Consider the following 57,671-nt stretch of genomic DNA (forward strand, 5'->3'; position numbering starts at 1 on the left):
CCGCGCCCGGCGCGCGCCCCCACCTCAGTGGCCCGCGAACGTCGGTTTCTGTTTGGTAAGGAACGCCTCCACGGCGGCGCGGTGATCCGACGAGACCCCCAGCGCCGCCTGTTCCCTCGCCTCCGCAGCGAGAGCCGCCTCCAACCCGCCGGCGAACAGGCGCTTGGTGGCGGCATACGCAGCCGTCGGGCCGGCCGCCAGTTCGGCGGCGAGCGCTCGGGCGGTCGCCTCGACGTCGGCTCGGGGCACGACCGTGCCCGAGACTCCCCAGGCGACCGCTTCCGCCGGGGTGAACGTCGAACCCCGAAGCACCAACTCTCGGGCTCTCGAGGCGCCGATCGCGGCGGCCAGGCTCGCGCTGAGGCCCGAGTCGCAGGTGAGCCCGATCGCCGAGAACGCGGTGGCCAGCGTGGCGTCCTCGGCGAACACCCGCAGGTCGCAGGCCAGCGCGAGGGCGAGCCCGGCGCCGACGCACGTGCCGTTCACCCCGGCCACGACCGGTTTGTCCATCGTGGCCAGTAGCCGGACGATCGGCGCGTAGTCGCGCTCGACCGTGTCGAACGCGTGCGCCGGGTCGGCGCGGAGGGCGTCGGCGTGCTCGGCGAGATCCTGGCCCACACAGAAACCGTCTCCGGCGCCGGTGAGGAGCACAGCGCGCACCGACGCGTCGTCGGCCACGTCCTGAAGCCCGGCACGCAGCTGGGCCTTGGTCGCGGCGTCGAGCGCGTTCCGTCGCTTCGGGCGGTTGAGCGTGACGACGGCGACCGCGCCGAGACGGTCGACCTCCACCTCGCTCATGACGCGGGCCAGGTCTTGGCGACCAGCGTCAGCACGTCGTACGTCGCGACCGGGGCGCCGCCCTGGTTCGTCACGACCGCGTCCCAGCGCACCTCGCCGTAGTCGGCGGTGGCGCGGGGCGAGATGTCCTTGACGGTCAGCGTGACCGCGATCGTGTCACCGGCCTTGACCGGCGTGAGAAAGCGCAGGTTGTCGACCCCGTAGTTGGCCAGCACCGGCCCGGGCGACGGCTCGACGAACAGCCCGGCGGCCAGCGACACGACGAGATAGCCGTGCGCGACGATGCCGCCGAACAGCGGGTTCTTCGCCGCGGCCGCGGCGTCCGTATGGGCATAGAACGTGTCACCGGTGAACTCGGCGAAGTGGTCGATGTCTTCGCGGGAGACGGTCCGCGCAGCGGACCGGATCGTGTCGCCGACGCGCAGGTCGGCGAGGCTCTTGCGGAACGGGTGAACGGCGTCGACGCGCTGCGCGGCGCCGGTGGTCCAACGGCCGGTGATCGCGGTGAGCAGGTCGGGGGACGCCTGGACCGCGGTGCGCTGCAGGTGGTGCACGACCGCGCGGACGCCGCCGAGTTCCTCACCTCCCCCGGCCCGACCGGGGCCACCGTGGACGAGCACCGGCAGCGGGGAGCCGTGGCCGGTGGACTCCTTGGCGTCGTCGCGGTCGAGGACCAGCACCCGGCCGTGCCAGGGCGCGAGGCCGAGGACGACCTCGCGGGCGACGCGCGGATCGTGGGTGACGACGCTGGCGGCGAGGCTGCCCCGGCCCCGGGCGGCGAGCGCGACGGCCTCGGCCGTGCCGTCGTAGGTGAGGACGGTGCTGACCGGGCCGAACGGTTCGACGTCGTGCGGCTCGGCGGCGCCGGGATGGGCGCGCAGCACCAGCGGGGTCAGGAACGCGCCGCGCTCGGGCGCGGCGTCGGGATCGCCGATCACGAGATCGGAGGAGGCGCGCAGCGCCTCGACGGCCTTGCGGACCTCGTCGCGCTGGCCGAGGCTCGCGAGCGCGCCCATCCGGACGTCGGGGTCGCGCGGGTCACCGACGGTGATCGTGGCCAGCTTGTCGCGGAGACCCTCGATCACCGCGTCGGCCCGGTTCTCCGGGACGAGCACCCGCCGGATCGCGGTGCATTTCTGGCCGGCCTTGACGGTCATTTCGGTGACGACGCCCTCGAGGAACAGGTCGAACTCGGGGTCGTCGGGAGTGACGTCGGGGCCGAGGATCGAGCAGTTCAGCGAGTCGGCCTCGACGCCGAGCACCACTCCCCCGTCGACGACGTTGGGGTGGCGGCGGAGGATGCCCGCGGTGTGCGCGGAACCGGTGAACGCGACCGAATCCTGCACGCTCAGCTCGTCGAGGAGGCGGCCGGCGCTGCCCGCGATGAGCTGCAGCGAGCCCTCGGGCAGGAGTTGCGCCTCGATGATGCGGCGGACCGTCAGCTCGGTGAGGTACGCGGTCTGGCTCGCCGGCTTGACGATCGTCGGGAGCCCGGCCAGGAACGCCGGCGCGAGCTTCTCGAGCATGCCCCAGACCGGGAAGTTGAACGCGTTGATCTGTACCGCGACGCCGGGCCGGGACGTGAAGAGGTGCTGGCCGACGAACGTGCCCCCCTTGCCCAGGCGCTCGGGTGCGCCGTCGAGGATCACGGTGTCGTTCGGGAGTTCGCGGGTGCCCTTGCTCGCGAAGCTGAACAGCGTGCCGATGCCGCCGTCGACGTCCACCGCCGTGTCGCGGGTGGTGGCGCCGGTGTGGAAGGACAGCGCGTAGAGCTCGTCCTTCTGCTCGGTGAGGTGCTTGGCGACGGCCTTGAGCAGGGCGGCGCGCTGGTGGAACGTGAGGGCTCGGACGGCCGGACCACCGACCTCGCGGGCGTACGTCGTCATCGCGCCAACGTCGAGACCGCGGCCGGAGATGCGGGCGACCTCCTCGCCGGTGGCCGCGTCGAGCAGCGGCTCGCCCTCGTCCGAGGCGCGGAACCAGTGGCCGGCGGCGTAGCTCTCGAGCATGACGCTCCTTCTGTGGAAGGCGGGTTGCGCGAAGCAGCGGGCTCGTGCCACCGTAATACAGACCGATCGTTAAGTAAATCCCGGAGGGGCCATGACGCTCGACTTGCAGGAGAAGTTCGACGCCGTCATCGCGCACCACGACCGCATCGAGCCGCGCGACTGGATGCCCGAGGGCTACCGCAAGACGCTCGTGCGGCAGATCGCCCAGCACGCGCACTCCGAGATCATCGGCATGCAGCCCGAGGGCAACTGGATCGGCCGTGCTCCCTCGCTGCGCCGGAAGGCGATCCTGCTCGCCAAGGTGCAGGACGAGGCCGGCCACGGCCTGTACCTGTACGCCGCCTGCGAGACGCTGGGCGTCTCCCGCGACGAACTCGTCGAGATGCTGCTGACCGGCAGACAGAAGTACTCCTCGATCTTCAACTACCCGACGTTGTCCTATGCCGACGTCGGGACGATCGGCTGGCTGGTCGACGGCGCGGCGATCTGCAACCAGGTGCCGCTCTGCCGCACGTCGTACGGCCCGTACGGGCGGGCGATGATCCGCATCTGCAAGGAGGAGTCCTTCCATCAGCGGCAGGGCTACGAACTGCTCCGGACGATGATGGGCGGCACGGACGCGCAGCGACAGATGGTGCAGGAATCTGTGGATAGGTTCTGGTGGCCGTCGCTGATGATGTTCGGCCCGCCCGACGAGGAGTCGCCGAACAGCGCGCGGTCGATCGCCTGGGGCATCAAACGCAACGGCAACGACGAGCTGCGCCAAAGGTTCGTCGACATGACCGTGCCGCAGGCCGAGGCGCTCGGCGTCACGCTGCCCGATCCGGAGCTGCGCTGGAACGACGAGCGCGGCCACTACGACTTCGGGGCGCCCGACTGGGCCGAGCTCGCCGCGGTGATCCGGGGTGACGGTCCCTGCAACGCCCAGCGCCTGGCCCACCGCCGGGCCGCGCACGACGACGGCGCCTGGGTGCGCGAGGCCGCGACCGCGTTCGCCGAGCGGAGCGCGCGGTGAACCGCCGGGACTGGCCCCTCTACGAGGTGTTCGTCCGCGGCAAACGCGGGTTGAACCACGTGCACGTCGGGTCGCTGCACGCGCCCGACGACACGATGGCCCTGCGCCACGCCCGCGACGTCTACACCCGGCGCAACGAGGGCGTCAGCGTGTGGGTGGTGCGGGCCGACGCGATCACCGCGTCCAGCCCGGACGAGAAGGACCCGCTGTTCGCCCCGAGCGGCGACAAGGTCTACCGCCACCCGACGTTCTACGAGATCCCCGCCGACGTTCCGCACATGTGAGGTCTGAGATGGACAGCGTGTACGACGGGCTCCTGGAAGGTGACTCCTCCCAGTGGGCGTTCGGTACCTCGTTCGAGGACCCGTTGGCCGGGGTCGACACGACGGTCCCGTCCGGCGTCGAGCCGGCCGAGCTCGCCGCTTACTGTCTGATGCTCGCGGACGACGCTCTGGTCGCGTCCGCCCGGCTCTCGGAATGGTGCAGCCGGGCGCCGGAGCTCGAAGAAGACATCGCGCTGGCGAACATGGCGCTCGATCTGTTGGGCCAGGCGCGGTTGTTGCTGGCCCGAGCGGCGGCGGCCGATCCCGCGGTGGTGCCGCTGCTGCCCGCCGGTTCGCCGGTTCCCGCCGAGGATGCGCTCGCCTTCTTTCGGGACGTCGACGAGTTCCTGAACGTGCGGCTCGCGGAGGCGCCCAATGGGGACTTCGCGCACGTGGTGGTGCGGATTCTGCTGTTCTCGTCGGCTCGGTTGGCGGTGTTGCAGCGGTTGCGGGGGTGCGGTGACGCGGTGCTGGCGGCGGTGGCGGCCAAGGGGGTGAAGGAGCTGACGTATCACCGGGACTGGTCGGGGCGGTGGTTCTTGACGCTCGCGCGGGGCACTGACGAGTCTTCGCGGCGGTTGCGTGGGGCGCTGGATTCGCTGTGGCCGTTCTATCCGGAGTTGGTGGTGGAGCCGCCGGCGGTTTGTGGGGTATTGGGGGTCGACTTCGGTGGGCTGGGGGCGGAGGTCGATGGGGTGCTGGATCTGGTGTTCGAGGTGAGTGGGGTGGAACGGCCGCGGGGTGGGGGGTTGGCTGGGGCTGTTGGGCGGGATGGGGTTCATACGGAGGCGTTGAGTCGGTTGTTGGCGGAGATGCAGGTGGTGGCTCGGGCGCATCCGATGGGGTGTTGGTGACGGTGGGCGGGGTTGGGGTCGAGGGGAGTGCGGTCGGGGCGGCCGGAGCCCAGGCCGGCGGGGCCGGGGCTGGCGGGGCCGGGGCCGGGGCCGCCGGGGCCGGGGCCGGGGCCGCCCGGGGCGGGGGCGCCAGGGGCGGGCTAGCCGAGAACGGGCCGGCCGGGGCTGGGGTAGGCGGCGCTGAGGTCGGTGGGGCGGCTGGGGCCGGGTCTGTCGGGGCTGAGGTCGGTGGGGCTGGAGTTGATGGGGCGGAAGGCGTCGCCGAGGCTGCGGGTGGCGCGGCGATGGGCGTGGAGGGGCTGGCGGCTCGGGCGTGGGCGGTGGCGGGTGAGGTTCGAGATCCGGAGATGCCGATGCTGACGCTGGCTGATCTCGGTGTGCTGCGAGGGGTCCAGGTAGAGGGTGACGTCGTCATCACGTCGATCACGCCGACGTACTCGGGATGTCCGGCCATGGCGACCATGCGCGACGACCTGATTGATCGGCTCACCCACGCAGGGTTCGCACGGGTCGAGGTGAGGGTCGTGCTCGATCCGGCGTGGTCCAGCGACTGGATCTCCGATCGCGGCCGGGCCGCCCTGTCCGAGGCCGGACTCTCACCTCCCGCACTCTCGCGTTCCCGCCGCGCCGGACGGGATGGCGCGGGCCCGCGCGGCGGCGGGCCGGTGGCGCGGGGCGGCGGCCCGGCGGCGCGGGGCGGTGACGCGGGCGTGTGGGGTGGCGGCCCGGGAACGTGGGGCGGGGGGCCGGTGGCGCTGTCGCTCGGGCCGATCCGTCGCGCGCTGCGCTGTCCGCGCTGCGGCTCGGCGCACACCCAGCTCCTGTCGGAGTTCGGCGCCACCGCCTGCAAGGCGCTCTACCGCTGTACCGAGTGCCTCGAGCCGTTCGAACACGTGAAGGAGATCTGAGATGACCGCCCCCGCGGTGTCCCATCGCGTCTCGGCGACCTTCCACCCGCTGACCGTCACCGCCGTCGAGCGGCTGTGCGACGACGCGGTCGCGGTCACATTCGCGGTCCCCGACGAGCTCCGGGAGGCCTACGCGTTCCGAGCCGGCCAGTCGCTCACGCTGCGCCGGACGATCGACGGCCGGGAGGAGCGCCGGTCGTACTCGATCTGCGCCGCGACCGGCCAGAACCCCCGCATCGGCGTCCGCGAGATCCCGACCGGCCTGTTCTCGTCCTGGCTGGTCCACGACGTCCGCCCGGGCACGACGATCGACGTCCAGACCCCGACCGGCACCTGGCACGCCGACCCGGCCCTGGGCGAACGACACCTGTGCATCGCCGCCGGGTCGGGCATCACGCCGGTCATGTCGATCGCCTCGACCGTGCTCACCCACCCGTCCGCGCACGTGTCGCTGCTCTACGGCAACCGCACCAGCCGCACGGTGATGTTCGCCGACGAACTCGGCGACCTGAAGAACCGCTACGGCCCCCGCCTGCAGGTCACCCACGTCCTCTCCCGCGAGCCCCGCGACGTCGAGCTGTTCTCGGGCCGCCTCGACCGCGACCGGCTCCGCCGGCTCCTCACCGACGTGGTTCCGGTCGAGACGTACGACCACGTCTGGCTGTGCGGCCCGCTCGCGATGGTCGACGACGCGCGAGCCGTGCTGGCCGAGTGCGGCGTGCCCCCGCGTAGCGTCCACGTTGAGCTTTTCTATGTGGACGCTCCACCGCCGCGGCCGCGCCGGACGACGGAGGCGTCCGGAGTGACCACCGCACTCACGACGGTGCTCGACGGGCGCCGGGCGACCGCACCGGTGGCGCGGGACGTGTCGCTCCTGGAGGGAGCGCAGGCGACCCGGGGCGACCTGCCGTTCGCCTGCAAGGGTGGGGTGTGCGGGACGTGCCGGGCGCTGGTCCGGGACGGCGAGACCGACATGCGGCGCAACTACGCGCTGGAACCGGCCGAGGTCGACAGCGGATTCGTGCTCACGTGTCAGACCTTTCCGGTCAGTGACCGCGTGACGGTGGATTTCGATGCCTGAGGATGAGCGTGTTCCTCGTGCGGAGGGCGTGACCGTGGCGCCGGACGCCGATGCGATCGCGCGGCGCAGCGCCGAGGTGATGCTGGGCGCGGACACCGCGAGCCGGTCGCTCGGGATGCGGCTGGAGCGGGTCGGGCCGGGCACCGCGGAGGTGTCGATGGTGGTGCGGCCGGACATGACGAACGGGTGGGAGCTGTGCCACGGCGGCCTGATCGCGACGCTGGCCGACAGCGCGTTCGCGGTGGCCTGCAATTCGTATGGCGAGGTCACGGTGGCGGCGGGGTTCGATGTGACGTTCCTGGAGTCGGGTCGGGCTGGTGACCGGCTGGTCGCGCGGGCCGAGGAGCGGGCTCGGCGGGGGCGGTCCGGGATCTATGACGTGACGGTGCTGCGGCTGGGGGTCGACGGTGTGCCTGACGCGATCGTCGCCGAGTTCCGTGGCCGGAGCCGGTCGCTCGGGCGGCCGATCCCGGGGGTCCCGTGAGCCCGCCGCCCGCGCGAGAGGAGCGCCTGAGACGAGGGAGGCGAGACGGGGGTGTAAGACGAGGGCGGCCGAGGATCCGGGCGGCCAGGGATCCGGGCGGCCATGGATCCGGGCAGCTCGGGATCCGGGCAGCTCGGGATCCGGGCAGCTCGGGATCCGGGCAGCTCGGGATCCGGGCGGCCGGGAGCACAGCGGCTCGGAGCACAGCGGCCAGGAGCACAGCCGGAGCACGACGGTCGGTGCGTCGTTGCTGGGTGGTCGGGGACCGAGTTGCGAGAGGCGGTGCTGGCGTACGTCGGGGCGCGCGTCACCGACCGGCGACTGTTGGGCGGCCCGCGTCGCGGCGGTTTGAGGTCACGCGTCGTGCCGGGCGAAGGCGCGGGGTCACGCGTCGTGCCGGGCGAAGGCGGGGGGTCAGGCGTCGTGGCGGGTGAGGCCGTCGAACGCGATCGCGGCGAGGGAGTCGGCGACCGTCGACGCGTCGTACGAGCCGTCCGGGCGGTACCACTCGACCAGCGAGTTCACCATCCCGAACAGCAGCCGGCTGACCAGATCCGGCGGGACGTCGTCCCGCAGCGCGCCCTCGGCGACCGCCCCCTGCACCAGGGCGGCGAGCCGGTCGTCGAGCCAGCGGCGGCGGCGCAGCGCGTCCAGCTCGACCGGCGTGTTGCCCCGCACGCGCAGCAGCAGCGTCACCGACGGCTGGTGCGCGACCAGCACCTCCACCGACCGGTGCACGACGACGCGCAGTCGCTCGTAGGCGGTGTCGGTCGTGGGGCGGTCGGATGCCTCCCGCACCACCGTGGTCAGTTCGTCGAGCGCGTCGTCGAGCGCGAGCCGGAGCAGGTCTTCCTTGCTGGAGACGTGGTGGTAGATCGCCGGCTTGGTGACTCCGAGCTCTCTGGCCAGGTCGCCGATGCTGGTCGCGTCGTAGCCCTTGCGGTTCCACAGATCGATCGCGGCCCGCAGGACGGCCGCTTGGTCATGGCCCGGACGGCCGCGGCCGCGGCGGATCGGTGGGGTCGGATCGACTGCGGTCACTCCGAAAGCCTCTCACGGCGCGTGGGCCGACCCCTCTGTTCGGGGGTCCGGACCCGCGGGTTCCGGCCATCCGGCCTCGCGCCGGCGGACGGATGCACAGGTGGTCGCCGTTTGAGACTACGGCGCCAGGCCTCGGCCAAGCGCTTGTCGCTCACCGCCGAGCGCCGGACGCCGAGCGCCGGGCGCCAGGCACTGGCCGAGCAGCCTCAGAGGCGGGCGACGGCTGCCGCTGGGTTCTCGATCGCGTCGGCGACTCGGCGGAGAAACGCGGCGGCCGTGGCGCCGTCGCAGACGCGGTGATCGAAGACGAGGCTCAGGCTGGCGATCTTGCGGGGGACGATCGCACCGTCGACGACCCATGGGCGATCGATGATGCGGCCCAGCGCGAGCATTCCTACCTGGGGCGGGACGAGGATCGGGGTGCTGCCGTCGATGTCGAACACGCCGTAGTTGTTGAGGGTGAAGGTGCCGTTGGCCGGGCCGGCGGTCCCCTCGCGGGCGGCTTCGGTGAGGCGGCGGATCTCGGTGTCGAGGTCGGTCGTGGTGAGGGATTCGGCGTTCTGCACCGCGGGGACGACCAAGCCCCGGCGGCCCTGGACGGCGAGCCCCAGATGGACGTGCGGGTGGTGGACGATTTCCCGGCGGTCGGGGTCGAATCGGGCGTTGAAGACCGGGAAGTCGCGGAGGGCGGAGACGGTGAAGCGGGCGAGGTAGGCGATCAGCCCCGGGCCGGGGCGTAGCTGTTCGCGCAGGTTGACGAGCGCCGTGGTGTCCACGTCGGCCCAGATCGTGACGTCGGGGATCTCGCGCCGCGCCCGCTCGTACACCGCCGCCGCCGCGACGCCGGCCGCCGACAATGCCGACCGCCCCTTCAGGACCGTCGCCGCGCCGCCGGATGGTTCGCCGCCGGGCCCGTGGTTGAGCACTGCGCCGCCGGGCCCGTGGTCGCGCACTGCGCCGCCGGGCCCGTGGTCGCGCACTGCGCCGCCGGGCCCGTGGTCGCGCACTGCGCCGCCGGGCCCGTGGTTGAGCACTGCGCCGAGGTGGGTCGATGAGGCGTCGTCGGTCAGTTCCGGATCGTGATCGGTAGGCCACGCCTTGGTCGATCCGGCTCGCGCGGCCGGCAGCCGGCCCGGGGCGGCGATGCCCGCGGCGCGTTCGACGTCGCGGCGGAGGATCAGGCCTCCGTGGCCGGTGCCTCGGATCGCTAGGAGATCGACGCCGTGCTCGGCCGCGAGCTTCCGCACCAACGGCGAAACCACTCGAGGTCGCCCTTCGGCCTCCCCGACCGAGCGCCCCGCCTCCCCGCCGGACCCAACTGCGCCGCCCGCACTCCCGCCGGAGCCGCCCCCGCCCGGAACACCCCCGCCCGGAACACCCCCGCCCGGAACGCCCCCGCCCGGAACGCCTACGCCGGGGACGCCTCCGCCGGGAGCGCCCCCGCCCGGAACGCCTCCGCCGGGAACGCCTCCGTCGGCGCGCGGCGCGTCGGAGCCGAACACCACCCCGGCCCGCTTCGCCCTCGGCCGCCGGCGCCTCCTCGCCCCCTCCGCTGCACCAGTCCCGTACCCGATCAAAACCGCCCCGGACCCCTCTTCCACCTCCGACACCGACAACAGCGGCCGCCCCACCCCGAGCGTCTCCCCCACCGCCGCATGCACCCCGGTCACCACCCCGGCGAACGGCGTCGGCACCTCCACGGTCGCCTTCGCGGTCTCCACCTCCACGACCGCCTGGTCGACCGCCACGGTCTCCCCCGGCGCCACCAGCCACCGCACGATCTCGGCCTCGGTCAGGCCCTCTCCGAGGTCCGGCAACACGAACGTGCTCACGCGTCCTCCCACTGCAGGTCGTCCACGGCGTCGAGCACCCGGTCCACGCTCGGGAGGTGAAACGACTCGTACGCCGGCGGCGGGTACGGGATGTCGAACCCGGTCACCCTCCGCACCGGCGCGGCCAGCGCGGTGAAGCACCGCTCGCTCACCCGCGCGGCGATCTCCGCCGCGACCCCACCGAAGCCCGCCGCCTCCGCGACCACCACGGCCCGCCCGGTCCGCGCCACCGACGCGCACACGGTCTCGTCGTCGAACGGCACGAGTGTGCGCATGTCCACGACCTCCAGCGATCGCCCCTCCAGGAACGCGACCGAGGCCGCCGACAGACAAACCCCCACCGACGGCCCGTACGCGATCAGCGTCACGTCGGTCCCGGCCCGCCGCACGACCGCCCGCCCCGGCTCCGCCCCGGCCACCGACGCTCCCGCCACTGCCGCCCCCGCCACCGACGCCCCCGCCAACGGCGACGCCGCCACTGCCGCCCCCGCCACCGACGCCCCCGCCAACGGCGACGACGCCACCGCCGCCGCGGACGGCGACGAAGACAGCGCCGCCGCCGATGGCGACGACAACGATGACGACGACAACGACGAGAACGCCACCTCCTCCGACGTCCAATACAGCTTCTTGGGCTCGAGAAACACGACCGGATCCGACCGCCGCAACGCGGCGCGCATCAGCTCGTACGCATCCGCCGCCGACGAAGGGGCATAGACCTCCAGGCCCGGCGTATGGGCGTAGTACGCCTCGGAAGAGTCGCAGTGGTGCTCGACTCCTCCGATCCCCCCGCCGTACGGAATCCGCAGCACGATCGGCAGCGTGACCGCGCCCGCGGTCCGGTTCCGCATCTTGGCGACATGGCTGACGATCTGCTCGAACGCCGGATACGCGAACGCGTCGAACTGCATCTCGACGACCGGCCGGAAGCCGTTCATCGCCATCCCGACCGCCATCCCGACGATGCCCGACTCGGCCAGCGGCGTATCGAAGCACCGCTCCGATCCGAATTCCGCGGCCAGCCCGTCGGTCACCCGGAAGACCCCGCCGAGCGCGCCGACGTCCTCACCGAACACCACCACCGAGGAATCCACCGCCATCGCGTCACGCAACGCGCGGTTGATGGCCCCGGCCATCGTGACCTTCTCCATCAGACCTCGACCTCCCGGCTCAGCTCGTCCCGCACCAGCGCGGCCTGCTCCCTCAGCTGCGGTGTCGGCTCGGCGAAGACGTGCGCGAACAGCCGGGCGGGGTCGGGCGCGGCCGGCGACGACGCCCGCAGCGCGGCCGCGACCCGCTCGGCCTCGGTGTCGAACGCGACCTGCGCCGCGTCGTCCAGCAGCCCGGAAGCGCGCAGGTAGGTCGCCAATCGCAGCAGCGGGTCCCGCGGAGCCCACGCGGAGACCTCGTCCGCCGACCGGTAGCGCCCGTCGTCGTCGGCGTTCGTGTGGGCCTGCACGCGGTAGGTGTGCGCCTCGACGAGCTGCGGCCCCTCCCCGGCCCGCGCCCGCGCGACCGCGTCGCCGAGCACGGTGAGCAGCGCGGCGACGTCGTTGCCGTCGACCCGCTGGCCCGGGATGCCGAACCCGATGCCCCGGTGGGCCAGTGACGGTGCCGCCGTCTGGCGGGATAGCGGCACCGAGATCGCGTACTCGTTGTTCTGCACGAAGAACACCACCGGAACCGCGAACACGGCGGCGAAGTTCAGCGCCTCGGCGAAGTCGCCCTCGCTGGTGGCGCCGTCGCCGCACATCGCCAGCGCCACGGTCGGCTCGGAGCGCAGTTTCGCCGCGAGAGCGACCCCGACCGCGTGCGGCAGCTGGGTCGCCAGCGGCGTCGCCTGGGTGGCGACCCGGTGCCGGTAGGGGTCGTACCCGCAGTGCCAGTCGCCGCGTAGCAGGGTCAGCGTCTCGACCGGGTCGACCCCGCGCGCCACCATAGCGACCGCGTCGCGGTAGGTCGGGAACAGCCAGTCCCCGTCGTCGAGCACGTGCGCCGCCGCGATCTGACACGCCTCCTGCCCCGTCGACGACGGGTAGACCGCCAGCCGGCCCTGCCGGACCAGCGCGTACGCCTGTTCGTTGAACCTCCGGCCGAGAACGAGCGCGCCGTAGGCGCGCACCAGGTCCGTCGCCTCCGGTATGCGGACGTCGTCCCGCACCCGCTTTCCTTCGACGTCGATGAGCTGGACGGGGTCGGCCGACGGCAACAAGTGAGCGGGATCACGTGTCATGACCAGATGCTCCAACCAGAGCCAATCGCCCGGGAAAATGCCGTCCGATACGAGAAAATGTCGTCACCGAGACGGCGATCGAGGGCCGATCGTCCTGGCCCGGCGAGCACGGGAGGAGGCCGGCGAGACACATGGCCATCCGTCTGGACGACGTCGACCGCCGCATCCTGGCCGAGCTGACCGCGGACGGCCGCCTGTCGATGCGCACGCTCGCCGAGCGGGTCCATATCTCGCGGGCGAACGCGTACGCCCGGGTCGACCGGCTGCGCGAGAACGGGGTGATCCGCGGCTTCCACGCCGACGTCGACCCGACCGCGCTCGGGCTCGGAACGACCGCCTACGTGACGCTGAACCTGAGCCAGCACGAGTGGCGGACGCTCCGGGCGCGGTTGCGGTCGCTCCCCGGCGTCGTGCAGATCGGGCTGGTCGGGGGCGAGTTCGACGTGATCCTGCTCGTCCGGACCCGGGACAACGCCGAGTTGCGCCGGTTGGTGCTGGACGAGATCCAGAGCATCGACGGGGTGTTGAGCACTCGGACGCTGCTGGTGTTCGAGGAGCTGGAACCGGTCGAGCCGGTCACTTGGGATGAATAGGCGTTAAACGGGTATATAGCGTTCATCGAGTCTCGGTGGCGACGTTCGCCGTCCGACGAGGAGGTGGCCCGTTGACGGACCCGCCCAACGTTCCGCCGCACCACCCGTCCGGCTACGGCGACGAGCCGGGCTACTACGGGCACGACCAGCCGGATTACACCGGGCGCTCCGGCGGGGCCGGTTCCGGGCCGCCGGGGCACGGATCGCCGGCCTACGGATCGGCCGGCCACGACCACCCCGCGCCCGGTTCCCCCGGGCACGGTTCCCCCGGGCACGGTTCCGCCGGGTACTCGGCCGGATCCGCGGCCGGTGGGCTGGCCGGGCTGGGGATCGCCGGGATGGCCGGGGCCGAGTCCGCGGGCAAGAAGGCCGGCCGGTTCGGGCGGAGCCGTCGCACGACGGCCGATCGGCCCGGGCTGGGCACCTCCCCGTCGATCCCGGTGCTGGTCGGCGCCCGGCGCGACACCGCCGTGGTGGCCCTCGCGGCCGCGACCGCGCTGCTGATCGCGCTGGCCGTCGCGCTGAGCCTGCTGCTCTACCGGGCCCGCGCCGACGACACGCTGGCGACGGCCCGCTCCGCGGCGACGCCGCATCCCGCGGCCGCGGCCCGTCCGGGCGACGAGTCCCCGGCCGCGGCGGCCGTCGAGCCCGGGGCGTCGGCGCAGGCCCAGGAGACCGGAGCGGCCGAGCACGAGTCCACCGACGCGGCCGAGGAGACGACGGACCCGGACGCGGCGGCGGCCGCGTCGGAATCGGCCAAGGCGTCGGCCGAGGCGAGCGCCGAGCCCTCCGCCGAGGCGACGGCCGACGACACGTCGACGCACGGCTCGGACGACATCGACGAGCTCGCGCTGACCGGGTCGGGGGCGCCGTGGGTGGCGAGCATGGGGCTGGCGTTGACGCTGTCGGGGTTCGCGCTGGTGCGGACGTTCCGGCGTCGCCTGCCGCTGTTCGCCGCCGACGTTCCGCTCACGATCGAGGAGATGGTGGCGTTCATCCGGCGCCGGGAACCGGTTCCGGACGACGAGCCGCCCGCCCGGCACCTCAGGCCGGCCAACCAGTCCGCCCGCCTCCGCCGGGTGGCGTCCCGAGCCGACCGCTGACGGTCCCGGGCCGTCAGGTGGTGAACGCGCTGCCCGAGCTGCCGTCCGTGTCCGGCGAGATCACCGCGGCGACGCACCGGTAGACGCGCGAACCGTCGGCGTAGGCGCGCTCGCTCGGCGGGAGGACGTCGACCGACCACTCGGCGGTTGGGACCCGCTTGGCCGCGTCGGTGCGCCGGGTGGCGAGCATGACCGCGGACGTGCAGAGCTTGGTGACGTCGGGGTGTTCGCTGAGCGTCGTCTGGCTGGACGTGAGCGCGTCCCGCGGGAGCGGCGCGATCGCGAACGTCTCCCAGCGGTGGAGGTCGTCGCAGGGCTGGCGCTCGATCGTGACCTGCCCGACGATGACGACCATCCCCGACCAGCACTCCGGCTCCACGACACAGCGGCCGCCGGCCTTCGCGGCCGGGCACGAGGCGGTCGTCGTCTCGACCCCGTAGTCGACGCCACCCGACGTCGTCGCCGGCCCGGACGACTCGGCCTTCGGCGCCGCGGTGGTACCGGGCTCGCCACCCCGATCCCGGAACACGAAGAAACCGGCCCCGACCAGCGCGACCACCACCAGCGCCGCCGCGGCCCCGGCGAGCACGCCGGCCAGCCCGACCCCCCGCTTCCCGCCTCCCGCCGGCGACGACGGGTCGCCCCGGTGCGCGGGCGCCCAGGCGTACGGCGGCGCCCCGGCGCTCTCCGGCGCGGCCGCGTGCCGCCCCGACTCCCCGGCCGACGGCCCACTCGGAAAACTCGGATGCGATTGCCACGGCGGCTCGGACCCCGCCCGCGGCGCGCCCGCATCCCCGCCCGGCCGCGCCGGTCCGCTGACCGGCCCAGCCGCCTGCGGCGGCCCACTCGGAGCCGCCGCCTGCGGCGGCCCGCTCGGAAAACTCGGGTGCGGCGACGGCCCGGCGTCCGGTGGCCGGAGCGAAATACTCGGGGCGGAGGTCGCACCCGCACCAGTCCCCACCGCGTACCCCGAGGCACTCACCGACGCCTGCGCCAGGGCCGCGTACATCGCCGCCCCGTCCGCGAACCGCTCCGCCGGCGACGGCGCCATGGCCTGCGCGATCACCTGCATCAACGGCGGCGGCACCCAGGGCAGCCACGGCAGCGGCTCGTCGAGCATCCGGACGATCGCCGCCAGGCTCGGCGACCCGGTGTCGGGAAACCGCGGCGGCCGCCCGTTCAACAGCGCGTAGAGCGTCGCCCCGAACGAATAGACGTCCCCCGTCGGCGCCGGCGGCGCCATCGAGAACGCCTCGGGCGGCGCGTAGGCGGGCGTCAGCGCCTCGAGCGTCACCGACTGCTCGACGTCGGCCGTGAGGATGGACGCGAGCCCGAAGTCGGCCAGGCCGACCATCCCGTAGCGGTTCACCAGGATGTTGGCCGGCTTGATGTCCCGGTGCAGCACCCCCAGCCGGTGCGCCGCACCGAGCGCGTCGGCCAGTCGCACGGCGAGGTCGTGCACCTCGGCGGCCGGCAACCCGCCGCGGGACTTGAGCACGTCGTTCAGCGACCCGCCGGTGCACAGCTCCATCACCAGATACGGACGCCCGTCGGCCAGCGTCCCGGCGTCGTACAGCCCGATCACGTGCGGATGGTCGGACAGCCGACCGGCCGCCTGCACCTCACGGTAGAAGCGGCGTTGGTCACGCTCCGTGTTCAAGGTCCGGTTGTCGACCTTCACGGCGACGTCCCGTCCGACGACGATCTGGGTCGCCAGATAGACGGTCGCGCACCCACCGGACCCGAGCACGTCGCGGAGCTCGTAGCCGGGAACGTCGGGGAGCCGGTGCACGGGCGGAAGCGTAGACGACGGCAAAACCCCTGTGACAAGGGCGCCTTCTTGATCGATACCCCTTCGTAGGTCAGTGCGCTACCGTGCACAACGGATCGGGAAGTATCGGTGAGGACGAACAGTGCAACTGAGTGACTTGCAGGCCATTACCCACGAAGACCTGTTGATCACCCGGCTAGGGCAACGCACCGTGGACACCCCGTTACAGGATCTGCTCGGGAACCGTCAGGAGTCGGTGCACTACGTCACCGAGACCGACCGCGTTCTCGTCGACGACACGCTAGGTATCGCCAAGAACCGGGTCACACACACCGCCGATCTGCCGGCGTTCAACCCGGGCGGCCCGCGGGCGAAGCTCTTCTTCGACCCTTCCGAGGTGACCGCGGCGATCGTCACGTGCGGTGGTCTCTGCCCCGGCCTGAACAACGTGATCCGCGCGCTGGTGCTGCACCTGAAGCACGCCTACGGCTGCCGGGACGTCCTCGGGTTCAAGAACGGCTACCAGGGCCTGGCCGACGGGTCCGACCCGGTGCGGCTCACGCCCGACCTGGTCCGCGACATCCACAACCGGGGCGGCACGATCCTCGGCACGTCCCGGGGCAACCAGGACCCGGCGACGATGATCGACACGCTGGTCCGGCACAAGGTCGACATGCTGTTCGTCGTCGGCGGCGACGGGACGCTCCGCGGCGCGGCCCGGCTGGCGGCCGAGGCGAACCGGCGCGGGCTCCCGATCGCGGTCGTGGGCGTCCCGAAGACGATCGACAACGACATCCCGTGGATCGACCACAGCTTCGGGTTCCAGACCGCGTACGCCCGGGCGGCCGAGTCGATCACCGCCGCGCACGTCGAGGCCAGCTCCGGCGTCAACGGGATCGGGCTGGTCAAGCTGATGGGCCGGCACTCCGGCTTCATCGCCGCGCACGCGACGCTGGTCGCGCAGGGCGTCGACTTCACGCTGATTCCCGAGGTGCCGTTCACGCTCGACGGCCTGCTGGCCGGCGTCCGCAAGAAGCTGGCCGACCAGGGGCACGCGGTCGTGGTCGTCGCCGAAGGCGCGGGGCAGAACCTGCTGCCGGCCTCGACCGCGACCGACCCGAGCGGGAACCGGAAGCTCGGGGACGTCGGGGCGTTCCTCCGGGGCGCGCTGACCGACGGGCTCTCCGACCTGCCGTTCTCGCTGCGGTACATCGACCCGGGCTACGCGATCCGGTCGGTGCCGGCGAACGCGTTCGACGCGGTCTACTGCACGCGGCTGGCCCAGGCCGCGACGCACGCGGCGATGGCCGGGTTCACGTCGATGATGGTCGGCAGCCGCCGCGGCCGGTTCATCAACATGCCGATCAAGCTGGCCACCGCGACGAGCAACCACGTCGACCCGTACGGCGACCTCTGGATGGCCGTCCTCGAGACGACGGGCCAGCCCCTCACGCTGTGACGGGAAACCGGGGTTCTGAGCGGCCTCAGAACCCCGGTTTCGCGTCAATTCCCGCCAGGCGGAGGTACACGGCGACCAGGTCGTCGGCGAGTGCTCCGGCCTCGGCCGGGTGGTCGGCGAGACGCTCCGCGCTGCGGGCGACGAGGCCGGTCACCGCGCGGGAGAGCGCGGCCGGAGCGATCACCGGCGACGCCACCCCCGCCACCACCAGACGCTCCAGGAACCGGGTGTTCCGGCGCTCGACCCGGGCCACGATCTCATCCCGCAGGGTTCGCATCGACGGGTCGGCCAGGGCCTGGTGGGCGATCACGGTCAGCACGCCGTAGTGCCGGGTGTAGGCGTCGAGGAACGCGGTCAGCGCCGCCCGCGCGGTGGCCGCGGGCGACGACGTGTCGACGCCCTCCTGCAGCGCGAGGAACTCCGTGCGCACCCGGTCGGCCAGCGCCCGGAACACGTCGTCCTTGGACGGGAAGTACGCGTAGACCGTCGGCCGGGTGACGCGGGCGGCCGACGCGAGCTCCCCGATCGTCGTGCGCGCGTAGCCGAGGCGGCAGAACACGCCCTCGGCGACGTCCAGCAATCGCTCTCGGGTACTTGACACGAATGTAAAGTATCGCAGCATGGCGGGGTTACCGAAGGTTCCTGAGCGGACGCTGCGCGCGGCCTACGACCGGGTGCTCGACGAGCGGCCCGACGACGTCACCCAGATCGGTCCGGACGGCCGGTACACCACGGCGGAGCACCACGAGCGCTCGCTGCGGATCGCCGCCGGCCTCACCGCACTGGGGGCGAAACGTCAGGAACCGGTCGCGCTGCTGCTCGACAACTCGCTCGACGCGGTGCACGCCTGGACCGGCGCCGCGCTCGGCGGGCTGGTCGAGGTGCCGATCAACTCGGCCTACAAGGGGTCGTTCCTCACCCACGTGCTCAACGACTCCGGGGCCGAGACGCTGATCGTCGACGCGCCGTACGTCGAGCGCGTCGCCCGGGTGGCGGCCGACCTGACGTCGCTGCGCCGGCTCGTGGTCCGCGGCCCGGCCGAGGCCGTCCCCGGCCTGGACCTGGTCGATTTCGACGAGCTCACCGCGGCCGATCCGGCTCCCCCGCAGCCGCTCGACGCCGCCGACCTGATGGCGTACATGTACACCTCGGGGACGACCGGCCGTTCCAAAGGCGTCCTGATCTCGCACGCCCAGGCCTACACGTACGCGTCCCGCGAGGACCAGGAACGCCCGGTTCCGACCGACCGCATCCTGGTGACGCTGCCGCTCTTCCACCTGGCCGGGCAGTGGTACGGCGTCTACCAGGCGCTGATCCACCGGGCGGTGTGCGTCCTCGAGCCGTCGTTCTCGGTGAGCCGGTTCTGGCCGACCGTCCGCGAGCACGGGATCACGACCACCGTGATGCTCGGCGCGATGGCCGAGCTGCTCCAGCAGGCCGCCCCGCTGCCGTCCGATTCGGACAACCCGCTCGAGCTGGCCGTGATGGCCCCGCTGGCCAGCGACGTCGACGGATTCCGGCGGCGGTTCGGGATCGAGCTCGCCGCCGTGTACGGGATGAGCGAGATCGGCGCGGTGCTGAACGGCCCGCCCGGCACTATCGTCGGCGGCGAGTGCGGGTTCGCCCGGGACGAGTACGAGCTCAAGCTCGTCGATGCGTCCGGGAACAGCGCGACCGCCGGCGAGCTCCACGTGCGCCCGGTAGACCCGCTGCTGGTGATGCGCGGCTACCACAACCTGCCCGAGAAGACCGCGGAGACGCTGGTCGACGGCTGGGTCCACACCGGCGACGCGTTCCGCGTCGACGACGAGGGCCGCTACTACTTCTCCGACCGGATGAAGGACGCCCTGCGGCGTCGCGGGGAGAACATCTCCAGCTTCGAGGTCGAGCGCATCGTCAACGAGCATCCCGACGTCTACGAGAGCGCGGTCGTCGCGGTGCCGTCCGCGCTGACCGAGGACGAGATCAAGGCCGTCGTCGTGCCGCGCGAGGGCCGCACGATCGACCCGGCCGAGCTGACCCGGTTCCTGATCGACCGGTTGCCGTACTTCATGGTGCCGCGGTACGTCGAGTTCGCGGCCGAGTTGCCGAAGACTCCGACGCAGAAGGTGTCGAAGCATCTCCTGCGGGAGACCGGGTCCGGAGGCGCGGTGTGGGATCGGGAAGCGGCGGGGATCGTGCTGCGCCGGGGCGACTCGTGAAGCTGCTGGTCGCAAACCGGGCCGAGATCGCGGTCCGGGTCCTGTCGACCGCGGCCACGCTCGGGATCCCGACCGTGGCCGTCGCCCCCGCCGACGACGCCTCGTGCGCCCACGTCGGCCGGGCCGACGAATGGGTCGAGCTGCCCGGGGCCGGGGCGGCCGCGTACCTGGACGTCGACGCGATCGTGGACGCGGCGGTGCGCGCCGGCTGCGACGCGCTGCACCCCGGCTACGGGTTCCTGGCCGAGAGCCCGGTGCTGGCCCGGGCCTGCGCCGCGCACGGGATCACGTTCGTCGGGCCCTCCCCCGAGGATCTGGCCCTGTTCGGCGACAAGGCCGCGGCCCGGGCCCGGGCCGTCGAGCTCGGCATCCCGGTGCTGGACGGGACCACCGGGCCGGAGGACGCCCACGAGTTCCTGGCCTCCCTCGGCCCGGGCGGTGCGGTGATGGTGAAGGCCACGGCCGGGGGCGGTGGCCGGGGCATGCGTCCGGTGTTCCGCCCCGAGGACCTCGCCGACGCGGTGGACCGGTGCGCCTCCGAGGCCCGCGCCGCCTTCGGCGACGGCTCCGTCTACGTCGAACGGCTCCTGGTGGACGCCCGGCACGTCGAGGTTCAGATCCTGGGCGACGGGGTGGACGCCGTCGTGCTGGGCGATCGGGACTGCTCGGCCCAGCGGCGTCGGCAGAAGCTCGTGGAGGTGGCGCCGGCGCCCGGTCTTGCCGTCGCACTTCGGGCGGAGTTGCACTCGGCGGCGGTTCGGTTGGTCGGGGCCTATTCGGGGTTGGCCACGGTGGAGTTCCTGGTGTCGGGGGGCTCGTTCGCGTTTCTGGAGGTGAACCCGCGGATCCAGGTCGAGCACACGGTGACCGAGGAGGTGACCGGGCTGGATCTCGTGGAGTTGGGGTTGCGGGTGGCCGGGGGTTCTCGGCTGGCGTCTCTTGGTGTTCGTGAACCACCGCGGGCGCTGGGGGCGGCGGTGCAGGCTCGGGTGAACACCGAGACGTCGTCGTTCGCGCCGGCCACCGGGGTGCTGGGGGTGTTTCTGCCGCCGACCGGGCGTGGGGTGCGGGTGGACACGCACGGGTATCCGGGGTGGGTCGTCGGTCCTCGGTACGACTCGTTGCTGGCGAAGGTGATCGGGAGCGGGAGCTCGCTGCCGGCGGCGATCGCGCGGACGGATCGGGCGTTGGGTGAGTTCGTCGTCGACGGCGTCGAGGTGAACGTGGCGTTGTTGCGGGCGCTCCTGGGTCGGCCGGAGCTGGCGGCCGGTGCGCTCACCACGACGTTCGTCGACGACCACCTCGACGAGCTGGCGGCCGCGTCCGTCGGCGCTCCGGCCGCTCGCGACGCGGCCGCGGGCGCGGGCGCGGGCGCGGCCGCCGGCGGGGGCGCGGGCGTGGGCGTTGGTCGGGGGGCTGACCAGGTTGCGCCTTTCGCCGGTTCGGAGCCGGTGGCGAGTCCGCTCGTCGGCGTCGTCGTTGGGGTGTCGGTGTCGGAGGGGGACGTCGTCGCGGGGGGCGGCGAGCTCGTCGTCGTCGAATCGATGAAGATGGAGCACGTGGTGCAGGCGCCGCACTCCGGCGTGGTGGACGCGGTCGCGGTGAAGGTCGGGGACACGGTCGCGGCCGGGACGCCGGTCGTTTACCTGAGCCCGGCCGGGGACGCGGAGGCCGCGGCCGTCGCCGACGAGGCGGCGGACCCGGACCGGATCCGGGCCGACCTGGCCGAGACCCGCGAGCGGCACCGCGTCGGGCTCGACGAGGCCCGGGCCGACGCGGTCGGCAAGCGTCACGCGGCCGGGCGCCGCACGGCCCGGGAGAACCTCGACGACCTGCTCGACCCGGGCTCGTTCGTCGAGTACGGCGCGCTGACGATCGCGGCCCAGCGCCGGCGGCGCAGCCTCGAGGACCTGATCGCGAGGACGCCTGCCGACGGGCTGATCACCGGAACCGGGACGGTCGGAGGGCTTCCGGTCGCGGTGATGTCGTACGACTACACGGTGCTGGCCGGCACCCAGGGGATCCACAACCACCGGAAGACCGACCGGCTGTTCACGCTGGCCGCGGAGTTCCGGTTGCCGCTGGTGATGTTCGCCGAGGGCGGCGGGGGGCGGCCCGGGGACACCGACACGTCGGCGGTGGCGCAGCTGGACGTGGGGACGTTCCGGCTGATGGCGCAGTTGCGCGGGCGGGTGCCGACGCTGGCGATCGTGTCCGGATACTGCTTCGCCGGTAATGCGGCGCTGGCCGGGAGCTGCGACACGATCATCGCCACCGAGGGGAGCAGCCTCGGGATGGGCGGCCCGGCGATGATCGAGGGGGGCGGGCTCGGGGTCGTCGCTCCGGGGGACGTGGGGCCGATGGACGTGCAGTGGGCGAACGGTGTCGTTGATCGCGTGGTTGCCGACGACGAGGCCGCGGTTGCCGAAGCGAAGCAGTACCTGTCGTACTTCGGAGCCCGCCCGCCGGCGGGCGGGGCGGCCGCGGCCGCCGGCGGCGCGGGGGCGGCCGGGGACGCGGGCGCGGGCCGCGCGGGGGCGGGTGGGGATCAGCGGGTTTTGCGGGGGGTGGTTCCGGAGAATCGGTTGCGGGCGTACCGGGTGCGGCCGGTTCTCGACACGCTGTTCGACGGCGGGTCGGTGCTCGAGCTCCGAGGCGGGTTCGGAGCAGGCATGATCACCGCGCTGGCCCGGCTCGACGGGCGGCCGGTCGGCGTGCTCGCCAACAACCCCGAGCACCTCGGCGGCGCGATCGACGCCGAAGCCGCCGACAAGGCCACCGCGTTCCTCGAGCTCTGCGAGTCCCACCGCCTCCCGGTGGTCTCCCTCTGCGACACCCCGGGCTTCATGGTCGGCCCGGACGCCGAGCGCGCGGCCACGGTCCGGCGCTTCAGCGCGATGTTCGTCGCCGGCGCGCGACTCACCGTGCCGCTGGTGACGGTCGTGCTGCGCAAGGCCTACGGGCTCGGCGCCATGGCGATGGCCGGGGGTTCTCTGCACGCGCCGCTGTACACCGCGTCCTGGCCCACCGGTGAGTTCGGAGGCATGGGCCTGGAGGGCGCGGTCCGTCTCGGCTACCGCAAGGAACTGGACGCGATCGCCGACCCGGCAGCCCGCCGCGACCGCTACGACGAGCTCGTGGCCGAGTACTACGAACGCGGAAAGGCCCTCTCGGTAGCCGCCGTCTACGAAATCGACGACGTCATCGACCCAGCCGATACCCGAACGATCCTGATCCGAGCACTAGCCCGAGCCGAGTAGCCCGCCTGGGCGCACTGGTCCGACGGTGTGAGGAGTCCGGTGCGCGCCCGCCGGCATCCCGCGGCCGAGGCGGCCGAACTCCGCAAAGGGCTCCACGGGTTGCCTCCTCCACATCGGACCCTAATCCACCGTTCTCAGCGTTCCGTCGGGAGTTCTCGCCGCGCTCTACGCCACCGCCGCGGTGGCGAAGTTGCATCCACTGGCGATTCGCGGTCAGCCAGAGCCCAGGCTGCGGCTGCTGTTCCTCGGCGCCACCGCGCTCCGGGGTGGGTTCGATCGGCGGGCGAGCCGCCCGACCGGTGCGGAAATCGCCACCCGGCATCGGGCCGAGGCGCCCGGGCTGACGGTCCGCCACCACACCGGGGCCACTCTCCCGATCGTTCGGCCGACGGGACTCGCCCGGGCGGACCGGAACGCCTTCGGCCGGCGCCGCGCCGAATCGCGCTCTTCCGCATTTCGAGAACCGGAAGCGACTCACCCACCTGCTCCGGGGCGGTCTCCGTCGGTGGGGTCCCTTGCACCTGCTGCGCGCTGTGGAGTCGGTCGGATGGCGAGATATTCGTCCGCCACCCGCCACGGCGGCGACATCGCCGAGACGTCCGTCGACTCCCGATCAGCGGGTCACGAGCTGGGCTATCCGCAGGGGAAATCCGGCCGGCCCGGCCGCGAACAACAGCCAGATGGCCGCGGGTCGCGAACTCCACGGCCACGCTGATCGCCGCCGGCAGAGCACGCAATCTCGGCCGATGGTGCCCCACCAGCCGTAACCGAGCGATAACATCCAACCCCTAGTGTCAGGTCATCAGACCACCGGGCCACCAGGAGACCGACATGGCCGAGGGATTCATCGCCCGCCACCAGCTCTGGACGGCAGAACAAACCGAAGCAGCCGAACGCTTACTCCACCTGGACCTCCGCCAAGTCCGAATCGCCTGGTGCGACCAACACGGCATTCTCCGCGGTAAGACCCTCGAATCAAGCCACTTCGCCACCGTCCTCAAGCAGGGCAAAGACTTCCAGACCGCCACGCTGATCTTCGACACCACGAACAACCCGGTCGTCCCGCCGTTCTCCTACGCGGCCCTCGGCGACCCGCGCATGACCGGCCTCCCGGACGGCGTCCTGGTGCCCGACCCGCTCACGTTCCGGATGCTCCCCTGGCTCGACGGAACCGGCTGGATCCTCTCCGAGATGCACTACCGCACCGGCGAGCGCGTCCCGTTCGACACCCGGGGCGTGCTGGCCGACCAGCTCGGACGGCTGAGCGCCGAGGGCTACGAGTACGTCTCCGGCGCGGAACTGGAGTTCTACCTGACCCGGATGGAAGACCCGATGCTGGGCTTCGAGGACTCCGGCTACCCGCCCGCTCCCCCGCGCGTCACCGCGGTCGGGCACGGCTTCCAGTACCTCACCGAGTCGCGCGGCGACGAGATCGAGCCGATCCTCTCGATCCTCCGTGACAACCTGGTCCAGCTCGGCCTCCCCCTGGCCACCGTCGAGGACGAGTGGGGCCCGGGCCAGACCGAGTTCACGTTCGACCCGCTCCCCGGCCTGGCCACGGCCGACGCGGTCGTGCTCGCCCGCACCGCGATCAAGCAGCTCGCCCGCCGCAACGGCTACCACGCGACGTTCATGGCCCGGCCCGCGCTGCCGAACGCGTTCTCGTCCGGCTGGCACCTGCACCAGTCGCTGCGCTCGGACGAGTCCGAGAACGTCTTCGCGGGCGGAGAGCTCCTCAGCGAGACCGGCCTGCACTTCATGGGCGGCCTGCTCAAGCACGCGCTGGCCTGCTCGGTGCTCACCACCCCGACGATCAACGGCTACAAGCGCTACCGTCCGGATTCGTTCGCACCGGACCGCATCGCCTGGGCCGAGGAGAACCGCGGCGCGCTCATCCGCGTCACCGGAGGACGCGGGGACGCGAACACGCACCTGGAGAACCGGGTCGGAGACCCGGCGGCGAACCCCTACCTGTACCTGGCGTCGCAGGTCGCGGCCGGCCGCGACGGACTCGCGCAGAAGCTCGACCCGGGCCCGTCGGCCGACGAGCCGTACGCGGCCGACGCGGAGTCGCTCCCGGCCACCCTCTCCGACGCGATCGGCCATTTCGAGACCAGCGACCTGCTGCGGAAGGAGTTCGGCGACCCGTTCGTCGACTACCTGACGATGATCAAGAAGCACGAGGTCGCCCGGTTCAACGCCGCGGTCACCGACTGGGAGCAGCGTGAGTACTTCGAGGTCTACTGAGAACCTGGAGCTCCTGGTCCGGGTCGAGACCGGCTCCGACGACCGGCTCGTCGTCGCCGCGGCCCAGCTCGGAGGCCCGTGGCTGGACGTGGCCGCGCGGCTGGCCCGGGCGGTCGAGGCCGCCGAGCTGGCCGCGCGCCACGGTGCGGAGGTCCTCGCGTTCCCCGAGACCTACCTGTCGGGCTACCCGTACTGGCTCTCCCGCACCAACGGCGCCGCCTTCGGCGACCCCCTCCAGAAGGAGGCTTACGCCTACTACCTGCGCACCGCCGTCGAGATCGACGGTCCCGAGGTGCGCATGCTGACCCGCGTCGCCGCGGACCTCGACCTCACGCTCGTCGTCGGCGTCACCGAGCGCGCCGGTGGCTCCACCTACTGCACCCTGCTGACGTTGGGCGGGCGGCGCGGTCTCGTCGGGCACCACCGGAAGCTGGTCCCGACCTACGACGAGCGGCTGGTCTGGGCCTACGGCGACGGCGCGGGCCTGCGCACCCACCCGGTGGGCACCGCGCGGATCGGCAGCCTCAACTGCTGGGAGAACTGGATGCCCCAGGCCCGGCACGCGCTCTACGGCGGCGGCGAAGACGTCCACATCGGTGTGTGGCCGGGGTCCGTCGGACTGACGTCCGACATCACGCGGTTCACGGCCCTGGAGGGCCGTGTCTTCAGCGTCGCGGCCGGAGGCCTCCTCCTTCGGGACGACGTCCCGGACGACTTCCCGCTGGCGGCCGAGTTGCGCGCCGACCTCGAACGGATGCCGTTCGACGGAGGCTCCGCCATCGCCGGGCCGGACGGAGAATGGCTCGTCCCTCCCCTTTCCGGACGGGAGGGAGTGATCGTCGCGGAGCTGGACCTGCGGCGGGTCGCGCAGGAGCGGCTGACGTTCGACCCGACCGGCCACTACAGCCGTCCCGACGTCTTCACGGCGACGGTCGACCGGGGCCGTCGCGGCGCCGTGCGGTTCGTCGATGACTAGGGTTCACGGGGTGAAGCCGATGCGACCCGTGACCCGGAAGCCGGTGTACGAGCAGGTCGCCGATCGGCTGCGCGAGTTCATCGACGACAACGGGCTCCAGCCCGGCGACAAGCTGATGACCGAGCGGGAGCTGGCCGCCGAACTCGGCGTCGGCCGGTCGACGATCCGCGAGGCGATCACCGCGCTACGCGCGCAGGGAATAGTCGAGGTCCGCCACGGCGAGGGCATCTACCTGCTGAACCGGTCCGAGGATCTGATCAGTTCGCTGGCCCAGGAGCTGGTCGCGACCCACGTCGATCATCCGTACATCTGGGAGGCCAGGCAGGCGATCGAGGTGCAGTGTGCCCGCCTGGCCGCGAGCCGGGCCACCGAGGCGGATCTGGCGTCGATCGCCGCGGCCCTGGATCGGATGAAAGAGGAGATCGCCGCCGGCGAGCCGGCCCTGGACGGCGACCGGCGGTTTCACCTGGGCGTGGTGGCGGCGTCGCACAATCCGATCTTGATCCAGTTGGTGGGCGGGATTCGGGAGTCGTTCGACAAGACCTCGGAGACGTCGCTGACCAGGGCCGGCCAGCCGGCCAGGTCGTTGGCCGAGCATCGCTGGATCTATGAGGCGATTGCCGCGGGCGACCCCGCGCTGGCCGCCGAGCGGATGCTGTCTCATTTGGTCGGGACGTGCGATGACTTGCTGGATGGGGGCGCGAAGAGTCCGCGCCCGGCGGGGCGCGAGTAGCGCGGGGGTTCTTGGTTGGTTGGGGTGCCGGGTCGCGGAGAGCGGATTCACGAGTTACCGGGCTCTCCAGGCACCGGGAGACCCCGGAAGGTCGGCACAGCGTGAACCCTTCATGGCGGTATGGGGTCGGTGGCACCGTAGGGATCCGGCACGCCACCTGTCCCAACAGCCGCTGCTCGTGTCGCGCGACCGACCCACCCGCCGAGAAAGCGACCCACCGATCACTCGCCGGCTCCCCCGACGCCCCGCCGATCCGAACACGCCACTCGCCGACCCGCTGTCCACCGATTCGCGGCCGGGGAGTCGCTACTGCACCGCCGCCGACGTGCAGCACGGAGGAGCTGGTCTGGCGCGGACCCCACCTCCGAAGCCCGCCATCTCCCCGGCCGTCCGCCGATCCGCTGCCCGCCTAAGCGCTGCCGCCGACCGCCTTCGCGCTGCCACTGACCGCCGAAGCGCTGCCGCTGACCGGTGGCGGCTCCGCTTCCGGCACCCGATCGCGTTACGGCGTTCCGGTCCGACTGCGATCCGACAGAAGTGCCGCCGCTGCTCGGCCCGCCCTCAGCGCCTGCCGTCGTCGGGCTGCCCGGGCACCCGCCGACCCGAATCGGCCGACCCGCACCCCGCAGGGCCACTCCAGCCACCCACCGACCCCAGGCCGGCCCACCTACCAACTCCCGCCCGGCTGGCCGACCCCCTCCGACTAGCTAAACCGACTCCCGCCGACCCGCTTGCTGACCCGATTGCGCACAGGACCTCCACCCGACGACCCCTAGCCCACCCACCGACAGCCCTCCCGCCGGCCCACCCACCAACAGCGCGCCCGCCGGCCCACCCACCAACAAGCGCGCCCACCACCAGGCACCCCGCGCCCTAACAGCTCTCCCACAACCGCTCACTGCCGCCAGCTCACCCCAGCTCATCGACGCGCCGCGACTCCCCGGCCTACGCCCCAGCCGCCTGACCGGTGAGCCGGTCCCCCGCAAATCCCCCGGCACCAACCGCCATCGACACAACCACGCCACACCGCGCCGTCACCCGGCCAGCCCCGCCGCACCCGAGCACACCCAACCGGCCAGACCCCACCGACCAGCCGATCCCCGTCGCCCACACCCGAGCCGCAGCACAAGCGAAAACCCACAACCCCTACGGCAAATTGTGCGGCGTAACCACCTGAATCGTCGACGGCCGCGCACGAATCGGACCCGGCAACGCCCCATGCGCCTGCAGCAAACAATGACAAGCCCGCCGCATGTCCTGACGCAAATCATGGTGCAGCACCGCCGATATCCGACCCTCCCGCAGCAACCGCGTGTTGTCCGCATCGAGATCATGCGCCACGAACACCCGGCAAGACCGCCCCCGCCCAGCGAACGCCTCCAGAATCGCGGTATTGGCGCCCCCCACGGAATACACCCCCGCAACGTCCAGATGAGCGTCCAGAACCGACGCAACCCGGCCGCGCATCGTCGCGTCCAGACCGTCCGTATCGTCGACCTCGACGACGGCGCGCCCGGGCAGCGCGGACCGGAAGCCGGCGACGCGTTCCTCCTCGCCGCGGAACCATCCGCGGCTCAGCGTCACCAGGACCGACCCGGGCCGGTCCGACAGCCACTGGTCGATCAGGTAGGCCGCGGTCGCGCCGGCGGCGCGGTTGTCGATCCCGACGTAGGCGATCCGACCCTCGACGCTGAGGTCCGTGACCAGGGTCAGCACCGGAACGCCGGCGCGGACCAGGTCGTCGGCGGCCGCCACCACCTCCGGGGTGTCCGGCGCCTTCAGGACGACGCCGTGCGAGCCGCGCCGCCGGATCCGCCCCAGCACGTCGACCAGCGAAGCCGCCGGACCACTCTCCCGGAAGTGGAACCGGGCCCGGATCGCCGCCGGCCGCAGGAACGGTAACTCGGCCTCGAGCGCCGCCCGCACCGCCGACGAGAACCGCTCCGGCGTCTGCATCACGACGTCGATCAGGAACGTGCGCCCGGCCAGCCGGAGCTGCGTGCGTTGGCGCTGCAGGTCCTCGATCGCCCGGTGCACCTCACGGACCGTGTCCGCGCGCACGCCGCCGCGCTCGTGCAGCACGCGGTCGACGGTCGCCTCGCTCAGCCCGGCCTGCCGCGAAATCTCGCGGATGCGGAAGGGATGACCCATGGTGACCGTCCGTTGAGGGGTTTTTGAGGGCTGCCGACGCTTGATTATCGCCTCAGCTTTTTTACGCTGTCACTACGCCCCTTCCGAAGGGAATTCCCATGCCCGCGATTGAAACGCGCCGGCCTGCGGCCTGGCTCTCCGCCAATGATTGCGACGTTTCCGACCTCGCCCCCTCCCTCACCAATGTGGACGATTATCCGCTGGCTGATTCGGTGCTCGACGACGTGCTCGTCTATTCCGGCGAGAAGCTGGCCGACGATCGCCGGGAGCTCATGGCCGAGTGGGCGCGGGCGTTTCTCGACGGGCCGGGCATCGTCGTGATCCGGCGCGCGTTCCCGGAGGCCGCGGTGGTCGACCGGGTGTCGGCGGCGTTCGACGCGATGATCGCCGAGCAGCCGGCCGGCGGGGACCATTTCGCCCGGCCGGGCGCCAACGACCGGGTGTGGAACGCGCTGGAGAAACTCGCGCTGCGCGACCCGGAGGCGTTCGCGGCCTACTACGCCAACGACGTCATCGCGCTGGCCGCCACCGCCTGGCTCGGTCCGGCCTACCAGGTGACGTCGCAGGTCAACGTCGTGAACCCGGGCGGCGCGGCGCAGACCGGACACCGGGACTACCACCTGGGCTTCATGTCCGCGGAGCAGGCCGAGCGGTATCCGGCGCTGGTGCACCGGCTGTCCCCGGCGCTGACGCTGCAGGGCGCGGTCGCGCACTGCGACATGCCGGTCGAGAGCGGCCCGACCATGTACCTGCCCCATTCGCAGAAATACCCGCTCGGCTATCTGGCGACGAGCCGGCCGGAATTCCAGGAGCATTTCGCGGCTCACCACGTGCAATTGCCGTTGGAAAAGGGCGACGCGGTGTTCTTCAATCCGGCGCTGATTCACGCGGCCGGACACAACCGGTCGGCCGACATCCGGCGAATGGCGAACCTGTTGCAGATCTCGTCGGCGTTCGGGCGGGCGATGGAAAGCGTCGACCGGGAGCGGATGTGCCTTGCGCTGTACCCGGTGCTCCGGGAACTCGCCGACCCGGAGAACGTCATCGCGGCCTCGGCCGAGGGGTACGCGTTCCCGACCGACCTCGACGTCGACCAGCCGGTCGACGGCCTCGCGCCGCCGAGCCAGGCCGACGTCGTACGCCGGGCGCTGGCCGAGGGCTGGGACCTGGACACCGTGCGCGGCGCGCTCGCCGCCCACTCGAGCCGACGGGGGAACTGACATGCGTCTCGGACTCATCGGGCTGGGCCGGATCGGGCAACGCCACGCCGGCATCCTCGCCGGGCTGCCGGGCGTCGACTCGCTCGTCGTCACCGACGCCGTCCCGGCCGTCGTCAAACAGGTGGCCGAGCAGCTGGGCGCGGAGGCCGTGGACACGCCGCAGGCGTTGCTGGAGGCCGGCGTCGACGGGGTGGTGATCGCGGCCTCGACCGAGTCGCACCCGGCGCTGCTGACCGCGGCCGTCGAGGCCGGGGTGCCGGTCTTCTGCGAGAAGCCCCTGGCCACGACCGCGTTCGACGCGGCCGCGCTGGTGCAGCGGCTCGACGGCGCGGACGTCCCGGTGCAGATCGGGTTCCAGCGGCGGTTCGACCCGGGCGTGGCCGCGGTCCACGCGGCCGTGCGGAGCGGGGAGCTGGGGTGGCTGCACACGGTTCGGTCGACGACGCTCGACCCGGCGCCGCCGCCGCGCGCGTACATCGCCGCCTCGGGCGGCATGTTCCGGGACTGCGGTGTGCACGATTTCGACGTGGTCCGGTGGGTCACCGGGCGGGAGGTCGTCGAGGTGTACGCGACCGGCAGCAACAAGGGCGAGCCGTGGTTCGCCGAGGTCGGTGACGTCGACACGTCGGCGGTCGTGCTCACGTTCGACGACGGGACGCTCGGGCTCGTGTCGAACACCCGCTACAACGCGCGCGGGTACGACGTCCGCCTGGAGGCGCACGGGTCCGCGGACAGCGTCGCGGCCGGGCTCGACGACCGGTTGCCGTTGCGGTCGGTGGATCCGGGGGTGCGGTTCCCGGCCGGGGTGCCGTACCCGTTCTTCATGGACCGGTTCGCGAGCGCGTACCGGGCCGAGTTCGAGGCGTTCCTGGAGGTCGCGGCCGGTAGCCGGCCGTCGCCGTGCACGATGGCCGACGCGCTGGCGGCCGACTGGATCGCCGAGGCCTGCGGCCTCTCGCTGCGCGAACACCGCCCGGTCCGGGTCGACGAGGTGCGCGGCTGACTGTCGCGATTGGCCCCCGACTGGCCACTTCCGCTCCGCTGCGCCGCGTAACACGATTCGGACACCGAGTAGTGGGGGGTCGTCGTGGGCTGTGCCAGTTTCCTGTTCTTCGATCTGCCGAGCATGACCGTGATGGCGATCCATCGGGCGTTCCTCGGGGCGACCGGCCGCGAGGTCCGGCCGTGGAACATCTGGGCCTACCGAGGGCTGGGCCTGCTCCTGCTGGGCGTCGTGGTGATCGTGGTGGCGACGGTCGCGGCGGGCGGGTGAAGTGTCGTAGGGGGTGGATAGCCTGCCCGTATGGCTGACGCCGACGACGTGCGCCGGGTGGCGCTGGGGTTGCCGCAGGTCGAGGAGATCGAGAGCGCCGGGTTCGATTTCCGGGTCGGCGGCAAGGGGTTCGTGTGGTCGTATCCGGAGCGGCTTCCTGGCCAGCCGCGGCGGATCCGGACGGATGTGGCGGTGCTGTTCGTGGGCGACGAGGCGGAGAAGCAGGCTCTGCTGTTGGGGGAGCCGGAGTTGTTCTTCACGGCGCCGGGGTATGGGGATTTGCCGTTGGTGATGGTGCGGTTGGCTGAAGTGGGGGTTGGGCGGCTGACTGAGCTGATCACGGATGCGTGGCAGATGCGGGGGCCGGCAGACTGACCGCCACGCGCCGGAGGGGCGGGGCCGGTCCGGGGCTCGGGGCCGGTCCGGGGCTCGGGGCCGGTCCGGGGCTCGGGGCCGGGCCGCAGGCCGGGGGCCGGGCCGCAGGCCGGGGGCCGGGCCGCAGGCCGGGCCAGGCGGCTGGCGGGCCGGGGGCTTAGGGCTGGGGGTCGGGGCCGGGTAGGTGGGCGGCGGTGGCTGCTCGGTGGGCGGTGCTGGTCCGTGGGGCGGTGGTGGCGTGCGTGTAGCGGTGATAGGTCCCGGATCGTCGTGGGCGGGTTGCTCTCGGGGTTGAGCTCGCACTGGTGGTCGGGCTCTGTTCGGGCGGCACTGCGCTCGACGACGGCTCCGGCCGGATGTTCAGCATCGAGATCGGCCAAGCCGCCCGCGACGCAGCGCCGGCGGTGCCCCGCGTCTGGCCGCGCCCGAGCGAGAGGCGAGGGGCTCAGCTCGGGCCGCGCTCCTCACCGGCTGCAGTTGCTCCCGATCGCGGTCCCCGTCCCGCTTCAGTGGTGGCCATGGACACGGTCGCGGCGGCGGTGGCGATCCGGGCCACGGTAGCGAGCCGGACCGCGGTGGCGTGGCGGTGGCACACGGGTCCCGGTCCCGGCGGCGGTCCCGGTCGCCGTCACGATGGCGGTCGTGGCCCCAGTCGCGGCGGCGAGCCTAGTGGTCGCCGTCATGAGGCACGGTCGCCGTGGCGGTCATGGGCCCAGGGGCGTTCCCGGCCACGGTCGCGGCCCCAGGTCGTTACTGCGGTCATGGAGAACGGTCGCCGTAGCGTCATAGGCCCAGGGGCGATCCGGGCCACGGTGGCCGCCCGCGGTCACTTGCCGTCAGGACGAACGGTCGCCATGACGGTCATAGCCCCAGCGCCGACCCCGGCCACGATGGCCGCCCGCGGTCACTTGCCGTCAGGACGAACGGTCGCCATGACGGTCATGGGCCCAGCGGCGACCCCGGCCACGGTCGCGGCCACGGTCGCTGTTGCCGTCTTGGGGCACGGTCGGCGTGGCGGTCATGGTTCCAGTGGCGACCTCGGCCGAGGTCCCGGTCGCCGTGGCGCTCAAGGTCCCGGTCGCCGTGGCGCTCAAGGTCCCGGTCGCCGTGGCGCTCAAGGTCCCGGTCGCCGTGGCGCTCAAGGTCCCGGTCGCCGTGGGGGTCAACGTCCCGGTGTCGGGTGGGGGGCCGGTCGCCGTCGCGATGGCGGTCCCGGTCCCAGTTGCGGTGGCAATCCCGGCCACGGTGGCGATCCCGGCCACGATCCCGGCCACGGGTGGCCGTCTTGGTCGGGGGTAGGCGGCGGGCGGCTACCGGGGGACGGTGCTGCGGCTGGGCGTGGTGTGGATCGTCCGGTGGCGCGGCGATTCCTCGGGCGGTTGTTGGTGCGGGTGCCAGCGGCATGCTCCCCGCGCCCGGCGCGCCCGGCTCACTGCGGGCCACATCCCTCGCTTGTCGGTGTCCTCTTTCGATCAGACCCGGACTTGGACGGCTTCCGTCGGCGCCCTGGGCGGCGGCGAGGGGCGCTCGGAATGGCGGCGGCCCTCGCGATCGGAGCAGGACCACGATCCCCGCGTTCGCAAACGACTGCGCTCGCCTCGGCTGATCACTCACCCGAAGACGCACACCCGCCGGAACGGCGCCCACAAACCCACCGTCACAGACGACCCCGCGCCAGCGCGTCGCCCAGCTTGGAGCGGGCGTATCGGACCTCGTGCGCCCGGCGGCTGGACGTCACCAGGCCGGCATCGCGGAGGATCGCCAAATGGGCGGACACCGTCGATAGCGCCAAGCCGTGCCTGGCCGCCAGCACAGATGTCGACGCCGGAGTGTCCAGACTCCACAGCAGCGCGGCCCGGTTCGGGCCCAGCAACCGGGCCAGCGCGACTCCTGGGCGCTGCGCGGCCGGCTCCCAGGCTCGGGCCATACCCCTGGCCGGATAGATCACGGTCGGCTGCCAGCGCGGGGCGAAGCCGCTCACGGTGTCGGGCCAGACGAAAACGCTCGGCATCAGTAGCAGACCCCGCCCGCTCAGGTCCTGTTCGCCCAGCGGCGTGGAGCCTCGGCGCAGCAGTAGGGTGTCACCGGTCCAGGTCACGTCCGGGTGCAGGTCGGCGAACAGCGCCTGCAAGCCGCCGGACGTGAGACGCCTCGACCGCTCGGCGATGTCCGCTTCGAGGACCTCGCGCAGCCTCGGCCAGTCCGGCGCGACCAGCGCTTCCCAGGCCCGCTCGGTCGCGTCCGCCAGTGCGCGCACGGCCGCCGCCGGGTCGTCCAGCAACGCCCGCGCCGCCGGCTCCTCCCCACGACCCCGCCCCGCCGGTCCGCCCCTCCGCGCCCGCCCCGCCGGGCCATCCCGCGAAACCCGCCCCGCCAGGCCGTCCCGCGAAACCCGCGCCGCCGGCTCGTCCCACCGACCCCACCCCGCCAACCCCCTACTCGAGAACGATTCGCGAAGCTCCTCGTACGCCAGCCCCGGATCGGTCGCGCGCAGGCGCGCCAACTCCTCGGCGAACTCGACGACCCGGCCGAGCGGAGCCTCCGGCGGCGGACCCAGGAAATCCGGCGTGTACCCCCGCACCGGCATCACCAGCGGCAACGGCCCCAGATCGAGACCCTCACCCCGCGCTAGCCAGCTCCGATGAAACCCGTGCCGCGCCGGACGCAGCAACGTCCGCACCGCCTCGTGCGTCTCACACAGCGGCGACACCGCGAACCGGCACCGCAGCAGGTCCGACCCCGCGAACCGCAACCGCAGCGGCACCCGCACCCACCCCCGGACTTTCGGCTCCACCCGAAACACTAGAAGGAACGCCGAAACCCACGGACGCTCGACTCCCGTGTCCTACCGATCCGTGCTCGCGGTCCCCGACTTCCGCGCCGTCTTCGCCGCCCACCTCCTCTCCACGCTCGGCGTCGTCGTGGGCGAGATCGCGCTGTCCGTCCTGGTCTTCCGCCGGACCGGATCGCCGCTTCTCACGGCTCTGACGTTCGCGCTCGGGCTGCTTCCCTATGTCGTCGGCGGCACCGTGCTCTCCGCGGTCGCGGACCGGCTGCCGGCCCGCCGGGTGATGGTCGTCTGCGACCTGATCTGCGCCTGCGCCGCGGCCGGCCTCGTCGTACCGGGGATGCCGATCGCCGGGTTGCTGCTCCTGCGCTGCCTGCTGGCCGCGGTCGCGCCGGTCTTCGCCGGCACCCGCGCCGCCGCCCTGGCCGACGTCCTGCCCGCCGACGTCTTCCCGCTCGGCAATTCGCTGCTGCGCGTGGTCAACCAGACCGCGCAGCTCACCGGGTTCGGCGCGGGCGGGCTGCTCCTCGCCGCCCTCGAACCGCGCACCGTACTCGCCGTCACGGTCCTCACGTTCCTCGCCTCCGCCACCCTCATCCGCTCCGCCCTCCCCGCCCGTCCACCCCGCGTCGCCGCCGCGAACGCCACCCGCACCCGCCTGCTGACGGCCTCCCTCTCCGGCGCCACCCACCTGGCCCGGATCCCCCGTCTCCGCGCCCTCTACCTCCTCGCTTGGATCCCGCCGATGTTCGTCGTCGTCTCCGAAGCCCTGCTCACCCCGTACTCCGCCACCCTCCGCACCACGCCGGCCGGCCTCGGCCTCCTCCTCACCGGCATGCCGATCGGCGCGGTCGGCGCCTCCCTCCTGGCCGGCACCTTCCTCAGCCCCTCGGCCCGCACCCGCCTCTCGGCCCCGATCGTCCTGCTCGCCACGCTCCCCCCGCTCGCCTACGTGACGCACCCGTCCCTCCCCTGGGCCTTGCTGATCCAGATCGGCATCGGCGCCGGCGTCGTCTACACCTTCGGCCTCGACCACTGGTTCCTCGACGCGGTCCCCGAGCCCCTCCGCGGCCGGGCGCTGACCCTCCTCACCGCCGGCGCGATGACCTCCCAGGGCCTGGGCATGACCCTCGCCGGCACCGCCGCCGAGTTCGCCCCCGTCCACCTGGTCATCGCCACCGGCGGCGCCGCCGCCCTACTGACCAACGCGCTGGTCCTCCGCTACGTCGCGAGGACCCGCCAGCGGCCCGGACCCGTCACTCCTTGACCCCCATCTGCTCCACCGGAGGCGTCCGCAGCAGCTGACCGATCGGCAGCACGGTCGTCGCCAGCGCCAGCACCGCCGCCCCGACGACGACCACCACCCCACCGACCACCGGCACGTACGGCACCGGGCTCCCGGTCAGCGCGTTCACCGCCGCCACCAGCGTCCCGGCCGCGATCGTCCCGCCGATCACCAGCGCCACCCCCAGCAGCCCGGCCTGCTCCGCGTGCACCATCCGCTTCACCTGACGGCTCGTCAGCCCGACCAGCCGCAGCACCGCCAGCTCCCGCCGCCGGGCCAGCGCGGCCACCACCATCGTGTTCGCCGCGGCCAGCGCCGCGAACCCGACCAGCACCCCGATCAGCAGCTTGTTCGCCCACCCGCTCACCGCGAGGTCCGTCGCCAGCCCGGCGCTCAGCTCGTCCCGGGCGACCACCGACGCCCCCGGGTGCCGGGAGACCACATCCGCCAGCCCCGGAACCGAAGCGCCCCGCACGAGCACGGAATCCGCCAGCCCGGTCGGCGTGTGCCCGGCCACCGTCGACGACGCGAGCGTGAAGTCCCCGAACCCCAGCCCCCGCCGGTAGATCGCGATCACCTTCAACTTCACCGGGGTCCCGTCGGCGAGCGTCACCGCCGCCGTGTCCCCGACCTTCCACCCCGACCCGGACGCCCGGAGGTCCGAGACCGCCACCGTGTCCTTCCCCAGCCGGTCCAGCGATCCGTCGGTCACCGCCAGGTCCAGGGTGGACCCGACCGTCGCCGGGTCCACGGCCTGCGCCCCGGCCGTCTCCAGCCCGTCGAACACCGGCGCCACGACGGTCGTCTGCCGCACCGCCGTCACCATGCGGACGCCCGGCAGCCGCCGGATCTCGTCGACCGCCGACGCCGGAAGCCCGGTGGGAGACACCACCGCCTGCTCGGCCAGCGTCCCGTCCCGGCGCTGGTCGACGGTCGTCCGCTGCAGATTGTCCTGGAGGAACCAGACCGAGCCGCCCAGCCCGACGGCCAGCACCAGCGCGGTCAGCACGGTCGCGCCGCCGCGGGCGTTGGCTCGCAGGTTCGCCGCCGCCAGGTAGCCGCTCGACCGCCACACCGCCGACAGCACCGGCGCGAGCACCCGGGCGGCGAACGCGTTGATCTCCGGCGCCAGCAGCCCGACCCCGAGCACGAACAGGTAGAGCATCCCGGTCGCCGAGGCCACCGCGACCACCCCGCCGGTACTGATCGCGGCCGGTGCCGCCGCGACCGCCCCGACCAGGATCACCAGCCCGGCGATCCGCCGGACCCGGCCCCCGCCGGACGGTTCCACGGCCACCTCGCCGAGCGCCTCGGTCGGCCGGATCTTCGCGACCCGACGCGCGGCGGCCAGCGCCGCCAGCACCGCGACCAGCGACGTCACGAGCACCGCGGTCGGAGCAGCCAGGACGCCGGGCAGGATCGGCAGCGAGTCCGGCACGAACCCGCGATCCACCAGCTGGCCGTGCACCCACCGGGTCGCCAGCACACCGAGCGGCAGCCCGATCACGCCGCCGAGAACGCTCAGCAACATTGCCTCGGCCACGATCATCCGGCGCACCTGCCCCGGGGTCGCCGCGATCGCCCGGAGCAGGGCCAGGTCCCGCCGCCGGTGCCGCACCGACAATCCGACGGTCCCGGCCACCACGAACCCGATCAGCAGCACGACGTACCCGCCGAACGAGCCGCCGAGCAGAATCAGCAGGTCGCGCCCGTCCAGGTCCGCGCTCGGCTCGGCCAGCCCCCGGTCGTCGCCGGTGTAGACCTGAGCCCCGTCCGCGACCGCGGACACCGCCTTGGCCAGCGCCGCGGTGTCCACTCCGTGCTCGGCCCGTACCAGCACCGCCGCCGCCCGGCCCGGACTCGGGTTCAATGCGCCGGCCCGCGCGTCAGTCAGAAACACCGCGACCGGCGAAGCGTCCGCATGAACGAGACCGGTGACCGTGAAGCGGTGCACCGTACCGCCGACCAGCAGGTCGACCGGCGCGCCGGTCGCAAGCCCGAGGCGGGTGTCGGCGACGACCTCGTCGTCGGTCCGCGGGGCCGAGCCGGACGTCAGCGGCGACCGGCCGAAGGCCGCGCTGCTCCACCCGTGCCCGACGGCGCGGACCGGCCCGGCCGTCACCGGAACCGCCACGTCGGCCACGGCCGACTCGACCCCGGCCAGCGTCCGGACGCGGTCCGCGACCGCGATCGGAACGGTCCCGCCCGGCAGGCGGACCATGCTGGTCGTGACGTCGCCGTCGAACTCCTTCGTCCGCCGGACGACCTCTTGCCGGGCGACGACGACGTCGGCGCGGGCGTACCGCTCGGCCGACGGGTGGAAGAACACCGCCGACTCGACGAGCGTGCCCATGCTCATCAGGATCATCACGCCGGTGGCCAGCGCGACCAGCGTCGCGACCGCGCTGCCCCAGCGGTGCCGGATCATCCGGAACGCGAGATCGATCATGACCGCACCCGCGAACGACCCAGCGTGGCCAGAACCTCGGCGATCCGCGTGGCGCCGGGCTGCGGGAGGTCCAGCACCAGGCGGCCGTCGGCGAGCACCAGGACCCGGTCGGCGTAGGAGGCCGCGACCGGGTCGTGGGTCACCATGACGACGGTCTGGCCGTGGGTGTCGACGAGCATCCGCAGCAGCGTGAGCACGTCGGCGGCGGTGGCCGTGTCGAGCGCGCCGGTCGGCTCGTCGCAGAAGATCACCTCGGGCCGGGTGACCAGCGCGCGGGCGATCGCGACCCGCTGCTGCTGACCGCCGGAGAGCTCCGACGGGCGGTGCGTCAGCCGATCGTCGAGCCCGACGCGCTGCACGACCTCGGCGAGCCAGCCGCGGTCGACGCGCACCCCGGCGAGCCGGGACGGCAGCACGATGTTCTCCTCGACGGTGAGCGCGCCGAGCAGGTTGAACGCCTGGAAGACGAAGCCGATCCGGTCGCGGCGCAGCTTCGTCAGCTGGGTCTCCGACAGGCCCGACAGCTCGGTGTCGCCCAGCCGGACCCGCCCGGACGTCGGCCGGTCGAGCCCGGCCGCGGTCTGCAGGAGCGTGCTCTTGCCCGACCCGGAGGGTCCCATCACCGCGGTGAACGTGCCGCGGACGAACACCGCGTCGACGCCGGCCAGCGCCGTGACCGGCTGCTGGTCGGTGCCGTAGACGCGGGTGAGCTGTTCCACCCGGACGGCTTCAGTGTGGACGGACATCGGTTCGCCTCTCCGTGTTTGTGCACTACGGAGACGCTATTTCCGGGCCGTCGCGGCGACGATGAAGCCTACGGGCGAACCGGGGTACAGCCTGCGCTACCCCTCGGGCGGTACCGGGGTGTCGGCGGTCCAGCAGGCCGCGGTGACGAGCTTCTCGCGGGTGAACGGCTGGCCGTTCCGGGCCCTCCCCTGGGCGGTGACGCGGACCCGATAGGTGCCGGGTTCGGTGACCGTGAACGTGCCCTGGTAGCCGGCGTCGTCCTCGATCGGGGTCAGGGTCTGGATCTGGGTCCGGCCGGTCGGCCGGAGGATCTCGGCGACGACGGCCGCGCCGTCGATCGGGAACCCGGCCTCGTTCAGGAACGCGGTGACGGTGACCGTCGAGCCGGCGGCGACGTCGTCCTGCTCGGCGTCGGCGGTGAGCTGGACGCTCGACCAGGCGTGCACCCGGAGCCGGTATGGCGTGCCGGCCGGGACCGGAGCCGGGGCCACGGCCGCGCGGAACCGCGAGACGGGTGAGTTGACGACCGCGAACGCCCGCTCCCGCTCCGACCGCCACTGCGCCTCGGCCGCGTTCGCCGCACCGGCCGCGTTCGCCGCACCGCCCGCGGCCGGCGCTTCCGCGGCGGCGCGGAACGCGGCGGCGGCGACGCGGCGGCGGGCGGCGGGGGCGATGCCTCGGAGGATCGAGAGGTCGGCGCCGGCGCCCGGGCCGTGCGCCTCTCCGGCGGCCCCGCCGACCGGCTCCAGGCGCGGCTCCCCCGGCGTCACCACGACGTGCCAGATCCCGCCCTGCTCGAACCGCCCGGCCGCGAGCTGCACGGGCAGCGCGATCCGGTACCAGGCCAGGCCGTTGCCCGACCCGTACCGCATGGCCGCCTCCTGCCGGGCCCGCCACGGCTCGAGCAGCAGCCCGTTCGGCGTCTGCAGCCGGAAGTCGACCTCGTCCGGCGCCTCGACCTGCAGCACGACGTCGATACCGCCGTCGGCGTCGGCCAGCGTGAACGGGATCCGCTCGACCGCGCCCGCGGTCAGGCTCCCGGCCGCGGTGGTCACGACCTCGGCCCCGCTCACGTCGGCCAGGACCTGCAGCACGGTGTCGTCCACGTCGGCCTCACTGCTGGTCAGCTGGTACCCGCCGAACGCACCGGCCAGCTGCTTCAGCGCGGCCCCGATCGAGTGCGGCGGCCCGACCTCGACCGCGTACGGACGGACCAGGACCTCGGCGGCCAGATCGTCGTCCACCGCCCGGGGCGCGTTCGCCAGCCCGTCGGTGAGGACGACGACCACCTGGTCACCGAACCCGCCCGGATCGGCCTGGACGAGCGCCTGGCCGGCCAGGATCCCGTCGCCGACCGACGTCTTCCCGCGCGGGTCGAGGCGGTCGCCGTCCAGGATCGCCACGGTCGCGGCCAGCGCGTCGGCGTCGTCGGCGAGCGGTTGGACGGCGCGCAGCGCCTCGGCGTCCGTATCGAAACCGACGAGGCCGAGGCCGTCACCCTCGAGCAGGAGGGTCGCGAACTTGGCGGCCGCGCGCCGGACGGCCGCGCCGCGGCCGTCGGCGCCCATGCTGGCCGAGCGATCCACGACGAGCGCGATCGCGGTCCCGGGGCGGGCCACCGTGTTCGCGTCGACCTGGACCGGCCACTGAAGACCGGTGGCGGGCTCACGCACGATGAGGGTCTGGGTCGGGAGCGCCGACGGCGCGACCCCGGTCCGGTAGGCGACGAGGAACTCGGCCGACGGGTCCGCCGCCGGGTCGACCGTGACGCTCGACGTGAGCGCGGTGAGCTGGGGATGGTCGGGCGGGAGCAGCTCGAGCGTGGTCGCGGAGTGGACCGTGAGCTGGATCGGCAGCACCGCCTCCCGCACCATGCCCAGCGGGCCCTGGGCCACGTTCACGAAGTCGAGCCGGCGGGTGGTCAGCGTGATCGGCGGCGGGGTGAGGTGCTCGGTCTCGACGTGCCGGACCGTCCCGTCCGGCGCCTGCTGCGCGACGACGAACCCGAGGTCGTGCCAGTGCGCGACCATCTCGTCCATGCTGCCGATGTCCCGGTCCCAGACGACGGCGGTGGTCGCGGTGACGTTCTCGAAGACGTCGTTGGGGCGCGGGACCGGCCACCAGTTCTGGCCGCAGGCCTGGAAGTCGGCCTGCCAGGGCAGCGCCATCGCGGCCGTGACGTGGCCCGGGGCGACCTGGGCGTGGTCGAGCCGGAACGCCGACGTGTAGGCGGACTCCAGGATCGGCCGGTCGCCCTCGGCGCGTCCACCGGCCTCGATGCCGGGGAAGAACGCGCCGCCGACGCAGGCCTCGAGCGCGGCCCGGTCTAGGCCGTCCGGGGTGAGGCCGGGGTCGGGGGCGGGTTCGCCGGCCCAGTCCTTGGTGTAGGTGCCGGCCTTCCAGCGGGCCAGGTGCCCGGCCTGCACCTTGGTCAGGACCGCGTCCTCGCCGTTGAGGTCGGGCATGTTGCCGGTCGGGCGGAGCTTCTTCACGATCCGGTCGACCGTGCGCTGGTCGGTGACCGGGTGGGCCCAGGAGTGGACCCGGCCCACGTCCCGGACCCAGCGCGTGTCGGCCGCGCGGCGCAGGATCGGGTAGACGTCCCGGGTGTAGGAGGTCGCGGTGGGGGCTTTCGCCAGGTTGCGCGCCACCATCACGTCGAGGAGCCGGTCGTAGAGCGTGATGACGTTCTGCTGGTGCGGCGCGAACTTCGGCGGGGCGACCAGCACCCAGGCGCCCTCCACCGGCGGGGTGGAGCCGTCGGGCAGCGTCAGCTGGGCGGTGACCGGGCCGTCGGCGGTGTCGTCGTACCAGCCGGCGTTGCCCCAGAAGTCGCCGATCCCGTTGCCGGCCGGCGAGTCGGACGTCCCGGCGCCGCCGAGGACCAGCAGCCGGCCGTTCTCGTCGGTGCGGATCTCGCCCAGGGGCACGGAGGTGGCGACCTGGCCGTCGAACGTGATCGTGCCGGAGTCGAACACGGCCGACTGGCCGGGGCCGGTGAGCGTGCGCGGGCCGGGGTCGATCGTCAGGTCGGCGGCGGGCTCGTCGTTGCCCCGGTCGGGGTGCGCGGCTTTCGCGTTGGCCAGGTGGACGGTCCAGGTGATCGGGCCCGTCACCTCCTCGGCCGTGCCGTCGTCGTGGTGGGCGAAGACGCGGAACCGGGCGGCCTGGCGTTTGACCCGGAGCTGGTCGTCCTTGAACCCGTCGGCCGGGAGCGGATGCTCGTCCGGATGCTCGGGGCCGAGGAAGAACTCGTCCGGGCTGTTGCCCACGCGGGCGACGCCGATTGCCGGGTGAACCTTGTAGACCGTCGTCACGGCGGCGATCCTAGGCTCCCTGAGCAAACTCCCAGAAATAGAACGTGTTCTGGTTTTCTGGCGTAACGTGCGAGGGCGTGAAATGGACCCTGGCTGCCGCCCTGCTGCCTGCCGACCGGCTCCTCGACGTCGCCCGCACGGCCGAGGAGGCCGGGTACTCGTCGGTGGCGATGCCCGACTCGGTGTTCTTCCCGGAGAAGGTCTCGGCCAAGTACCCCTACACCAAGGACGGCAGCCGGTTCTGGTCCCCGGAGACCGAGTTCATCGACCCGTTCGTCGCGATCCCGGCGATGGCCGCGGTCACCACCCGCCTGATGTTCCACACGAACGTCTACAAGCTCCCGCTGCGCGATCCGCTGCTGACCGCCAAGCACGTCGCCTCGATCGCGGTGATGTCCGGCAACCGCTTCGCCTTCGGCGTCGGTCTGTCGTGGATCCCGGAGGAATTCAGCTTCACCCGCACCGACATGCGGACGCGCGGCGCGCGGACGGACGAGGCCATCGACATCCTCAAGCTGGTCTGCGCCGGGAACGGACCGGAGTGGGTGGAGTACCACGGGACGCACTACGACTTCGACCGGCTGATGATCTCGCCCGCGCCCGACCGGCCGGTGCCGATCTACGTCGGCGGCCACAGCGAGCCCGCTCTCCGGCGGACGGCCCGGGTCGGTGACGGGTGGATCTCGGTGAACACGACGCCGGATAAGATCGTCGCCGCGTGCGAGCGGCTGCACGAATTGCGGGCGTCCTATGGGCGCGCGGACGAGCCGTTCGACATCATCGCCGGACCGGTCGGGAACGTGAGCCGGGACGACTACCGGCGGCTGGAGGAGGCCGGGGTCACCGAGTGCCAGGCGGCGCCGTGGTGGCAGTACGGTGCGGACTTCCGGGACCCGGCCGCGCTCCGGGACGCGACGCTCCGCTTCGCCGACGAGGTGATCGCCCAGTATTGAGGCCATGGAACCGCTCACGATCGTCGACGAGGGCTGGCAGCGGGCGCTCGCGATCGTCGCGCACCCCGAGGACCTGGAGTTGGGCTCCGCGGCCGCGATCGCCCGCTGGACCGGGCAGGGCAAGGACGTCGTCTACACGCTGCTGACCAGCGGCGAGGCCAGGATCGACGCCCGGACCCGGCATCCGCGGGGCCTGCGCGCGAGTAGGAGCAGCGAGAGTCGGCGCGAATCGTCGGAGTGTCGGAGGTGGAGTCCCTCGGGCTGCCGGACGGGAGACTGGAGTACGGCCCCCCGCTGCGGCGCGACCCCGCCTGGGTGATCCGGCAGCACCGACCGGACATCGACATCACGAACAACATCCGCGAGGGCTGGGACCCCGAGGGCGCGTCGCTGAACGTGTCCCACCATGTCGTCACCGAGCGGGCCGTGCTCGACGCCGGGAACCGGTGGGTCTCCCGCGACCAGATCGAGGGCGAGGGGCTCGACCGTTGCACCGGCCACTTCGACGCCGAGGAGTCCTGGAGGTCGCCTAAGGCGCGTTTCGGGGCCGCGTTCGAGGCGCTGTCGCTGGGTCTGTTGTAGGCGTTTCGTGCCCGAGTCGGAGGTGGCCGTGGAGCTCGAGGAGCAACTGTTCGCGCTGTGGCGTCGGCGCCCGGCAAGCTCGCGGTCGCGTTCCGGCACCGCGCGACCCACAGCGGCGTGTGGGCGACCCCGCTGGGCGAGTTGGCGGCGACCGGCCGCACCGTGGAGGGCCTGGGCATCGACGTACTCACCCTCGACAGCGACGGCCGCATCACCGAGATCTGGGTACTGGCCGACGAACTACAACGCATCCTCCAGGTCCACGCCCCGACGACGTAGGCCGACTGAGCGCCGGCCTGACCGCCCAGCCGAGGAGGAGGGTCCGCTTCGACCGACCCCGGCGGCGCCGATCGCCAGAACGCACGGCTGCGATGCGGGCGGCGCGATCGCGGTAGGCCGGACGACATGACGCTGGCGGGTCCGACCCCCCGGCGGGTCTACCGGTGGACCACGCAGGCTCTCGGCCCAGCGGCGTTGCGCTTCGCGGCGGTCGGGCTACTCGCGGATACGGGCCCCGGTCAGCGCGGCCAGTGCGGCCAGCGCCTCCCGAGATTCGCGCAGCGGGGCCCTCACCCCGCTCACCGCAACCCGAAAACCCCGGCGCCGGAGCCCACACCACCGCAAGATTCGGTCGCTGTGCCCACGCAGGCCGCAGACCCGCGGCACCCGTGCCACGAACCCACTGCCGGCCGCCACGGCCGCTTCCCGACCGCCGCAACCCGCCGCCCCGCGGCGGTCGCCGGCCAAAGAAAAAGCGATTAGAGGGCCGCCTCGACTTCCTCGCGGGTGCGGGTCGGGTCGGGCGCGGTCGGTGCGGTCGTGGCGACCGGCGCGGTCGAACCGGCCGCGACCCGCGCCTGCGCCGCGCGAAACTCCCGCAGCGGCACCTGCACCCCGTTCACCGCCGCCTTCAAAACCCGACGCCGAAGCCCCACTACCACCGCGCTCGGCCGCTGGTACAGCGCCAGTTTCTGCGCCCACTCGGGCAGCAGATCCCGAGCCGCCCAGTCCATGAACTCACTCCCCGGCTGCCACGGCCGCACGCCGTTCCCGCGCAGATTCGGCCCGGTCCCGAACGCCTTGATCGGGGTGACCGCCAGCTTCGGCAGGTACGACTCCAGGCAGTCCAGCGTCTCCTGCTTGGTCGTCGGCAGACCGGTACCCCCCAACGCCTCGCCGACCCGGACGAACTCGCCGTAATAGCGGTCGATGTCGGGCAGCGGCGACGCGTGGTAGCGCTCGTGCGCGGTCGCCAGCCCCCACACGACCGTCGCGTAGTTCCAGCGCAACCAGTCCGGGTCGTCGGCGTCGTAGCGCACGCCGTCCGGGCGGACGCCCTTCACCGTGTGGTGCATCGCCCGGACCGTGCGGGCCAGCTTCTCCGCGGTCTCGGTCGTGCCGTACGCGGTGCCGATGAAGAACGAGACCGAGTGCCCGAGCCGCACCGCCCCGCCCTCCGGGTCGATCGCCCCGGTCGGCACGCCGTCGGCATCCCGGGCGACCAGCCGCGAGTGGTCGTACCCCATCCAGCTGATGCTCGGGTCGAGCCCCTCGATGTAGGCCGCGGCGACCAGCCCGAGGATCAGCGCCGGCGTGTGCGAGTGCACGTACCAGACCGCGCTGCCGGGCCCGAACCAGCCCGGGTCGCCGGCCGGCTCGCGGAACTCGAGGTTGCGGAAGAACTTCGTGCGGATGTCGGCGTCGAAGCCCTGCTCGAAGCGCGTCGCGAGGAAGTTCGCCATCGGAGGCCTCCGGAGGATTCTGGATACGGCCGTAGCCAGAGTAAGCACCTGGCTACGGCCGTGTCCAGACTTGATAGGCTCCCGGACATGACCCGATGGGCAGGCGTCCCCGCTGACCAGCGGAAGGACGGCCGGCGCGAGATGCTGGTCGGAGCCGGGTACCGGCTGTTCGGCGACGAGGGCGAGTCCGCGCTCACCGTCCGCGCCGTGTGCCGCGAGGCCCACCTGCACACCCGGTACTTCTACGAGAGCTTCGCCGACACCGCCCAGCTGCTCGGCGCCGTCTACGACGAACAGGCGGTCGCCCTCGGCGACGTCCTCGCGCGGGCGGTCGAGACCGCCGAGGTGAGCGCGCGTACGCGCGCGGGCGTCCGCGGGGTGCTGAGGTTCATCAGCGACGATCCCCGTCGCGGCCGGGTCCTTTTCGCGGACGCTCCGTCGCTGGCCGCTCGTCGCCGGGCCGCGGAGCAGAGCCTGTTGGACGGCCTGATCGCGATGAGCGGCCGCCCGCGCCTGGGGGTCCTGGTCGCGGCGACGATGTTCACCGGGGCGATGACGCAACTGGCCCAGCAGTGGGCCGACGGCCGCCTCGGCACCGACCTGGACGCCGTCGTCGACACCGCCGTCGACCTCGCCCTGGCCCTCCAGACCAGAGCGACTCAGCCGAACGTGAACGCGTAGGCCTCGGCGCCGGCCGCCTCGAACGTGATCTCCAGCGTGCGCTCCCGAACTTTCCCCGCCGACCGGGTCAGCTGGTACAGCCGCCCCTCGCGCAGCACCCCGGACCCGTCGGCGTCCACGTCGGCCCCGGCCGCCGGCCCCGGCGGCGCGCCGTCGATCGTCACCCGGAAACCGATCGGCTCACCGGTCCCGGCCAGCACCGCGTGCGCGTCCCGGGCCGAGAACCGGAACGCGATCCCGCCACCCGGCCGGACCAGCGCGACCCGCTCGGGCCCGAACGTCCACTCCCCCGACAGCGCCCAGTGGTTCCCGCCGAGCACGGTCGGAAGCCGATACACGGCCGGCTCCGGCCCGGCGTCCTCGGGCGACGCGAACCGCTCGCCGCGGGCGTACCCGAGGTACGTCTCGGGGGTCTTCAGCTGACGCCAGTCGGCCGCCGCCTCGACCCCGGCCCCCTGCACGCCCGGCGCGACCGGCGGCCGGTTGACGTGCAGGAGCCGCTGGAGGACCCGCTCGGACTGTTCGTACCGCCCCTCGCCGAAGTGCTCGTCGTGGATGACCCCGTCGCGGCCGGCGAAGTACAGCGCGGGCCAGTACCGATTCCCGAACGCCTTCCAGACCGCGTAGTCGTTGTCGACCGCGACCGGGTAGTCGATCCCCCGCTCCGCGACCGCGCGCCGGACCCCGTCGATCTCGTGTTCGAAAGAGAACTCGGGCGTGTGCACGCCGAGGACGACGAGCCCGTCGTCGCGGTAGGCCCGCGCCCAGGCGCGGACCCAGGGCTCCTGCCGGAGCCAGTTGATACAGGTCAGCGTCCAGAAATTGACCAGGACGACGTGGTGGCGCAGGTCGGCGGGCGTCAGCGGCTCGGTGTTCACCCAGGCCGACGCCCCGGCGAGTGAGGGTAACGGCACGCGTTCCGACATTGCCTCACGGTAGCGAACCGGGGCTCATCCGGGCGATCGCTGCGCCGATAGAGAGGCATGAGGGGACGACGGTCGGTCGTGGCGCTGATCGTGGTCACGCTGGCCGGCCAGGTCGCCGGCCTGGTCGACCACGATCTGCACGACGTGACGTTCGGCGTGTCCCTGCTCGTCCTCGACGGGCTCGGGCTGGCCTACAGCATCCGGGCGGCCCGGCGGTCGGCGACCCCGCGGATCTGGGCGCTCGCGGCGGCCGGGCGGGGCCTCTCGCTGCTGACCACGGTGCTGTTCGCCGTCGACGCGGTCACACCCGGACTCGGCTGGTGGTACCTCGCCGTCTGCACCGGGCTGGCGATGTTCGCGACGCTGAGCGCCGCGAGCCTGGCCGTGACGACCGAGCGGCTCGACCGGCGGCACCGCTGGGCGTTCATCGCCGAGGCGGCCACGGTGCTGAGCAGCGCGTTCATCGTGGCCTGGTACTTCGTGCTGGACCCGGCGCTGAGCGACAGCCCGTCGCGGCACTGGCTGTTCGACCTCGGCTACCCGTTCGGGAACCTGGTGTTGCTGGCCGCCGTGTTCGCGGTGCTGCTCCGAGGCGTGATCGCCCGGCTCACGCCGTCGGTCGCGGTGCTGCTCGGCGGCATGCTGCTCTACGCGGTCGGCGACATCGCGTTCTCGGCCGTCCGGATCCACGGGCAGCAGGCCAGCGACAACGTGCTCGCCGCGGCCGCGCTGGTGGTCGCGTCGCTGCTGATGACGATCGGCGCGATGGAGGAGCGGTCCCGGGCGGCCCGGGGCCGGGCCACCACGCTGTCCCGGATGCCGGCCTGGTCGACCCACCTGCCCTACGTCGCGGTGGCCGTCGGGAACCTGATGATGCTGGTCGCGACGATCCGCGAGAACGACTTCCAGCTCTGGGGCGGGCTGGTGATCGGCCAGACCGTGATGACCAGCGCGCTCGCCGTCCGGCAGCTGATCAGCCTGCGCGAGAGCAGCGAGCGCAACGTCACCGACCCGCTGACCGGGCTGGCCAACCTCACCGGGCTGAGCGAGGCCACCCGGCGGGCCGTGCAGCGCCGCGAGCCGATCGCGCTGCTCCTGCTCGACCTCGACGGGTTCAAGCAGATCAACGACCACTACGGCCACGAGGTCGGCAACGCCGTGCTGGTCGAGTTCGCCCGGACGCTGCGCACCGCGATCCGCAGCGACGACACCGCGGCCCGCGTCGGCGGGGACGAGTTCGTCATCCTGCAGACCGGCGTCACGACCGAGAGCCAGGCCGTCGCCCTGGCCGAACGGGTGCTGTCCGCGCTCGCGGACACCCGGGTCCGGGAGGGCGACGACCTGATCGCGATCCGGACCAGCATCGGGCTGGCCGTCCGCGAGTCCGACGACAGCCCGCAGGACCTGCAGCACAAGGCCGACCTGGCGATGTACGAGTCGAAGCGGGCCGGGTCACACGGCTGGAGGGCCTACGACGCGTCGATGACCGACCGGCGCAACCGGGACGCTCTGCTCGCCGCCGAGCTCGAGCACGCCTGCGCGTCCGGGGAACTCTCGGTGCTCTACCAGCCGATCGTGGACCTCACCACAGGCGACGCGGTCGCGGTCGAGACGCTGCTGCGCTGGCACAGCCCGGCGCTCGGGGCGGTGCCGCCGACCGAGTTCATCCCGGTCGCCGAACGCAGCGGGGCGATCCACGAGATCGGGCGGTGGATCCTCGGGCAGGCCTGCCGCCAGGTCCGGCGCTGGGCCGACGCCAGCGGCGGGCAGATCGTCTACGTCACGGTGAACGTGTCACCGCGCCAGCTCGAGGATCCGACGTTCATCGACGACGTCATGGCGATCGTCGAGGGCAGCGGGTTGCCGCCGGACAAGCTCGTCCTGGAGATCACCGAGACCGCGATCGTCGACCAGCGGACCGCGATCCCGGTGCTCACCACGCTGCGCAAACGCGGGGTTCGGATCGCGATCGACGACTTCGGCACCGGCTACTCGGCGCTGCACTATCTGACCCGCCTGCCGGTCGACGTCCTCAAGATCGACCGGACGTTCGTCGGGCAGCTCAACGGGACCCGGCAGGGGGCCGCGGTGACCGAGGCGATCATCCGGCTCGGCCAGATCCTCGGGCTGACGATCGTGGCCGAAGGCATCGAGACGTCCGCGCAGGCGACCGAGCTGCAGGCCCTGGGGTGCGCGCTGGGCCAGGGCTACCTGTTCTCGCGCCCGGCCGACGCGGCGGACCTGGACGCGATGATCACGTCCGCGCCGCGCCGGGAGTCACCCGCCCGGGCGTGACTCGACGTGGATCCGGATGCCGCCGGCCCCGTCGACCCAGCCCTTGGCGGTGGCGTAGGCGATCATCTGGTCGAAGCCGGCCCGCCAGCCGGTCTCGGACGCGACCGGCCCAGCCATCGTGGCCAGCGTCTCGGCCGGGACGACGAGGTGGTCGCGGTCGATCCACCGGCCCACCCGCGCGGCCGAACTCTCCGCGCCGGGATCTTCGAGGATCAGCGAGAGGGTCGTGAAGTCGCGGGGAGCATCCAGCGATACACCCGCCGATGAGGCGCGAACGAGCACAGGGCACCTTCTTTCCGCAATGAGCGGATGAAGTATGCCAGGGCGGGAAATCACCGGAGGAGCGCAGTGGCCACGAGAATGACCACCGGCGCGAGAAACGTCGTGATCAGCACGGTCTCCCGGGCCAGCCGGGCCGCGACGCCGTAGTGCGCGGCCCAGACCGCGACGTTCTGCGCGGCCGGCAGCGCGGCCAGCACGACCGCGGCGTAGACGGTCGACTCCGGCTGCCCGAGCGTGAGCAGCCAGGCCAGCACCGGCCGGGCCAGGGACACGCCGACGATCAGCGCCAGCGGTCCCCGATCGCCGTCCCGGCCCGGCCACGAACTCCCGACCAGCGACATTCCGAACGCCAGCAGCACGGCCGGCACCGCGACCCCACCCAGGATCCGCACCGGCTCGGCGACGACGAACGGCACCGGCACCCCGGTCGCCGCGACCACCAGCGCGAGCACGGTCGCGACCAGCACCGGGTTCGTGACGATCGACCGGACCCGGTTCGCCCCCCGCAGCTCCAGCACCGAGAGCGCCACCGGTGACTGCACCGCCAGCTGGACCAGGATCAGCGGCGCCACCAGGGCCGCGTTCCCCAGCACGTAGGACGCCACCGGGATGCCGAGGTTGCCGAGGTTCGGAAAGCCGCTGGCGATCGTCCCCATGACCCGGACCTCGCCGCGCCACCGGCGCACGACCGCCACCACGACGAACACCGCCATCGCGGCCAGGCAGGTGACCAGCGGAACGACCGCGGTCGGCGCGGTGAGCAACGACGGGTCGGCATGGGTGACGGTCGTGAACAGCAGGCACGGGGTCGCCACCGAGACCGCGAGCCGGGCGAGCACCGGTTGCGCGGACGAACCGAGCGTTCCGCGCCACCCGAGGACGTAGCCGACCGCGATCAGCACCCCGATCGCGGCGAACCCGGAGAGGGCGCCGCTCACCGCAAGTTCACACCGGGGACGTTAACCGGCAAATCGCGAGAGTCCTCGCCCGAGAGACCGACTTCACGACACCAAGCGCTTGCTAGGCTCACAGCCATGAACCCCGAGCTGACCAGTGGGGAGTTCTGGGGCACCGACCCGCACCCGGCGCTGACCTGGTTACGCGAGAACGACCCGGTGTACTGGGACGCCTCCGGCGGGGTCTGGGGACTGACCCGCTACGCGGACGTCCGCGAGGCCTCCCTGCACCCGGAGCTGTTCTCGAACGCCGGAGGGATCCGGCCCGAGTCCCCGGCGACGCCGATGATGATCGACTCGGACGACCCCCAGCACGCGTTGCGCCGCCGGCTGATCAGCAAGGGGTTCACGCCCCGGCGGGTCGCCGACCTGCGTCCACGGATCGACGAGGTGGCGCACGCGCTGCTCGACCGGGTGTGCGGGCGCGGCGAGTGCGAGTTCGTGAGCGCGGTCGCGGCCCGACTGCCGCTGATCGTCATCGGCGACCAGCTGGGCGTCGCCCCGGAGGACTACGACGACCTGCTGCGCTGGTCGGACGACATGATGGCGGTGCAGGGCCAGCGCGCGGATCCGGCGCGGGCCGCGAAAATGGTCACCGCGATGGCCGAGTCCCGCGCGTACTTCGGCGACGTCTTCGCCGACCGCCGGGCCAACGGCGGCGACGACCTGATCGGCGTGCTCGTGCGAGCGGAGGTGGACGGACACCGCCTGGACGACGAGACGCTGTACTTCGACTCGCTGCTGCTGCTGATCGGCGGCGACGAGACGACCCGGCACGTGATCACCGGCGGCCTCTACCAGCTGCTACGGAACCGCGACCAGTGGGAACGGCTCCGCGACGACCGGTCACTGCTCCCGGGCGCGATCGAGGAGGCGCTGCGCTGGGTCACGCCGATCCGGAACATGGCCCGGACCGTGACGCACGACCTCACGGTTCGAGGAAAACACCTGAAGCGGGGCCAGAAGGTGCTCCTCCTCTACCCCAGCGCCAACCGCGATTCCCAGGTCTTCGACGACCCGTTCACGTTCGACATCACCCGCGCTCCGAACCCGCACCTGGCCTTCGGCCTCGGCACCCACTTCTGCCTGGGCAGCTCGCTCGCCCGGCTGGAACTGACGTCGATTTTGACCGCGCTGCTCGACCGCTTCCCCGACCTTCACCTGCGCGACGAGACCGAGCCCGCCCTGCGTCCGGCGATCTTCGTCAGCGGCTACGAGGAACTGCCCGTCCGCTTCACGCCGACCGCCCCGGCGCGCGCCTGACCGTCTCGATAGCCGACGCGATCCGGACACTCAATTCGCCGTCGTCGGCGCGCACGAGCCCGGCGAGGACGTTCACGGCGAAACGGCTCGCGATCTCCTCGACCGACTGCGGGCCGTCGGGCCGGTACCAGGTCCAGGCGTAGTTGCACATGCCGAAGATCTGCAGCGCCGACATCCGGGCATCCGCGGTGTGCAGTACCCCCCGCTGCACACCGTCGCGCAGTATCCCGACGACGATCTCGGTGTACCCGGTGCGCTGCTGCCGGACGTAGTCGTTCAGCTCGCCGTCGAAGTACCGGACCAGCTCGCGCAGGCAGGCCAGGCTGGCCGCCCGGTCGTCCCGGTGCGCGGCGAGCAGCGCGTAGATCATCGCGACCAGCCGTTCGACCGGGTCGCTCAGCTCGGCCAGCACGAACTCGGCCTCGGCGAACCGCCGCCCGAAGTACGCGACGTGCACCTCCCCGAGCAGCGCCTCCTTGCTGCGGAAGTGGTGCACGATCGTGCCTTTGCTCAGCCCGAGTTCGGCCGCGACGTCGCCCAGGCTCGTGTCCGCGTACCCGCGCGCGGCCACGTGCTCGGCGAAGACCTGCAGGATCGCGTCGCGCGAGTTCTTCCGGGCCATGCGACACATCCTACGGCCCCTTGCTGACCGTACGGGCGGTCAGTTACGGTCCGAGGGTGACGACACTCGGCACGAGAATCGACGCGGGCAGTGACCAGTTCGCCCGCAACGCCGAGGGACATCGGGCACTCGTCGCCGATCTGAACGCCCAGCTGGCGACGGCCCGGCTCGGTGGCCCGGAGAAGTCCCGGATCCGGCACGTGGAGCGCGGCAAGCTGCTCCCCCGCGACCGCATCGACACGCTCGTCGACCCGTCGTCGCCGTTCCTGGAGCTCTCGCCGCTGGCCGCGCACGACCTGTACGGCGGCGACGCTCCGGCGGCCGGGATCGTCACCGGCGTCGGCCGGGTCTCCGGCCGGGAGTGCGTGATCGTCGCGAACGACGCCACGGTCAAAGGCGGCACCTACTACCCGATGACCGTGAAGAAGCACCTCCGCGCCCAGGAGGTCGCCCTGCACAACCGGCTGCCGTGCCTCTACCTGGTGGATTCCGGGGGCGCGTTCCTGCCGAGACAGGACGAGGTGTTCCCCGACCGCGACCACTTCGGCCGGATCTTCTACAACCAGGCCCAGCTCTCGTCGAAGGGCATTCCGCAGATCGCCGCCGTGCTCGGCTCCTGCACGGCCGGCGGGGCCTACGTCCCCGCGATGTCCGACGAGGCGGTCATCGTCCGCAATCAGGGGACGATCTTCCTGGGTGGGCCGCCGTTGGTGAAGGCGGCCACCGGTGAGGTGGTGACCGCCGAGGAACTCGGCGGTGGTGACCTGCACGCGCGCACCTCCGGCGTCGTCGACCACCTGGCCGACGACGACGCGGACGCGCTGCGCACCGTGCGCTCGATAGTGTCGACGTTCGGGCCGCGGGTCTCGCCGCCCTGGGAACGGATTCCGGTCGAAGAACCGGTCGTCGACCCGGCCGAGCTCTACGGCGCGGTCCCGACCGACCCGCGGATCCCCTACGACGTCCGGGAGGTCGTCGCCCGGGTCGTGGACGGCTCCCGGTTCGAGGAGTTCAAGCCGGACTACGGGTCGACGCTGGTCACCGGGTTCGCGCACGTCTTCGGGCACCCGGTCGGGATCGTCGCGAACAACGGCGTGCTGTTCTCCGAGTCGGCGATGAAGGGGGCCCACTTCATCGAGCTGTGCGACCAGCGCGGGATCCCGCTGGTGTTCCTGCAGAACATCACCGGGTTCATGGTCGGGCGGGAGTACGAGGCCGGGGGCATCGCCAAGCACGGCGCGAAGATGGTGACCGCGGTGGCGACGACCCGGGTGCCCAAGCTCACGGTCGTGATCGGCGGGTCGTTCGGCGCCGGGAACTACGCGATGTGCGGCCGGGCCTACGCGCCCCGATTCCTGTTCATGTGGCCGAACGCGCGGATCTCGGTGATGGGCGGCGAGCAGGCCGCGACCGTGCTCGGCACCGTGGGGTCCGCCGACCCGGCGGCGATCCGGGAGCAGTACGAGACCCAGGGGCACCCGTACTACTCGACCGCCCGGCTCTGGGACGACGGGGTCATCGATCCGGCCGACACCCGCATGGTGCTGGGCCTCTCGTTGTCGGTCGCCGCCAACGCGCCGCTGGCGGACCCCGCCTTCGGCGTCTTCCGGATGTGAGGGGCCCGATGTTCTCCACGGTGCTCGTGGCCAACCGAGGTGAGATCGCCGTGCGCGTGCTGCGCACGCTCCGGCGGTCGGGGATCCGCTCGGTCGCGGTCTACTCCGACGCCGATCTCGACGCTCCCCATGTGGACGCCGCTGACGTGGCCGTTCGTCTGGGGCCGGCACCGGCGGCCGAGTCGTACCTGTCGATTCCCGCCTTGATCGCGGCGGCCCGGAGTACCGGAGCGGACGCGATCCACCCGGGGTACGGCTTCCTGTCCGAGAACACCGAGTTCGCGGCCGCGTGCGAGGCGGCCGGGATCGTGTTCATCGGGCCGCCGGCGTCGGCGATCGAGGCCATGGGCGACAAGATCCGGGCCAAGCAGACCGTGTCGAAGGCGGGCGTCCCGGTGGTGCCGGGGTCGGACGGCTCCGGGCTGTCCGACGCGGAGCTGGCGTCGGCGGTGGAGTCGATCGGTTATCCGGTGCTGCTCAAGCCGTCGGCCGGTGGCGGCGGCAAGGGCATGCGCGAGGTGCACCGGGCGGCCGATCTGGCCGGCGCGCTCGCGAGTGCCCGGCGCGAGGCGACGAGCTCCTTCGGAGACGACACGCTGCTGGTCGAGCGGCTGGTGACGACCCCCCGGCACATCGAGATTCAGGTGCTGGCCGACCGGCACGGCAACGTGGTCCACCTGGGCGAGCGGGAATGCTCGCTGCAGCGGCGGCACCAGAAGATCGTCGAGGAGGCGCCGTCGCCGTTGCTGTCGGCCTCCCAGCGCAAAGCCATGGGCGCGGCCGCCTGCGACGCGGCCCGGTCGTGCGGGTACGTCGGCGCGGGCACGGTGGAGTTCATCGTCGCCGGAGACCGGCCCGACAACTGGTTCTTCATGGAGATGAACACCCGCCTCCAGGTCGAGCACCCGGTGACCGAGGAGGTCTACGGCGTCGACCTGGTCGAACTGCAGCTGCGGATCGCGGCCGGCGAGCCGTCGCCCTGGCCCGCGGTTCTCGAGCCGCGGGGGCACGCGGTCGAGGTGCGGGTGTACGCCGAGGACCCGTCGGCCGGGTTCCTGCCGACCGGCGGACGCGTGCTCGCTCTGCGATCGCCGGCCGGCGTCCGGGTGGACTCGGGGATCGCCGCGGGCAGCGTGGTGGGGTCGGACTACGACCCGATGCTGGCGAAGATCATCGCGTCCGGGTCGTCGCGGGCCGAGGCGCTGCGACGCCTGGACGCGGCCCTGGCCGACACCGTGCTGCTCGGCCTGGGCACGAACGTCGGGTTCCTGCGGGCGCTGCTGGCCGATCCGGACGTGCGGGCCGGAAACCTCGACACGGGCCTGGTGGGGAGGCGTCTCACCGAGCTGACCGCGGTGAGCGTCCCGGAGGACGTCCTCGGAGTCGTCACCGGGGTGGCGCTGCTCGACCTGGAGCCGGACGATCGCGCGGCGGCCGACCCGTTCGACCTGCCGGGCGGCTGGCGTCTGGGCGACCGCGCCTGGGCCACCCGCCGCCTCACCGCGTCCGGCGCCGATCCGGTCGAGGTCCGCTACCGGGGCCGTGCGTCGGACGCCGAACTGGTCCTCGACGGCGGCCGTCCGACCCGGACGAACACGGTCGCGGGCGCCGAGGGGCGGGTGCGGCACACGCAGGACGGGGTGACCCGGTCGTACGTGGTCGCGCGGGACGACGCCGGGGTGCTGTGGGTCAGCCGCGACGGGTACGCCTGGGCCGTCCGCGACCGCGAGGCGCTCGACGCGGATGCCGCCGCGACGGCCGGATCCGGCGGCCCGGTGCTCTCGCCGATGCCCGGCACCGTGACCGTGGTGGCGGTCAGCGAGGGTGAGCGGGTCACCGCCGGCCAGACGCTCGCGGTGGTCGAGGCGATGAAGATGGAGCACGTCCTGACCGCCCCGGTCGACGGCGTCGTGGTCGACCTCCGGGCCCGCCCGGGCGCGACGGTAGCGAAGGACGCCCCGCTGCTCACTCTGGAGACGTCGGCCTAGAACAGGTCGGCGAGGCGGACGTCGGCCAGGGTCGGGAGTCGCAGGTCGGCGTCGGCGAAGTCGTGACCGACGGTCACCGGGCCGGGGACCGCGACGCAGCGGAGGCCGGCCGCGCGAGCGGCGGCGACGCCGGTCGCGGAGTCCTCGATCGCGACCGTCGCGTCCGGGGACACGCGCAGGCGGGCCAGCGCGGTCAGGTACAGGTCGGGGGCGGGTTTCTTCCGCTCGGCGTCGTCGCGGGAGACGATGGTGGCGAACGAGTCCAGGAGCCCGGCTCGCCGCAGGTGCGGCCGCACCCAGTCGGCGCTCGCGCTCGACGCGACCGCGGTGGGGACGCCGGCCTCGGCCGCCTCGGCCAGCAGTTCGCGCACGCCCGGCAGCACCGGGAGCTCCGCACTGGACTCGCGCAGCCGGGCCCGGACCCGCACCGCGAACTCGCCGGGGTGGACGGCGGGCCCGAGGAGGGCCAGGACCCGCTCGGGGGCGAGGCTCGTCGAGCCGACCGCGGCCGCGAACGCGACCTCGTCGAACGGGAGCCGGAGGGCACCGCACTCGTCACGCCAGGCCCGGACGACCGCGGACTCGGTGTCCATGATGACGCCGTCGAAATCGAAGATCACTGCACGCTTCGGCACGCCTACCGGCTGCATATGAACCTGTCGCAATCCCGCCGCAATGTCGTCAACGAACCGTATTCTACGCAACGGTCGCGAAACAGAGTTCGCGACTTGATCGACGAGCAAGGAGAACGGGGATGGACATCGGCCTGGTCGGATTAGGAAGAATGGGCGGCGGCATCGCACGCCACTGGCTCCGGAACGGACACCGCGTCGTCGGATACGACCTCACCCCCTCGATCGTGGCGTCCCTCGTGGACGACGGTCTGGAGGCGGCGGACGATCTGACCGATCTCGTGTCGCGTCTCGACGGCCGGCGCGTGATCTGGACGATGCTGCCGGCCGGGCAACCCACCCGGGAGGTCACCGCGTTCTTCGAGGACGCCCTCGCGGCCGGTGACGTGCTGATCGACGGCGGCAACACGAACTACCACGAGACCGTGGCCCGGGCCGAGCGGTGCGCTGCCCGCGAGGTGCGTTTCCTGGACGTCGGGACGTCGTCGGGGCTGCTCGGGCGGGATCTCGGCTACTGCCTGATGGTCGGCGGTGACCGCGACCTGGCGCTCGAGTTCCTGCCGCTGCTGGAGCAGATCGCGCCCGACGGCGGCTGCCGGTACGTCGG

At 72.7% G+C, this 57,671-nt stretch carries 49 protein-coding genes (1 of these 49 running past the window's edge); 30 read left to right on the forward strand and 19 right to left on the reverse strand.

The genetic code is table 11. From position 1 onward, the window contains the following. Positions 1–24: 24 nt before the first annotated feature. Positions 25–798, reverse strand: coding sequence for an enoyl-CoA hydratase/isomerase family protein (locus FL583_RS20910; protein ID WP_142706398.1), 774 nt, complete (start codon positions 796–798; stop codon positions 25–27). Then, positions 795–2,807, reverse strand: a complete 2,013-nt coding sequence (paaZ, locus tag FL583_RS20915; RefSeq protein WP_142706399.1) for a phenylacetic acid degradation bifunctional protein PaaZ — start codon at positions 2,805–2,807, stop codon at positions 795–797. The genes FL583_RS20910 and paaZ overlap by 4 nt, the downstream gene beginning before the upstream one ends. Before the next feature lie 91 nt (positions 2,808–2,898). On the opposite strand from paaZ, the gene paaA reads away from it, so the two are divergent. From paaA to paaI, 6 genes are all read left to right on the forward strand, one after another. Next, positions 2,899–3,822 (forward strand): 1,2-phenylacetyl-CoA epoxidase subunit PaaA, encoded by a 924-nt coding sequence (gene paaA, locus FL583_RS20920; RefSeq protein WP_142706400.1) that lies wholly within the window; start codon positions 2,899–2,901, stop codon positions 3,820–3,822. Next, entirely contained in the window at positions 3,819–4,106 is a 288-nt protein-coding gene (paaB, locus tag FL583_RS20925; RefSeq protein ID WP_142706401.1) for a 1,2-phenylacetyl-CoA epoxidase subunit PaaB, read from the forward strand. Before paaA ends, paaB begins: the two co-directional genes overlap by 4 nt. A gap of 8 nt (positions 4,107–4,114) precedes the next feature. Beyond that, positions 4,115–4,999, forward strand: coding sequence for a 1,2-phenylacetyl-CoA epoxidase subunit PaaC (gene paaC, locus FL583_RS20930; protein ID WP_142706402.1), 885 nt, complete (start codon positions 4,115–4,117; stop codon positions 4,997–4,999). 284 nt (positions 5,000–5,283) lie between these two features. Next, the gene (paaD, locus tag FL583_RS42475) at positions 5,284–5,907 is read left to right on the forward strand and encodes a 1,2-phenylacetyl-CoA epoxidase subunit PaaD (protein ID WP_142706403.1); all 624 of its coding nucleotides are present in this window, start codon (positions 5,284–5,286) and stop codon (positions 5,905–5,907) included. A gap of 1 nt (position 5,908) precedes the next feature. After that, complete coding sequence (gene paaE / locus FL583_RS20940; protein ID WP_142706404.1) at positions 5,909–6,988, forward strand: 1,2-phenylacetyl-CoA epoxidase subunit PaaE; 1,080 nt, start codon at positions 5,909–5,911, stop codon at positions 6,986–6,988. Further along, entirely contained in the window at positions 6,981–7,472 is a 492-nt protein-coding gene (gene paaI / locus FL583_RS20945; protein WP_170323775.1) for a hydroxyphenylacetyl-CoA thioesterase PaaI, read from the forward strand. Before paaE ends, paaI begins: the two co-directional genes overlap by 8 nt. A 414-nt stretch (positions 7,473–7,886) precedes the next feature. Here the strand turns inward: paaI and FL583_RS20950 are convergent, their stop codons facing one another. From FL583_RS20950 to FL583_RS20965, 4 genes are all read right to left on the reverse strand, one after another. Further along, the gene (locus tag FL583_RS20950) at positions 7,887–8,513 is read right to left on the reverse strand and encodes a TetR/AcrR family transcriptional regulator (RefSeq protein ID WP_142706405.1); all 627 of its coding nucleotides are present in this window, start codon (positions 8,511–8,513) and stop codon (positions 7,887–7,889) included. Positions 8,514–8,719: 206 nt separating this feature from the next. Next, the gene (locus FL583_RS20955; protein ID WP_142706406.1) at positions 8,720–10,345 is read right to left on the reverse strand and encodes a dihydrolipoamide acetyltransferase family protein; all 1,626 of its coding nucleotides are present in this window, start codon (positions 10,343–10,345) and stop codon (positions 8,720–8,722) included. Next, positions 10,342–11,496: an alpha-ketoacid dehydrogenase subunit beta gene (locus tag FL583_RS20960; protein ID WP_142706407.1), complete on the reverse strand. Its 1,155-nt coding sequence runs from the start codon at positions 11,494–11,496 to the stop codon at positions 10,342–10,344. Before FL583_RS20960 ends, FL583_RS20955 begins: the two co-directional genes overlap by 4 nt. Beyond that, positions 11,496–12,578: a thiamine pyrophosphate-dependent enzyme gene (locus FL583_RS20965; RefSeq protein WP_142706408.1), complete on the reverse strand. Its 1,083-nt coding sequence runs from the start codon at positions 12,576–12,578 to the stop codon at positions 11,496–11,498. The genes FL583_RS20960 and FL583_RS20965 overlap by 1 nt, the downstream gene beginning before the upstream one ends. Before the next feature lie 131 nt (positions 12,579–12,709). Here FL583_RS20965 and FL583_RS20970 point away from each other — a divergent pair, with 131 nt between their 5' ends. Continuing rightward, complete coding sequence (locus tag FL583_RS20970) at positions 12,710–13,171, forward strand: Lrp/AsnC family transcriptional regulator (protein WP_142706409.1); 462 nt, start codon at positions 12,710–12,712, stop codon at positions 13,169–13,171. 71 nt (positions 13,172–13,242) lie between these two features. Next, a complete protein-coding gene (locus FL583_RS20975; protein ID WP_142706410.1) occupies positions 13,243–14,274 on the forward strand; it encodes a hypothetical protein in 1,032 nt (343 codons plus the stop codon). A 13-nt stretch (positions 14,275–14,287) separates the two neighbouring features. On the opposite strand, the gene FL583_RS20980 is transcribed toward FL583_RS20975, so the two are convergent. After that, the gene (locus FL583_RS20980) at positions 14,288–16,066 is read right to left on the reverse strand and encodes a serine/threonine-protein kinase (RefSeq protein ID WP_142706411.1); all 1,779 of its coding nucleotides are present in this window, start codon (positions 16,064–16,066) and stop codon (positions 14,288–14,290) included. 121 nt (positions 16,067–16,187) lie between these two features. Between FL583_RS20980 and FL583_RS20985 the strand changes: the two genes are divergently transcribed. Then, the gene (locus FL583_RS20985; protein ID WP_142706412.1) at positions 16,188–17,504 is read left to right on the forward strand and encodes an ATP-dependent 6-phosphofructokinase; all 1,317 of its coding nucleotides are present in this window, start codon (positions 16,188–16,190) and stop codon (positions 17,502–17,504) included. Positions 17,505–17,529: 25 nt separating this feature from the next. On the opposite strand, the gene FL583_RS20990 is transcribed toward FL583_RS20985, so the two are convergent. Continuing rightward, complete coding sequence (locus tag FL583_RS20990; RefSeq protein ID WP_170323777.1) at positions 17,530–18,105, reverse strand: TetR/AcrR family transcriptional regulator; 576 nt, start codon at positions 18,103–18,105, stop codon at positions 17,530–17,532. A 19-nt stretch (positions 18,106–18,124) separates the two neighbouring features. Between FL583_RS20990 and FL583_RS20995 the strand changes: the two genes are divergently transcribed. From FL583_RS20995 to FL583_RS21015, 5 genes are all read left to right on the forward strand, one after another. Beyond that, positions 18,125–19,705: an AMP-binding protein gene (locus tag FL583_RS20995; RefSeq protein WP_142706414.1), complete on the forward strand. Its 1,581-nt coding sequence runs from the start codon at positions 18,125–18,127 to the stop codon at positions 19,703–19,705. Next, positions 19,702–22,965 carry a carboxyl transferase domain-containing protein gene (locus FL583_RS21000; protein WP_205752313.1) on the forward strand — a complete coding sequence of 1,088 codons (3,264 nt, stop codon included), beginning with the start codon at positions 19,702–19,704 and terminating at the stop codon, positions 22,963–22,965. Before FL583_RS20995 ends, FL583_RS21000 begins: the two co-directional genes overlap by 4 nt. Before the next feature lie 831 nt (positions 22,966–23,796). Then, positions 23,797–25,212, forward strand: a complete 1,416-nt coding sequence (locus FL583_RS21005; protein ID WP_142706416.1) for a glutamine synthetase family protein — start codon at positions 23,797–23,799, stop codon at positions 25,210–25,212. A gap of 4 nt (positions 25,213–25,216) precedes the next feature. Then, positions 25,217–26,188, forward strand: a complete 972-nt coding sequence (locus FL583_RS21010; RefSeq protein WP_142706588.1) for a carbon-nitrogen hydrolase family protein — start codon at positions 25,217–25,219, stop codon at positions 26,186–26,188. Positions 26,189–26,207: 19 nt separating this feature from the next. After that, positions 26,208–26,921 carry a FadR/GntR family transcriptional regulator gene (locus FL583_RS21015; RefSeq protein ID WP_205752315.1) on the forward strand — a complete coding sequence of 238 codons (714 nt, stop codon included), beginning with the start codon at positions 26,208–26,210 and terminating at the stop codon, positions 26,919–26,921. Between the two features lie 1,146 nt (positions 26,922–28,067). On the opposite strand, the gene FL583_RS21020 is transcribed toward FL583_RS21015, so the two are convergent. Then, the gene (locus FL583_RS21020; protein WP_142706418.1) at positions 28,068–29,072 is read right to left on the reverse strand and encodes a LacI family DNA-binding transcriptional regulator; all 1,005 of its coding nucleotides are present in this window, start codon (positions 29,070–29,072) and stop codon (positions 28,068–28,070) included. Positions 29,073–29,170: 98 nt separating this feature from the next. On the opposite strand from FL583_RS21020, the gene FL583_RS21025 reads away from it, so the two are divergent. From FL583_RS21025 to FL583_RS21045, 5 genes are all read left to right on the forward strand, one after another. Beyond that, positions 29,171–30,292 carry a phytanoyl-CoA dioxygenase family protein gene (locus FL583_RS21025; protein ID WP_142706419.1) on the forward strand — a complete coding sequence of 374 codons (1,122 nt, stop codon included), beginning with the start codon at positions 29,171–29,173 and terminating at the stop codon, positions 30,290–30,292. A gap of 1 nt (position 30,293) precedes the next feature. Then, positions 30,294–31,295 (forward strand): Gfo/Idh/MocA family protein, encoded by a 1,002-nt coding sequence (locus FL583_RS21030; RefSeq protein ID WP_142706420.1) that lies wholly within the window; start codon positions 30,294–30,296, stop codon positions 31,293–31,295. An 84-nt stretch (positions 31,296–31,379) separates the two neighbouring features. Then, positions 31,380–31,565, forward strand: a complete 186-nt coding sequence (locus FL583_RS21035) for a hypothetical protein (RefSeq protein WP_142706421.1) — start codon at positions 31,380–31,382, stop codon at positions 31,563–31,565. Positions 31,566–31,595: 30 nt separating this feature from the next. Then, positions 31,596–31,940 carry an MmcQ/YjbR family DNA-binding protein gene (locus FL583_RS21040; RefSeq protein WP_142706422.1) on the forward strand — a complete coding sequence of 115 codons (345 nt, stop codon included), beginning with the start codon at positions 31,596–31,598 and terminating at the stop codon, positions 31,938–31,940. Between the two features lie 1,020 nt (positions 31,941–32,960). Next, positions 32,961–33,239: a hypothetical protein gene (locus FL583_RS21045; protein WP_142706423.1), complete on the forward strand. Its 279-nt coding sequence runs from the start codon at positions 32,961–32,963 to the stop codon at positions 33,237–33,239. 358 nt (positions 33,240–33,597) lie between these two features. On the opposite strand, the gene FL583_RS21050 is transcribed toward FL583_RS21045, so the two are convergent. Further along, positions 33,598–34,704, reverse strand: a complete 1,107-nt coding sequence (locus FL583_RS21050; RefSeq protein ID WP_170323790.1) for an ArsR/SmtB family transcription factor — start codon at positions 34,702–34,704, stop codon at positions 33,598–33,600. 76 nt (positions 34,705–34,780) lie between these two features. Between FL583_RS21050 and FL583_RS21055 the strand changes: the two genes are divergently transcribed. After that, on the forward strand, positions 34,781–35,995 hold the full coding sequence (locus FL583_RS21055; RefSeq protein WP_142706424.1) for an MFS transporter: 1,215 nt from the start codon (positions 34,781–34,783) through the stop codon (positions 35,993–35,995). Here the strand turns inward: FL583_RS21055 and FL583_RS21060 are convergent. The 3 genes from FL583_RS21060 to FL583_RS21070 all read right to left on the reverse strand — a co-directional run bounded on the left by FL583_RS21060 (position 35,985) and on the right by FL583_RS21070 (position 42,526). Continuing rightward, a complete protein-coding gene (locus tag FL583_RS21060; RefSeq protein WP_142706425.1) occupies positions 35,985–38,462 on the reverse strand; it encodes an FtsX-like permease family protein in 2,478 nt (825 codons plus the stop codon). The genes FL583_RS21055 and FL583_RS21060 overlap by 11 nt on opposite strands. Then, positions 38,459–39,208 carry an ABC transporter ATP-binding protein gene (locus FL583_RS21065; protein ID WP_142706426.1) on the reverse strand — a complete coding sequence of 250 codons (750 nt, stop codon included), beginning with the start codon at positions 39,206–39,208 and terminating at the stop codon, positions 38,459–38,461. The genes FL583_RS21060 and FL583_RS21065 overlap by 4 nt, the downstream gene beginning before the upstream one ends. A gap of 96 nt (positions 39,209–39,304) precedes the next feature. Further along, positions 39,305–42,526 carry a LodA/GoxA family CTQ-dependent oxidase gene (locus FL583_RS21070; protein ID WP_142706427.1) on the reverse strand — a complete coding sequence of 1,074 codons (3,222 nt, stop codon included), beginning with the start codon at positions 42,524–42,526 and terminating at the stop codon, positions 39,305–39,307. 77 nt (positions 42,527–42,603) lie between these two features. Between FL583_RS21070 and FL583_RS21075 the strand changes: the two genes are divergently transcribed. Genes FL583_RS21075 through FL583_RS21085 form a run of 4 tightly spaced genes read left to right on the forward strand, consistent with a single transcriptional unit; the run spans position 42,604 to position 44,340 of the window. Next, positions 42,604–43,479: a TIGR03619 family F420-dependent LLM class oxidoreductase gene (locus FL583_RS21075; protein WP_142706428.1), complete on the forward strand. Its 876-nt coding sequence runs from the start codon at positions 42,604–42,606 to the stop codon at positions 43,477–43,479. Positions 43,480–43,483: 4 nt separating this feature from the next. After that, the gene (locus FL583_RS41030) at positions 43,484–43,798 is read left to right on the forward strand and encodes a PIG-L deacetylase family protein (RefSeq protein ID WP_205752318.1); all 315 of its coding nucleotides are present in this window, start codon (positions 43,484–43,486) and stop codon (positions 43,796–43,798) included. After that, entirely contained in the window at positions 43,795–44,061 is a 267-nt protein-coding gene (locus FL583_RS41035; RefSeq protein ID WP_205752319.1) for a hypothetical protein, read from the forward strand. The genes FL583_RS41030 and FL583_RS41035 overlap by 4 nt, the downstream gene beginning before the upstream one ends. A gap of 57 nt (positions 44,062–44,118) precedes the next feature. After that, positions 44,119–44,340: an ester cyclase gene (locus tag FL583_RS21085; protein ID WP_142706429.1), complete on the forward strand. Its 222-nt coding sequence runs from the start codon at positions 44,119–44,121 to the stop codon at positions 44,338–44,340. Positions 44,341–44,819: 479 nt separating this feature from the next. On the opposite strand, the gene FL583_RS21090 is transcribed toward FL583_RS21085, so the two are convergent. Then, positions 44,820–45,803, reverse strand: coding sequence for an oxygenase MpaB family protein (locus FL583_RS21090; protein WP_142706430.1), 984 nt, complete (start codon positions 45,801–45,803; stop codon positions 44,820–44,822). An 87-nt stretch (positions 45,804–45,890) separates the two neighbouring features. Between FL583_RS21090 and FL583_RS21095 the strand changes: the two genes are divergently transcribed. Then, positions 45,891–46,484, forward strand: coding sequence for a TetR/AcrR family transcriptional regulator (locus tag FL583_RS21095; protein WP_142706431.1), 594 nt, complete (start codon positions 45,891–45,893; stop codon positions 46,482–46,484). On the opposite strand, the gene FL583_RS21100 is transcribed toward FL583_RS21095, so the two are convergent. Then, a complete protein-coding gene (locus FL583_RS21100; protein ID WP_142706432.1) occupies positions 46,463–47,410 on the reverse strand; it encodes a thioredoxin family protein in 948 nt (315 codons plus the stop codon). The genes FL583_RS21095 and FL583_RS21100 overlap by 22 nt on opposite strands. Positions 47,411–47,467: 57 nt before the next feature. On the opposite strand from FL583_RS21100, the gene FL583_RS21105 reads away from it, so the two are divergent. Continuing rightward, complete coding sequence (locus FL583_RS21105) at positions 47,468–49,705, forward strand: putative bifunctional diguanylate cyclase/phosphodiesterase (protein ID WP_142706433.1); 2,238 nt, start codon at positions 47,468–47,470, stop codon at positions 49,703–49,705. Here FL583_RS21105 and FL583_RS21110 read toward each other — a convergent pair. Together FL583_RS21110 and FL583_RS21115 are read right to left on the reverse strand one after the other, a co-directional pair. Next, positions 49,688–49,987: a hypothetical protein gene (locus FL583_RS21110; RefSeq protein ID WP_142706434.1), complete on the reverse strand. Its 300-nt coding sequence runs from the start codon at positions 49,985–49,987 to the stop codon at positions 49,688–49,690. The genes FL583_RS21105 and FL583_RS21110 overlap by 18 nt on opposite strands. Before the next feature lie 50 nt (positions 49,988–50,037). Continuing rightward, positions 50,038–50,925, reverse strand: coding sequence for an AEC family transporter (locus tag FL583_RS21115; protein ID WP_142706435.1), 888 nt, complete (start codon positions 50,923–50,925; stop codon positions 50,038–50,040). A gap of 96 nt (positions 50,926–51,021) precedes the next feature. Between FL583_RS21115 and FL583_RS21120 the strand changes: the two genes are divergently transcribed. Continuing rightward, positions 51,022–52,206, forward strand: a complete 1,185-nt coding sequence (locus FL583_RS21120; RefSeq protein ID WP_142706436.1) for a cytochrome P450 — start codon at positions 51,022–51,024, stop codon at positions 52,204–52,206. Here the strand turns inward: FL583_RS21120 and FL583_RS21125 are convergent. Beyond that, positions 52,178–52,828, reverse strand: a complete 651-nt coding sequence (locus tag FL583_RS21125) for a TetR/AcrR family transcriptional regulator (protein ID WP_170323778.1) — start codon at positions 52,826–52,828, stop codon at positions 52,178–52,180. The two genes, FL583_RS21120 and FL583_RS21125, sit on opposite strands and share 29 nt — an antisense overlap. A gap of 56 nt (positions 52,829–52,884) precedes the next feature. Between FL583_RS21125 and FL583_RS21130 the strand changes: the two genes are divergently transcribed. Together FL583_RS21130 and FL583_RS21135 are read left to right on the forward strand one after the other, a co-directional pair. Beyond that, a complete protein-coding gene (locus FL583_RS21130; RefSeq protein WP_142706438.1) occupies positions 52,885–54,444 on the forward strand; it encodes a carboxyl transferase domain-containing protein in 1,560 nt (519 codons plus the stop codon). Positions 54,445–54,452: 8 nt separating this feature from the next. Beyond that, positions 54,453–56,432: an acetyl/propionyl/methylcrotonyl-CoA carboxylase subunit alpha gene (locus FL583_RS21135; RefSeq protein ID WP_142706439.1), complete on the forward strand. Its 1,980-nt coding sequence runs from the start codon at positions 54,453–54,455 to the stop codon at positions 56,430–56,432. Here the strand turns inward: FL583_RS21135 and FL583_RS21140 are convergent. After that, positions 56,429–57,067 carry an HAD family hydrolase gene (locus FL583_RS21140; protein WP_170323779.1) on the reverse strand — a complete coding sequence of 213 codons (639 nt, stop codon included), beginning with the start codon at positions 57,065–57,067 and terminating at the stop codon, positions 56,429–56,431. The two genes, FL583_RS21135 and FL583_RS21140, sit on opposite strands and share 4 nt — an antisense overlap. 119 nt (positions 57,068–57,186) lie before the next feature. Between FL583_RS21140 and gnd the strand changes: the two genes are divergently transcribed. Further along, positions 57,187–57,671: the 5' portion of a phosphogluconate dehydrogenase (NAD(+)-dependent, decarboxylating) gene (gene gnd, locus FL583_RS21145; RefSeq protein WP_142706441.1), read on the forward strand. 427 nt of this gene lie beyond the right edge of the window; only the first 485 of its 912 coding nucleotides appear in the window; it begins with the start codon at positions 57,187–57,189; its stop codon lies off the right edge, out of view.

It is taken from the genome of Cryptosporangium phraense (assembly GCF_006912135.1).
GTDB classification, from domain to species: Bacteria; Actinomycetota; Actinomycetes; order Mycobacteriales; family Cryptosporangiaceae; genus Cryptosporangium; species Cryptosporangium phraense.

Coding starts and splice junctions, on each gene's coding strand:
- FL583_RS20910 (WP_142706398.1), bottom strand. CDS start 798: ATGAGCGAGGTGGAGGTCGACCGTCTCGGCGCGGTCGCCGTCGTCACG.
- paaZ (WP_142706399.1), bottom strand. CDS start 2,807: ATGCTCGAGAGCTACGCCGCCGGCCACTGGTTCCGCGCCTCGGACGAG.
- paaA (WP_142706400.1), top strand. CDS start 2,899: ATGACGCTCGACTTGCAGGAGAAGTTCGACGCCGTCATCGCGCACCAC.
- paaC (WP_142706402.1), top strand. CDS start 4,115: ATGGACAGCGTGTACGACGGGCTCCTGGAAGGTGACTCCTCCCAGTGG.
- paaD (WP_142706403.1), top strand. CDS start 5,284: ATGGGCGTGGAGGGGCTGGCGGCTCGGGCGTGGGCGGTGGCGGGTGAG.
- paaE (WP_142706404.1), top strand. CDS start 5,909: ATGACCGCCCCCGCGGTGTCCCATCGCGTCTCGGCGACCTTCCACCCG.
- paaI (WP_170323775.1), top strand. CDS start 6,981: ATGCCTGAGGATGAGCGTGTTCCTCGTGCGGAGGGCGTGACCGTGGCG.
- FL583_RS20960 (WP_142706407.1), bottom strand. CDS start 11,496: ATGGAGAAGGTCACGATGGCCGGGGCCATCAACCGCGCGTTGCGTGAC.
- FL583_RS20965 (WP_142706408.1), bottom strand. CDS start 12,578: ATGACACGTGATCCCGCTCACTTGTTGCCGTCGGCCGACCCCGTCCAG.
- FL583_RS20970 (WP_142706409.1), top strand. CDS start 12,710: ATGGCCATCCGTCTGGACGACGTCGACCGCCGCATCCTGGCCGAGCTG.
- FL583_RS20995 (WP_142706414.1), top strand. CDS start 18,125: ATGGCGGGGTTACCGAAGGTTCCTGAGCGGACGCTGCGCGCGGCCTAC.
- FL583_RS21005 (WP_142706416.1), top strand. CDS start 23,797: ATGGCCGAGGGATTCATCGCCCGCCACCAGCTCTGGACGGCAGAACAA.
- FL583_RS21015 (WP_205752315.1), top strand. CDS start 26,208: ATGCGACCCGTGACCCGGAAGCCGGTGTACGAGCAGGTCGCCGATCGG.
- FL583_RS21020 (WP_142706418.1), bottom strand. CDS start 29,072: ATGGGTCATCCCTTCCGCATCCGCGAGATTTCGCGGCAGGCCGGGCTG.
- FL583_RS21025 (WP_142706419.1), top strand. CDS start 29,171: ATGCCCGCGATTGAAACGCGCCGGCCTGCGGCCTGGCTCTCCGCCAAT.
- FL583_RS21030 (WP_142706420.1), top strand. CDS start 30,294: ATGCGTCTCGGACTCATCGGGCTGGGCCGGATCGGGCAACGCCACGCC.
- FL583_RS21040 (WP_142706422.1), top strand. CDS start 31,596: ATGGCTGACGCCGACGACGTGCGCCGGGTGGCGCTGGGGTTGCCGCAG.
- FL583_RS21045 (WP_142706423.1), top strand. CDS start 32,961: ATGGTTCCAGTGGCGACCTCGGCCGAGGTCCCGGTCGCCGTGGCGCTC.
- FL583_RS21060 (WP_142706425.1), bottom strand. CDS start 38,462: ATGATCGATCTCGCGTTCCGGATGATCCGGCACCGCTGGGGCAGCGCG.
- FL583_RS21065 (WP_142706426.1), bottom strand. CDS start 39,208: ATGTCCGTCCACACTGAAGCCGTCCGGGTGGAACAGCTCACCCGCGTC.
- FL583_RS41030 (WP_205752318.1), top strand. CDS start 43,484: ATGGAACCGCTCACGATCGTCGACGAGGGCTGGCAGCGGGCGCTCGCG.
- FL583_RS21090 (WP_142706430.1), bottom strand. CDS start 45,803: ATGGCGAACTTCCTCGCGACGCGCTTCGAGCAGGGCTTCGACGCCGAC.
- FL583_RS21095 (WP_142706431.1), top strand. CDS start 45,891: ATGACCCGATGGGCAGGCGTCCCCGCTGACCAGCGGAAGGACGGCCGG.
- FL583_RS21100 (WP_142706432.1), bottom strand. CDS start 47,410: ATGTCGGAACGCGTGCCGTTACCCTCACTCGCCGGGGCGTCGGCCTGG.
- FL583_RS21105 (WP_142706433.1), top strand. CDS start 47,468: ATGAGGGGACGACGGTCGGTCGTGGCGCTGATCGTGGTCACGCTGGCC.
- FL583_RS21120 (WP_142706436.1), top strand. CDS start 51,022: ATGAACCCCGAGCTGACCAGTGGGGAGTTCTGGGGCACCGACCCGCAC.
- FL583_RS21125 (WP_170323778.1), bottom strand. CDS start 52,828: ATGGCCCGGAAGAACTCGCGCGACGCGATCCTGCAGGTCTTCGCCGAG.
- FL583_RS21135 (WP_142706439.1), top strand. CDS start 54,453: ATGTTCTCCACGGTGCTCGTGGCCAACCGAGGTGAGATCGCCGTGCGC.